General features: G+C 42.1%; 38 protein-coding genes (2 of these 38 only partly in view). 28 read left to right on the forward strand and 10 right to left on the reverse strand.

The window, feature by feature from the left end; translation table 11 throughout:
- From ilvB to ilvA, 4 genes are all read left to right on the forward strand, one after another.
- Positions 1-1,210 carry the 3' portion of a biosynthetic-type acetolactate synthase large subunit gene (ilvB, locus tag FNH22_RS03245; RefSeq protein WP_143396886.1) on the forward strand. 518 nt of this gene lie to the left of the window's left edge, so 1,210 of the gene's 1,728 nt are visible here — the last part of the coding sequence; the start codon falls outside the window, past its left edge; the stop codon is at positions 1,208-1,210.
- A gap of 51 nt (positions 1,211-1,261) precedes the next feature.
- A complete protein-coding gene (gene ilvN, locus FNH22_RS03250; RefSeq protein WP_143396887.1) occupies positions 1,262-1,810 on the forward strand; it encodes an acetolactate synthase small subunit in 549 nt (182 codons plus the stop codon).
- A gap of 13 nt (positions 1,811-1,823) precedes the next feature.
- Positions 1,824-2,870, forward strand: coding sequence for a ketol-acid reductoisomerase (gene ilvC / locus FNH22_RS03255; protein ID WP_143396888.1), 1,047 nt, complete (start codon positions 1,824-1,826; stop codon positions 2,868-2,870).
- A gap of 72 nt (positions 2,871-2,942) precedes the next feature.
- Positions 2,943-4,205, forward strand: coding sequence for a threonine ammonia-lyase IlvA (ilvA, locus tag FNH22_RS03260; protein WP_143396889.1), 1,263 nt, complete (start codon positions 2,943-2,945; stop codon positions 4,203-4,205).
- Positions 4,206-4,381: 176 nt separating this feature from the next.
- Here ilvA and FNH22_RS03265 read toward each other — a convergent pair whose 3' ends face one another.
- On the reverse strand, positions 4,382-6,568 hold the full coding sequence (locus tag FNH22_RS03265; protein ID WP_143396890.1) for a TonB-dependent siderophore receptor: 2,187 nt from the start codon (positions 6,566-6,568) through the stop codon (positions 4,382-4,384).
- A gap of 21 nt (positions 6,569-6,589) precedes the next feature.
- Positions 6,590-7,084, reverse strand: coding sequence for a YfiR family protein (locus FNH22_RS03270; RefSeq protein ID WP_185154060.1), 495 nt, complete (start codon positions 7,082-7,084; stop codon positions 6,590-6,592).
- A 373-nt stretch (positions 7,085-7,457) separates the two neighbouring features.
- Here FNH22_RS03270 and FNH22_RS03275 point away from each other — a divergent pair, with 373 nt between their 5' ends.
- The 7 genes from FNH22_RS03275 to FNH22_RS03305 all read left to right on the forward strand — a co-directional run bounded on the left by FNH22_RS03275 (position 7,458) and on the right by FNH22_RS03305 (position 18,456).
- Entirely contained in the window at positions 7,458-8,066 is a 609-nt protein-coding gene (locus FNH22_RS03275) for a hypothetical protein (RefSeq protein ID WP_143396892.1), read from the forward strand.
- A 358-nt stretch (positions 8,067-8,424) separates the two neighbouring features.
- Entirely contained in the window at positions 8,425-8,973 is a 549-nt protein-coding gene (locus FNH22_RS03280; RefSeq protein WP_185154061.1) for an RNA polymerase sigma-70 factor, read from the forward strand.
- Between the two features lie 178 nt (positions 8,974-9,151).
- Positions 9,152-10,207 (forward strand): FecR family protein, encoded by a 1,056-nt coding sequence (locus FNH22_RS03285; protein ID WP_143396894.1) that lies wholly within the window; start codon positions 9,152-9,154, stop codon positions 10,205-10,207.
- A gap of 161 nt (positions 10,208-10,368) precedes the next feature.
- On the forward strand, positions 10,369-13,791 hold the full coding sequence (locus tag FNH22_RS03290; protein ID WP_221420207.1) for a TonB-dependent receptor: 3,423 nt from the start codon (positions 10,369-10,371) through the stop codon (positions 13,789-13,791).
- Positions 13,792-13,811: 20 nt separating this feature from the next.
- Complete coding sequence (locus tag FNH22_RS03295; protein ID WP_143396896.1) at positions 13,812-15,173, forward strand: RagB/SusD family nutrient uptake outer membrane protein; 1,362 nt, start codon at positions 13,812-13,814, stop codon at positions 15,171-15,173.
- Between the two features lie 243 nt (positions 15,174-15,416).
- Positions 15,417-15,674 (forward strand): hypothetical protein, encoded by a 258-nt coding sequence (locus FNH22_RS03300; RefSeq protein WP_143396897.1) that lies wholly within the window; start codon positions 15,417-15,419, stop codon positions 15,672-15,674.
- 373 nt (positions 15,675-16,047) lie between these two features.
- The gene (locus FNH22_RS03305) at positions 16,048-18,456 is read left to right on the forward strand and encodes a TonB-dependent receptor family protein (protein WP_143396898.1); all 2,409 of its coding nucleotides are present in this window, start codon (positions 16,048-16,050) and stop codon (positions 18,454-18,456) included.
- A gap of 298 nt (positions 18,457-18,754) precedes the next feature.
- Here FNH22_RS03305 and FNH22_RS03310 read toward each other — a convergent pair whose 3' ends face one another.
- Entirely contained in the window at positions 18,755-21,613 is a 2,859-nt protein-coding gene (locus FNH22_RS03310; protein WP_143396899.1) for a pitrilysin family protein, read from the reverse strand.
- A 693-nt stretch (positions 21,614-22,306) separates the two neighbouring features.
- Between FNH22_RS03310 and FNH22_RS03315 the strand changes: the two genes are divergently transcribed.
- From FNH22_RS03315 to FNH22_RS31930, 6 genes are all read left to right on the forward strand, one after another.
- Positions 22,307-24,763, forward strand: a complete 2,457-nt coding sequence (locus FNH22_RS03315) for a glycoside hydrolase family 88 protein (protein WP_185154063.1) — start codon at positions 22,307-22,309, stop codon at positions 24,761-24,763.
- A 557-nt stretch (positions 24,764-25,320) separates the two neighbouring features.
- Entirely contained in the window at positions 25,321-27,240 is a 1,920-nt protein-coding gene (nagB, locus tag FNH22_RS03320; protein WP_143396901.1) for a glucosamine-6-phosphate deaminase, read from the forward strand.
- A 317-nt stretch (positions 27,241-27,557) separates the two neighbouring features.
- The gene (locus FNH22_RS32570; RefSeq protein ID WP_255517970.1) at positions 27,558-27,905 is read left to right on the forward strand and encodes a hypothetical protein; all 348 of its coding nucleotides are present in this window, start codon (positions 27,558-27,560) and stop codon (positions 27,903-27,905) included.
- 33 nt (positions 27,906-27,938) lie between these two features.
- Positions 27,939-28,328, forward strand: coding sequence for a hypothetical protein (locus FNH22_RS32575; RefSeq protein ID WP_255517971.1), 390 nt, complete (start codon positions 27,939-27,941; stop codon positions 28,326-28,328).
- A 57-nt stretch (positions 28,329-28,385) separates the two neighbouring features.
- Positions 28,386-29,321: a hypothetical protein gene (locus tag FNH22_RS32580; RefSeq protein ID WP_255517972.1), complete on the forward strand. Its 936-nt coding sequence runs from the start codon at positions 28,386-28,388 to the stop codon at positions 29,319-29,321.
- 368 nt (positions 29,322-29,689) lie between these two features.
- Positions 29,690-30,559 carry a putative metal-binding motif-containing protein gene (locus FNH22_RS31930; protein WP_185154064.1) on the forward strand — a complete coding sequence of 290 codons (870 nt, stop codon included), beginning with the start codon at positions 29,690-29,692 and terminating at the stop codon, positions 30,557-30,559.
- A gap of 114 nt (positions 30,560-30,673) precedes the next feature.
- On the opposite strand, the gene FNH22_RS03335 is transcribed toward FNH22_RS31930, so the two are convergent.
- Together FNH22_RS03335 and FNH22_RS03340 are read right to left on the reverse strand one after the other, a co-directional pair.
- A complete protein-coding gene (locus FNH22_RS03335; RefSeq protein WP_143396902.1) occupies positions 30,674-31,432 on the reverse strand; it encodes a thioredoxin family protein in 759 nt (252 codons plus the stop codon).
- 140 nt (positions 31,433-31,572) lie between these two features.
- Positions 31,573-31,998 carry a thioesterase family protein gene (locus FNH22_RS03340; RefSeq protein WP_143396903.1) on the reverse strand — a complete coding sequence of 142 codons (426 nt, stop codon included), beginning with the start codon at positions 31,996-31,998 and terminating at the stop codon, positions 31,573-31,575.
- A 563-nt stretch (positions 31,999-32,561) separates the two neighbouring features.
- On the opposite strand from FNH22_RS03340, the gene FNH22_RS03345 reads away from it, so the two are divergent.
- The 7 genes from FNH22_RS03345 (at position 32,562) to FNH22_RS03375 (ending at position 45,779) form a co-directional block, all read left to right on the forward strand.
- Positions 32,562-35,660 carry a TonB-dependent receptor gene (locus FNH22_RS03345; RefSeq protein ID WP_143396904.1) on the forward strand — a complete coding sequence of 1,033 codons (3,099 nt, stop codon included), beginning with the start codon at positions 32,562-32,564 and terminating at the stop codon, positions 35,658-35,660.
- Between the two features lie 20 nt (positions 35,661-35,680).
- The gene (locus FNH22_RS03350; RefSeq protein WP_143396905.1) at positions 35,681-37,315 is read left to right on the forward strand and encodes a RagB/SusD family nutrient uptake outer membrane protein; all 1,635 of its coding nucleotides are present in this window, start codon (positions 35,681-35,683) and stop codon (positions 37,313-37,315) included.
- An 85-nt stretch (positions 37,316-37,400) separates the two neighbouring features.
- Positions 37,401-39,428: a glycoside hydrolase domain-containing protein gene (locus FNH22_RS03355; RefSeq protein WP_143396906.1), complete on the forward strand. Its 2,028-nt coding sequence runs from the start codon at positions 37,401-37,403 to the stop codon at positions 39,426-39,428.
- The gene (locus tag FNH22_RS03360) at positions 39,425-40,888 is read left to right on the forward strand and encodes a glycoside hydrolase family 125 protein (RefSeq protein WP_255517973.1); all 1,464 of its coding nucleotides are present in this window, start codon (positions 39,425-39,427) and stop codon (positions 40,886-40,888) included. Before FNH22_RS03355 ends, FNH22_RS03360 begins: the two co-directional genes overlap by 4 nt.
- A gap of 3 nt (positions 40,889-40,891) precedes the next feature.
- On the forward strand, positions 40,892-43,174 hold the full coding sequence (locus FNH22_RS03365; RefSeq protein WP_143396907.1) for a GH92 family glycosyl hydrolase: 2,283 nt from the start codon (positions 40,892-40,894) through the stop codon (positions 43,172-43,174).
- Positions 43,171-44,730, forward strand: coding sequence for a glycoside hydrolase family 28 protein (locus tag FNH22_RS03370; protein ID WP_221420208.1), 1,560 nt, complete (start codon positions 43,171-43,173; stop codon positions 44,728-44,730). Before FNH22_RS03365 ends, FNH22_RS03370 begins: the two co-directional genes overlap by 4 nt.
- Positions 44,727-45,779, forward strand: a complete 1,053-nt coding sequence (locus FNH22_RS03375; RefSeq protein ID WP_255517974.1) for a phosphatidylinositol-specific phospholipase C1-like protein — start codon at positions 44,727-44,729, stop codon at positions 45,777-45,779. Before FNH22_RS03370 ends, FNH22_RS03375 begins: the two co-directional genes overlap by 4 nt.
- Positions 45,780-46,202: 423 nt before the next feature.
- Here the strand turns inward: FNH22_RS03375 and FNH22_RS03380 are convergent, their stop codons facing one another.
- The gene (locus FNH22_RS03380; RefSeq protein WP_255517975.1) at positions 46,203-46,904 is read right to left on the reverse strand and encodes a FadR/GntR family transcriptional regulator; all 702 of its coding nucleotides are present in this window, start codon (positions 46,902-46,904) and stop codon (positions 46,203-46,205) included.
- Positions 46,905-47,032: 128 nt separating this feature from the next.
- Between FNH22_RS03380 and FNH22_RS03385 the strand changes: the two genes are divergently transcribed.
- Genes FNH22_RS03385 through FNH22_RS03400 form a run of 4 tightly spaced genes read left to right on the forward strand, consistent with a single transcriptional unit; the run spans position 47,033 to position 52,849 of the window.
- Positions 47,033-48,418, forward strand: a complete 1,386-nt coding sequence (locus FNH22_RS03385) for a glycoside hydrolase family 28 protein (protein ID WP_143396909.1) — start codon at positions 47,033-47,035, stop codon at positions 48,416-48,418.
- Complete coding sequence (locus FNH22_RS03390; RefSeq protein WP_143396910.1) at positions 48,415-50,580, forward strand: sodium:solute symporter; 2,166 nt, start codon at positions 48,415-48,417, stop codon at positions 50,578-50,580. Before FNH22_RS03385 ends, FNH22_RS03390 begins: the two co-directional genes overlap by 4 nt.
- 21 nt (positions 50,581-50,601) lie before the next feature.
- Entirely contained in the window at positions 50,602-51,468 is an 867-nt protein-coding gene (locus FNH22_RS03395; RefSeq protein ID WP_143396911.1) for an inositol oxygenase family protein, read from the forward strand.
- Position 51,469: 1 nt separating this feature from the next.
- Positions 51,470-52,849, forward strand: a complete 1,380-nt coding sequence (locus tag FNH22_RS03400) for a metallophosphoesterase family protein (RefSeq protein ID WP_143396912.1) — start codon at positions 51,470-51,472, stop codon at positions 52,847-52,849.
- 211 nt (positions 52,850-53,060) lie between these two features.
- On the opposite strand, the gene FNH22_RS03405 is transcribed toward FNH22_RS03400, so the two are convergent.
- From FNH22_RS03405 to pbpC, 4 genes are all read right to left on the reverse strand, one after another.
- On the reverse strand, positions 53,061-54,287 hold the full coding sequence (locus tag FNH22_RS03405; protein ID WP_143396913.1) for a carboxypeptidase-like regulatory domain-containing protein: 1,227 nt from the start codon (positions 54,285-54,287) through the stop codon (positions 53,061-53,063).
- Positions 54,288-54,337: 50 nt separating this feature from the next.
- Positions 54,338-54,685, reverse strand: a complete 348-nt coding sequence (locus FNH22_RS03410) for a hypothetical protein (protein ID WP_143396914.1) — start codon at positions 54,683-54,685, stop codon at positions 54,338-54,340.
- Positions 54,686-54,817: 132 nt separating this feature from the next.
- A complete protein-coding gene (locus FNH22_RS03415; RefSeq protein ID WP_143396915.1) occupies positions 54,818-56,107 on the reverse strand; it encodes a serine hydrolase in 1,290 nt (429 codons plus the stop codon).
- Positions 56,108-56,187: 80 nt separating this feature from the next.
- Positions 56,188-57,671, reverse strand: the 3' portion of a protein-coding gene (gene pbpC / locus FNH22_RS03420) for a penicillin-binding protein 1C (RefSeq protein ID WP_143396916.1). It continues 847 nt past the right edge of the window; the window shows 1,484 of its 2,331 coding nt (coding positions 848-2,331); its start codon lies beyond the right edge, outside the window; its stop codon occupies positions 56,188-56,190.

Below are 57,671 nucleotides of genomic sequence, written 5' to 3' on the forward strand. Positions count from 1 at the left end.
AGATATTACTAAAGATGCACAGTTTGCTGACATGGAGTATTCTTATAAGAAATGTACGGGATTTAGAAGTTATATTCCAAAACCTCCGGTAGATATTGAAAAAATTAAACAGGCGGCTGAACTAATAAATGCAGCAAAAAGACCTTATATCCTCTTTGGACAAGGAGTGATCCTGTCGGAAGCAGAAGAAGAATTAGCCACATTCGTTGAAAAAACAGGTATTCCTGCTGCATGGACTATTATGGGTTTGTCTGCTATGCCCACTGATCATCCATTAAATGTAGGGATGTTAGGTATGCATGGAAATTATGGGCCCAACAAACTGACCAACGAATGTGATGTTTTGATCGCCGTGGGAATGCGTTTTGATGATCGTGTTACCGGTAACCTGAGCAGGTATGCAAAACAGGCCAAAGTCGTTCATCTTGAAATCGACCCTGCAGAGATAGATAAGAACGTTCAGACAGATGTTGCAGTGTTAGGGGATGCTAAAGAGTCATTGAGACTTCTTGCAGAACATTGTAATACAAATGAGCATAGCGCATGGCTTGACCGTTTTAAGGAATATTCAAAAATAGAATATGACAAGGTAATTCGTCAGGAATTACAGCCTGAAAAAGAAGGTCTATCTATGGGGGAGGTGATCCGCCGGATCAATGAACTTACGGATGGTGATGCTGTAGTAGTTACAGATGTCGGTCAGCACCAGATGGTAACATGCCGATACGCTCATTTTAAAAAGACAAAAAGCAACATTACGTCTGGTGGACTGGGTACTATGGGATTCTGTTTGCCGGCTGCATTAGGTGCAAAGCTTGGTGCTAAGCAACGCGAGGTAATAGCGGTCATCGGAGATGGCGGATTTCAAATGACCCTTCAGGAATTGGGTACTATTTTTCAGACACAGGCTGCAGTAAAGATCGTTATCCTCAATAACCAGTTTTTAGGTATGGTAAGGCAGTGGCAGCAAATGTTTTTCGATAAACGCTATTCATCAACCGAATTGATCAATCCTGATTTTGTGGCTATTGCCAGAGGGTTTGGTATAGAGGCAGCTACGGTAAAGGAGCGTAATAACCTGGATGGAGCCGTAAATACCATGTTTGACCATGACGGCCCCTATTTACTAGAAGTAATGGTTGAAAAAGAAGATAATGTTTTTCCCATGGTACCTAGCGGGGCTTCTGTAGATGAAATAAGGTTAGAATAATCATACGCGGAACGAATACAATGTAAAAGTCTAAACTTAACTGACATTAATGTGAAACAGATATTCACCATCGTAATATTTACAGAAAATAAGATAGGCCTCCTTAATAGAGTCACATCTTTGTTCACTCAAAGACATATTAATATTGAGAGCCTCACTACGTCAGAATCTGAATATACCGGTATACACCGCTTTACAGTAGTGATCCATGAACTGGAGGATAAGACCTTTAAAATAGTAAAGCAAATTGAGAAACAAGTGGAGGTGATTAAAGCTTTTTGCTTTAAAGATGATGAGACTTGCTACAGTGAAATTGCTTTGTATAAATTAAGGCTCGATGAACTTAGCGATATGAAAGAACTTAACCAGGTACTGGAGGCAAATGAAGCAATAATCAAAGAAGAGCTGGGTGAATTTTTGATCATCGAGAAAACAGGGCATAAAGAAGCAACCCATCAGTTGTTTGAAGACCTGAAACCCTTTGGTTTGCATGGGTTCGTTCGATCAGGCAGAGTCTCACTAAGTAAAACGTACAGCACGTTTTCACAGCACTTACAAGACCTTGAAACACATTCAAAAGAAATTATAACAGTTAATTAATCAATCTATTAAAATGGCAAAGATCAATTTTGGTGGTGTCACCGAAGATGTAGTTACCAGAGAAGAATTTCCCTTAGCCAAGGCGAATGAAACTCTTAAAGAAGAAACAATTGCAGTGCTCGGATATGGAGTGCAGGGCCCCGGACAGGCGCTTAACCTGAAAGATAATGGGTTTAACGTGATTGTAGGACAAAGGAAAAACTCTAAAACCTGGGATAAGGCAATAGCTGATGGCTGGGTGCCCGGTGAAACGTTGTTTGAAATTGAGGAAGCTTGTCAAAAAGGAACAATCATTCAGTTTCTGCTCTCTGATGCCGGTCAGATCACACTTTGGCCCACAGTAAAAGCAAACCTTACCGCTGGGAAAGCACTTTATTTTTCACATGGTTTTGGTATTACGTACAAAGAGCGTACAGGTATTGTGCCCCCTGAAGATGTAGATGTTATTTTGGTGGCCCCTAAAGGTTCAGGTACTTCATTACGAAGAATGTTCCTGGAGGGAAGAGGGTTGAATTCAAGTTATGCTATTTTTCAGGATGCCACCGGTAAAGCGAAAGAAAGAGCGGTTGCCTTAGGAATAGGCGTTGGTTCAGGCTACTTATTTGAAACTACCTTCAAGAAAGAAGTATACAGTGATTTAACAGGTGAACGAGGTACTTTGATGGGCGCTATACAGGGGATTTTCTCAGCCCAATACGAAGTTTTAAGGGCCAACGGCCATTCTCCGTCAGAAGCATTTAATGAAACAGTGGAGGAGCTTACACAGTCTTTGATGCCACTTGTAGCAGAAAATGGAATGGACTGGATGTATGCTAACTGTTCTACTACCGCTCAACGCGGCGCGCTGGACTGGTGGAAGAAATTTAAAGATGCTTCCAAACCCGTGTTTGAAGAACTCTATGCTGAGGTAGCTGCAGGTAAAGAGGCACAAAAATCCATAGACTCCAACAGCAAGGATGATTACCGTGAAAAGCTGGAGGTAGAACTGGCAGAGCTTCGTGACTCAGAAATGTGGCAGGCCGGAAGCGCTGTGAGAAAACTCAGACCAGAAGATAACTAATCTAATTACCATGAAGACCATCGGATTGTATTACGGTGGTCTTTTGTTAAACCCGTCATTGGGCTCGCAGCTATGACACAGCTCACTACAACAAAAATATCCATAGATAATATTAAACATGCTGCGCACACATTGAAAGATGTGATTGTCCGGACTCCTTTATTGCCCAATCCTTTATTGTCCGACAGGTATGGGGCCTCCATTACATTAAAACGGGAGGACCTTCAGGTAGTACGTTCTTATAAGATCCGTGGGGCTTACAACAAAATACAAAGCATACCTGCTGCACAACTTACCAATGGAGTAGTATGCGCCAGTGCCGGAAACCATGCACAGGGTGTAGCGTTGGCTTGCTATAAAAAGAAAATATCAGGCACTATTTTTATGCCCGCGCCTACACCCAGTCAGAAGGTGAACCAGGTGAAAATGTTTGGGAAAGAGTATGTGGAAGTGGTGTTGATCGGCGATACCTTTGATGACGCCTTTATTGAAGCCACTCAATTTTCGAAAGATAAGAATGCAGCCTTTATTCCACCTTTTGATGATGAAAAGATCATTGAAGGACAAGGTACTGTAGGTAAAGAAATAATAGAAGATACTCTCTCACCTGTTGATTATTTAATTTTACCTATTGGTGGCGGAGGGCTGGCAGCTGGCGTTTCCAGCTATTTCAAAGTATTGTCGCCGCATACTAGGATCATTGGTGTGGAACCTGCCGGAGCTCCTGCTATGAAAGCATCCATTGATCAGGGGGAGGTAGTGGTCCTTAACAAGATCGACAAGTTTGTCGATGGTGCCGCGGTGAAACGGGTGGGAGACATTACTTTCCAGGTTTGCAAAGAAAACCTTGACAGAGTGATCACAGTTCCGGAAGGTCAGGTCTGTGGAGATATCTTAAGCTTGTATAATGAGCAAGCTATTGTGGTGGAACCAGCCGGAGCGCTCTCTATAGCTGCACTGGAGAACCTGCGGGAAGAGATCAAAGGAAAGCATGTGGTTTGCGTAATAAGTGGCAGCAATAATGACATTACACGTACCATGGAAATCAAAGAACGCTATTTGTTATTCCAGGGACTGAAACATTATTTTATTGTAAACTTTCCGCAACGGGCTGGTGCACTTCGCGAATTTCTTACCGACGTACTTGGGCCGGATGATGATATTACTCACTTTGAATACTCCAAGAAAAATAGTCGTGAACGTGGACCTGCTCTAATTGGCATCGAATTACAGCGACCTGATGATCTAACTTCTTTGATGGATAAAATGCAAAAAAAGAAGTTCAGGTACGAATATGTGAATGACCAACCGGACCTGTTTCATTATTTGATCTGATCTCCAACACTTGTTTATCTGTCAGGCTTTTAAGATAAGTCTTCTCTGAAAATTAAAAACGGATGGAAGGCATCCAATCACCCGCTATGCTCCAGGCTCTTTGCACTTTGCTCTTAAGGGAAAAGCCCGACAACATAATTGCTGCCAGGCTTCCATCATTGAAACAAAAAGAGTGCTTAAAAAGAGATTGTGGCTCCTGCACCAAACAGATTATGTATTTGTTTGGGGATACCCGTTTGAAAAAAGTCATAACGTTCTACCAAACCAGTGTTGAATATATCTGTGCCCCAGATGAATATACTGGCTTTACCGTCATTAAATTTTTTAGCTAGTTTGAAATCCAGTCTAAACCTATCTGTATCTTCGTCTATCACGAATCCTGCACCCTGACGTCCGCCTGGTCTGGATTGCTGATCATAGATGAAGCCGGTATTGGAATGAATGGCTGTTCTGTAAGACCCATTAAACGATAGCTCAATATCGGGATTAAACGTGAAGTAAGACCGCAGGCGAACCAAATGTTCCGGCATTATAGGGTTATCAGTTTCAGGAACTGTGAATCGTTCTCCTGTCACACTACTGATCCTTCCGGTCCGGTCATTTTTGAACCATGCATGGGACAGCTCAAATCGTGCCTTTTCAGAAGGAACATACTTCAGCACCGTTTCCACACCATAGTTCTCTGCATCAAATGCATTTTTATATAGGATAGCCACCACTGTCTCATCCGGATTAAGTGGTGAGGGTAATGGAGTGCTGCTACCATCAAAACCTATAATACCGGTAGCCTGTGCATAAAAACCGCTAACGTCTATGCTGAAATTCCCAAACAATCCTTTAAATCCTAGTTCAGCAGTCAAATATTCCGTCTGGTCTATGTCGTCTGAATTTGTGAAAATAACGGGAGGTAAGCCATCAGGTAAAACACCTGGGATCGGATCTACTTCTTCAACCACTGATAATACTATATTGGTTTGTATAAAGCCAGGTGTTGTTACACTTCTGGACCCGGCACCCCAAATGGTCGTATTTTCGCTGGGTTTAAATGCCAATCGTAAACTGGGAGATAATTCAGGCGTATTATCAATTAAGCTCCATGTTTCTGCTTTTATACCAAGCGTGGCATTGAACTTGTCGCTAAAATTGATTTTATCCTGGGCGAATACCCCCCAAAGATGTTCTGAGGTATTAGGATCTGTGAAATTCAATCCATATTCTTCCGGGAAGGGTCCAATGCTGAAATCAACTACTCTTGCATTGAGCCCGAAGCTCAGGTTATTTTTTCCTACGGTAAGATTATCCTGTATTTCCAGATTGCCTATATACGTGTCATTATCTCCACTGCCTTCTTTGTTGCCTGAAATCTGAGCAAAGATAGAATGGTTTTCACTGAAGTTATGGTCCACCCGTGCAGAAGTGACATAGCGTCTGGAATTCACTTCATACAGGAAAAAGCTTCCCTGTGGTGTCGGAAGGACTCTTGTTGGTTCAGGTAAATAGGTGTCATAATCGTGCCCTATCATATAAGCGTGACCACTTATCCGTGTGTTGTCGCTTACCTGGGAAACAGCTGAAAATCCGACGTTAAACTTTTTGGTAAGGTATACATCATCATTCAGGTTGTTCAATATAGTGGTGTCGCCATTCGTCATTCCTGTAGAAATACCGCTGGCATCTCTTACCATTTTAGGAACGGTGACATAATCTCCATTCAATTGATCTAAAGCCTGATAACCATCAAAGAAGTGTCCCTTTGCATGAAATTTTAAAGATGTATTATCGATTTTTGTGCCATAACGTACCGAAGGAGCTATAAAACCGTTTGTCCCCTGGTTAAATGTTGCCCGGAAGCCTTGACTGTCCTCAGCTGATTTTGTAAAAATGTTAATGATACCGGTAGCTGCGTTAGCGCCATAAATAGTACCACCAGGACCTTTGATCACTTCAATTCTGTCAATTTCCTCCAGATCAATATCATAGTTTTCATAGTCAAACGTAGAACTATAAACAGACTGTAAGGGAACATTATCTACCAGTACCAACACACTACCTTGTGATCCGTCAGAGACTTCCCGCGCACCTGAATAGCCGTCATTGTAATCCGTGTGTGCGAAATAAAAACCAGGGACCATGTTTAAAACATCCTGTAGACGTGTAGCTCCGGACCTTTCAATATCTTCTTGCGTCACTACGTAGATAGATGATGCTACATCCTGCAGCTTTTCCGCTGTCTTGGAAACTGAAGTAATGTCAATGGACATTAATTCCTCTAAACTTAATTCAAACAGTTCGTCCGTATCCTGGGCTGAGGCCTGACCTACTACCGCGATACATGTAATGATTATACCTAATATTTTTTTCATGATTATTTCTTTAGCAAATGTCTATTCTATTATTTTTCCTAATGCAGTGAGTGTACCACTGGCTTTGAGCTGGTAGGCAGCCATGTTCTTAGGACTTATCGCAAATTTCAAGCGTCCTCCTTCCGTGTAAAATCCAATGCAGGAACCTTTTCCAACATGTTTTTGGCCTTTGGTGACCAATAAAATGTGGTTGCTTTTTGCAGAAGCCACAGCCTGTTGTAGCGTAGCATCTGTAGTTTCACCAACATATACAATATCACACTCTTCAATTTTTGAAAGACCATCAAGTTGTATTGCTGTAATTTTTCCAGAGCTGGCAGAAACCTTATTCAGCTCTTTCAATACCATACTGTTGTTCAGTACGCCCACCGTTTTTTTGGCTTTGTTATCAGGCCATTTGATATAGTCACTAAATTTGTAGATAAATAGTGCTTCAAACCGCTCTGTGCTCTGTCCAAATATGCTTGTCAAACTTCCCGTTAGGACCAGCATAATCACCATAATCATTTTTTCCATACCCTTCTTTTTTTCAATCATCTTACAAATCTAGAGAGGGCAAATGCACTATGTAATCAGCGATTGGTCGTATTCTTATTAAGTGTTTTAGCGTATTTATTGGCGTAATCAACTGTTTTGTAGGTATTTATGTCTATAGTACGTGAGGATGGAGCAGACATGAATTTGAATTTGAACCATTGGTATATGCAATAACATCAGTCCGACGGGGCATCATTCATTTGTTAATTCAATACAAAATCAGCGATCCTATTGTAGTTTTGTCTGAACTGTATTATTGATGGCGCGTTCCGGAACATCGTGGGCCATTTAGCATGATAATAAAACAAATGACCGGGTAAATCAAAATCTATTGAAACGTCGTTATTAGCGTATGACTTTAAAGGGGTTTATATTATCGTTTGCTGTGGTGATGACGGGAGGCCTGGAGCTGATCGGGCAACCTGATAACATTAAATACTATGATAAAGAGACCTTCGGGCCAAAACTGGATACATTAAGACTATTGAATGGAAATGCTGTAACGCCACAAGGTGACCCATTGGAATTGGCAGTAAACATTGCTTTGCAGCACTACCCCGAACTGAAAGGGCGTGATATCCGCATCAAGTACAAGAAAAACGTGCGACACCCGATCACCGCAAGTTGGGCGGCAGGTAATGTATTCAGGTCCAGGAAGAAGCATAAGTATGTTTTACTCATAGCGTCTAATGCCTTTATAAAACATATCTCTCTAAATGATCAGGTAGGCGTTTTTGGTCATGAAATGGCACATTTCAAATATTATAGCGAACACCCTTCTATTCACATGCTATGGTGGGCGGCCAAATATCTAACCTCTAAGAAGTTTCACTATGAATTTGAACGTGAGGCAGACAGGACGGCCATTGATCATGGACTGGGCCATCAACTTTTGGGAATAGCATTTTATCTTAAAAGAAGTGAGATTGAAGATTATATGAAAAAGAGTGGAGCGTTTTGATCCATAGGGCCTAAACCGGAGTGCAACGACTGATGACTAAATAGGGAAGTATCTTTTATTTTTTTTACTGACTAACTTCAAGTTTTAATTTGATTTTTTTTATAATATATCCTTACATCATAAAAAAAAATGGTTCAGATTCATTTTTAGCAATATCTTGAAGATGCTTTTAGGAAATTAATGCGCTAATTTTCAGGCTGTTAACTTTTTAGTTTCCCTTCAGTCAGTTATCTTAATAAGTCATTCTGTGAAATAGTGATGGAGGAGGTGGTTGATTCGTCCTCTTTAATCTCTTAAATTGTAAAAGGGTTTTAAAAATAGGATACTGACGAAAGAACTTTATACGGATAATGAGCTGGTGAAGCTGCTCCAAAAGGGAGATGATAGTGCTTTTGAAATTATTTACAACAAGCACTGGGAATCTATGTATGCAATGGCTTATAATCGCTTGAGATCACGAGAGGTGGCGGAAGGTATCATCCAGGATATTTTTACGGACCTTTGGGTGAAACGTCAGGACCTGACAATCTATAAATCATTAACATCTTATTTGTTTTCTGCTTTAAAGTATAAAACACTCAATGTTATTGCTCACCAGTCTGTGAGAAGAAAATATATTCAGGAACAACAACCCTTTTCCGTTTCTTATAAAAACAGTACAGACGATACATTGTCCTTTAACGAATTGTACGAACTTATCTCACAGACTATAGACGAACTACCAAAAAAATGCCGGTTGGTTTTTCGACTTAAATACGATGAAAACTATAGTACAAAACAGATAGCAGATGAGCTGGATATTTCTCCCCGGACAGTGGAAACACATGTTGGCCAAGCAAAGAAAATACTGAAATCGAAGTTGACAAGGTATTTGGGTGTTTCTGTTTGCCTATTGCTGTCATTGTAACCATTCTGCTATCTACTCCTGTCTGACGGATATCTTAAGGGCCACAAAACTCAATATTTTTCGTTTTAACTATCTGATTTTTAATTGATTTAGATATTTTTTAATTTTTTTTCTTTGCTCACTACGTAGTTTGGGCCGCTGAACTGACTTTATATAAAGGCCAGAACTATTCACTCCCATGAGACAAGAGAAATTGGAAAAACTAATTCGTAAATATTTGAAGGGTCAAGCCAGCCTTGAGGAGCAACAAAAGGTGGATAAGTGGTATACTTCTTTTGATGATACTGAAGTGCTCATGGTGGGTGATCCAGACAATAAAGAGGAGATCCGAAAGAAAATGTTCTCCAATATTCAATCAGGTCTAGTGGTACAGCGACTGAGAGACCACTATGCCGCAAGGAGAAAAAGGAGGCGTTTTATAGGTACCAGTGTAGCGGCTGTTCTACTATTAGTATTGGTTGCTACAGGTGTGATCTCAAGATATTATATGAAACAAAGTCATTTTTCAGCTGCTGGTATTGTATATGTCGATCGGCATACCGAAGCGGGACAAAAACGGACCATGACGCTTCCGGATGGGTCAAGGGTGCGCTTGAATGCAGGCAGCGAGATCCGATTTCCTGAAAAATTTTCTAAAGAAAGTCGAAATGTTTTTTTGAAAGGAGAGGCATTCTTTGAGGTAACTAAAAACCCTTCAAAGCCCTTTATTGTTACTTCCGGACAGTTTACTACTTCCGTATTAGGGACTTCCTTTAACGTAAAGTATTATCCTGAAGAGGACCAGATGCAAGTGACGGTGGCCTCAGGAAAGGTAAATGTCACACATGAGGACAACGCTGTGATACTTGAAAAGAATCAAAGAGTAGTATTTAGTAGTGCTGACAGTGCCTGGATAAAAAGAGTGGTAACAGCCCAGGATTATATTGCGTGGAAAGACGGCTGGTTGGTATTTCAAAATGAGCCACTTGATGAGGTGATGCCTGCATTGGAGCGTTGGTATGGTGTTAAGATAGTAACAAAGAGTATTCATGAAAACCCAAAAATAAATAAGTTCTTAAAAGTAGGCTTACTTAAAAGAAGGGTTACCCTAAAACAACAGAACCAGTCATTGAGTGCTGTGTTAAAGGCTTTGGGGCATGCTGGAAATTTTACTTATGAAATGAGAAATGATTCTGTCATGATTACAATATCACCTCAGAAGTTTTATCTGAACAAAGATTTAGTAACCAATTAAATCAAAATGAAAATATAGCGTCAAAAACCATATAAATAAAAGAGCGAAAGTACGGCCAGGTACTTTCGCTCAAAATTTCACGATTAACTATTGTTTCACAATTAACCGTATTGCTTATGCACAAATTTACCAAAAACGATTGGGTTAAAACAATTCTAACAATGTCGAGGAGGATTTTTTTGATGTGGATGATAACCAGCACCTTATCGGGTGTGTTATTGGCCCATACCGGGGAGTCTCAAAAGCTGTTGAGTGACTATAAAGTCATCCTGACACCTGGAGTAAAAACACTCTCTAACGTACTCACTGAGATTGAGACCCAAACTGATTTTACTTTCACCTACTTTGATGAACTTGATGAAAAGATTGAAGTAAGGGTAGATGCCCGCAAAAAGCGCCTGGATAAGGTGTTAGAGCTGATAGCTGAAAAAAAAGACCTTCACTTTAAGCGGGTGAATAACCTTATTTCTGTTCGTAAAAAGCTCGTCGTAAAGCTGTCAAATGGTCTCTTGAAAGAGAAGAGCCTGGATTATGTTATTAAAGGTAAAGTGCTTGACGAGAGGGGAAATGGACTCCCGGGAGCGAGTGTGGTTGTCACGGGTACTACTATAGGTGCTATTACAGATATTGATGGAAATTACACTTTGAGAGTTCCTGAAGACGCTACTACTTTGACGTTTTCTTTTATCGGATATACTTCTTTTAAGGAGGAAATTAGTGGTCGGACTGAAGTGAATGTGACCATGAATCCTGACATTGCTCAACTGCAAGAGGTAGTGGTGATTGGTTATGGGAATGTAGAACGTAGGGATTTAACAGGAACTGTATCTACCATTAAAGCTAAGGATATGGAGGCGCTGCCTGTAAACATCAATATTGATCAGGCTTTACAAGGGCAAGCAGCGGGTGTTTATGTAGTTCAGGAAAGTGGACAGCCAGGTAGTGCAGCACGGGTGCGTATCCGGGGATCTACTTCATTACTTGGCTCAAATCAACCATTATATGTTATTGATGGTATACCTGTTGTCGCTACGAGTAATATACCAAGCAACGCCAATAATTTGAATGGAGAATTACTTAATGAGGGGGTGAATAGTCCTTTGGGTAATATCAATACATCAGATATTGAATCCGTTAATATTTTGAAAGATGCTTCAGCCACAGCTATTTATGGATCAAGGGCTGCCAATGGAGTGATTATTATCACCACTAAAAGAGGTGGAGAAGGTCAAAAACCAATTTTTAATGCAAATTTCAGTGTAAACAGAGGAGAAGCGCAAACAGTTGACTTGCTTAATGCAGAACAATTTCGGGGTGTATGGACTGAAGCCGTAGTGAATTCGGGATCCACCAACGGCTTTGCTCAAAGTGTACTTGATAGTACTTATTTTGGTGATGCCGATACTAATTGGGAAGATGAGGTGAGTGTCACGAATCCAGTGACCACGAATTTTAACTTATCTGCCAGTGGAGGATCCAAAAACACTAAATATTATGTGGGTTTGGGAATTAGGGATCAGGATGGCGTTTTTGAGAATTCTGCATTTGAACGCTATTCACTTAATTTGAATTTAGATACTGAACTAAGTGATGCATTAACAATAGGGACGAGTATAAGTCTTTCGCACTCGAATCAAATCATACCGGATCCAGGTTTATTGAATACTATTAACCGCTTCCGTCCGGATGTGCCTGTATTTGATGAAAATGGTGATTATTTTGTTTCAGGTACATTTCGCGAACAAAACCCGGTAGCTTTGTCTACAGCTAAAACGGAGAATGTTACCAGTCTTCTACTTGGGTCGGTCTATGGTCAACTTGATATTTTTGAAGGGTTATATTTTAAATCATTTCTGTCTTTCAACTACAATGCAGGTAATCGTGAAAGTTTTTACCCTAGTCATACTGGTCAAGGTGGTCTGAATACGATAACCGGGGCATTGGGAAGCGGATATGCTGTTCATGGCAACTCAGATCTTTTATCTCATGTATGGGAGAATACGGTACACTATGACCGTCAGTTGGACAAACATTTGTTTAATGCTGTACTTGGAGTTAGCTGGCAAGGTGATCAGAGTAGTTATTTGGAAGCTTCAGGTGAGGGCTTTCCGCAAGATGATGTGTTAACAAACCTGGGCAGTGCTACCAGTGATTTCCTGATAGACTCATATGAATCTGAAAATGGACTAACTTCCTATTTCGGCAGAGTAAACTATACCTACGATGATCGTTACTATATAACTTTGGCAGGAAGGGTTGACGGATCTTCTAAGTTTGCTGACAATAATAAATGGGCGTTTTTCCCAACAGCTGCCTTGGCCTGGAGGATTTCTAGTGAAGAATTTATGTCCGGTGCGCGAATTTTTGATGACCTTAAACTTAGGGCGAGTATTGGTGTTACCGGTCAACAGGATTTTGGAGACTATCAATGGCGAACTCTTTTTGAATCAAGTACTTATGGAGGTTTGCCGGCAGTTGTACAAAATCAATTGGGAAATAGCGATTTAAAATGGGAAACTAGTCAGCAATTTGACCTTGGTTTAGACTTTTCAATGCTATCAGGAAGACTTAGCGGATCAGTAGTCTATTATCAAAAGAGTACAAATGATCTATTATATTTTGCTAATATTCCCAGAAACGCTGGTTTCACCAGGGTGATAAGCAATCTTGGGGATACAGAAAATGAAGGGATTGAATTAGAATTGACGGCTGACATTATTCGTTCAGAAAACTTTGGTTGGCAACTTTCAGGTAACATCAGTCGAAACCGCAATAGACTTACAAGTATTAACGATGATTTCCTTGATGAGGACACAAATACGATCAACCCTCCAAATACTGGTTCGAGACTTAAGGTGGGTGAGCCCATAGGGCTTATCTTCGGATATGTAGCCGATGGTATTTTCCAAGAGCAATCCGAAATTGATGCTCTTAACGCCTCTGCGCCTGATGGCAGTTACCAAAGAGATGGAACGGCACCCGGTGATTTGAGATTTCTTGATATTAACGGGCCGGATGGAATACCGGATGGAGAGGTTAATGCTTTCGATCAAACAATTATTGGTGACACTCAAGCGGATTGGTTCGGTGGTTTTACCAATACGCTTACTTATAAAGGTCTTACGTTAACAGCCTTATTTACTTATTCCATCGGCAATGACTTGTTTTGGGAAAGTCAACGTGTAGGTATTACGTTTGCAAGTGCCTTTGCCAGCGAGAATAAGATCGCTGAAGTGTTAAATAATTGGACAGCAGAAAACCCTACCGATCAGCCAAGATCGGTTTTTCTTGACCCAAATGATAATGACCGTTTTTCAAGCTATTATGTGCATGATGCTTCTTATCTCCGCTTGAAAAATATCAGTTTGTCATATCAATTGCCTGCATCTATCTTGAAAAGAACGAAATTCATTAACACCTGTGTGTTCCATGTATCGGCAACTAATCTATTAACATTTACTAACTATCCCGGTGCAGATCCCGAGACTAACAATTTGTTTAACAATGATGTAAGCTCAGGCAGGGATAATAATCGCTTTCCACAAGCAAGGTTATACAGCGGGGGAGTAAGAATAAGCTTTTAATATAATTCAAACTGATAAATATGAAGCATATATATATAATACTTATAATTATTTTAACCATTACAGGATGTGGCTTAACGGATGTCTTAGATAATGAACCACCTAATAATCTTGTTCCTGAAAATGTGGTTAATGATGTATCAGGTGCTGAAAATCTACTCAATGGCGCTTATGCCACACTAAATGAGCAGGGTTATTATTTGCATACAGAGTATACACCGGGTCTGTTGAGTGGTAGTATGGAAATTCGTACGACTATAGGTGATGCGCAATTGGAGCAAAATGCTGTTGAGACTGATAATTCAGTTACTTTGCCAACGCTGTGGGGTGTATTTTATGAGATGATCAATGCGGCTAACAATGTTATTGATTTAGTTCCTGAATTGGATGACAACCTATTCTTGAACGGCCGTAAGGAAGAAATAATTGGCGAAGCCCATTTTCTAAGAGCTATGGCTCATTTCGATGCACTCAGGTATTTTGGGCAGTTCTATGACCTTAATAGCGCACTAGGGGTAATAACTCGTACAGAACCATCTGATTTTGTAACAAGGAACCTGGGACGAAGTAGTGTGAGAGATGTTTATGAATTGATTATAGAAGATCTGGATGTTGCTATTAATCAATCGCCTGATCTCACTGTGCCCTATTACAGTTCAAAAACGTCGGCGAAAGCACTGAAAGCGCGAGTTAGGCTGTACATGGGTGAATACGCTGAGGCGGCCGTATTGGCTGATGAAGTGATTGAGGAAGGTCTCGTTTCACTCAGTTCTACATTTGCCGATGTATTTGATGATGGAATTACATCAGATGAGATGATCTTTATGCGCTATCGGGATGATGTGAATTTTAACAGTGCGCTATTAAATAGGAAAAGATTTCAATATGGCTTTAGATGGTATCAAGCTGGTGAATGGCTTGTGGATCTTATGGGCACTGATCCCAGAGCAGGTGAGACTTATTCTTTGAGTAATTTAAGTATACAGAAAGTCTATAATATTGATACTTATAATCCTACATATTATATACGTCTGGCTGAGATGTATCTTATTAAGTCAGAAGGACTGGCCCGGAGTGGAGCTTCGTTAGAAGAAGCTAAAGCTCCCTTGGAAGAAATACGGTCGCGTGCGTTCGGATCACCACAAATTTCTGCTGCTACCACGATCCCTGAGCTACTTGACGAAATTTATACAGAAATTGTTCTGGAGTTGTCCTTTGAACATGGAGCCGAATGGTTTGCCGGTATTCGCTTCGATAAAATTATAGATAACAAGCCGACGGTTACATCAATAGATCAGTATATATTACCAATTCCACAATCAGAGATTGATGCTAATGGTGCACTTAGTATAGGAGATCAAAACCCTGGATATACACAATAAAAATTTCAACATAGTTGAAAAGACGTATGGGGTATTGTCTCTTGTTTGGTTTAGGTTAACGATGATACCTCGTACGTCTATAAATTAACACTTTAAACTGCGGTTTAACCCTCATTTTATGAATAACAACCATTTGTACGTAACCAATAGCATTACTTACAGTCTTCTTTCGGTTCTCCGGAAATCGTGCAAAGTATTCGATGAACCAAGATATGATTCACCAATACCAGTGATTTATAGCTGATGCCATTAAAAAAATACATAGCCAGAGTAGAACAGTTTGACCAATTGATCAAATTGAAAGCGACAGGAACACCCTCCGAATGTGCGGAAAAATTAGGGATTTCAAAAAGGTCACTGTATGAATTGGTGGCTGAGTTGAAGGATGGTTTTGAGTTTCCAATCGAGTATAACCGAACCCGAAGGAGTTTTATTTATACCCGGCAAGGCACTATGTGTACCCTTAATTTTGAAAAGCTAAATGAGGTGGATAACGGCTAATAAGATATTGAATTTGGTAAGTGCAGTATTGTTGCACTCATTGATTTTACTTTAGTGATTGGTTGTAGACTTTAATGAATAACATAGCTCTGGAGCGACCTACTACTTTGACCTGATTCTGAGCTTTGTGACTTTGATAAAATGGTAGCCTCGAAGGCCATACATATAAACTGATTAAAATGCTTGAAGTTGGGTTGTAGTGGTGATGTGACTTCCGCATAGACCGTAGGAAATGGGTGTCTGTTTCCACGATTATCAAAAAAAAGTATGCTATTATGTATTAAGAATAACCTAAGGCGAGTTTAGCATTACTCCCAAAACAAAACAGTATTGTGTCCAGCTAGTATGTTTTGTTCACCCGATTAAAAATCAGATGCGTTATTATTGCTTATTATGTTGCCTGTTTTGTTTTCAATTTTCCTATTCACAAGTAGATCCTGACTCAGCAATCAAGAAAATTAGGGTTGAGGGAAAGGTAATGGATTCCCTGAAAAATGAGCTTCCCTATGCTCATGTAGTTTTTACATCGATAGAAACACAAAAAAAGGTTGCGGCTGTAACTCAGGATCAAGGCCTTTTTTCTATACAACTTACTCCGGGAGAATACACCGTAGAGGTGAGTTTTTTAGGCTATTTAAACCATACTCAAACGTATTTCCTGCAAAAGGATACAACACTGCCTGCTATTGTTTTGAAGGAAGGGGATCTTCAATTAGACGAAGTCGTCATAAAAGCTGAACTTGAAAAAGACATTGAACATAGTGCTACAGGGATGACTTTTAATATCAAAAATGATTCATTATATAAAAAACTGTCCATCATAGAGGTATTGTCTTTTCTTCCCGGTGTACAGTTGGATGAAGAGGGCAATGTTTCCCTGGAAGGTTCACCCGCCACGATAATGCTCAACGGCAGATCGGCCAGATTATCGAAAGGGTTGCTCAACAATATCCTGGAAACCATGCAGGGCGATCAAATAGAGCGTATTGAATTGATCAGTACTCCTTCCGCCAAACATGGGGGCCGGGTAAAAACGATCATTGATATTGACCTGAAAAAACAACGTAAAGATGGTATATCGGGATCTGCTTCTGTTCGAGCCAGAAATGCCAATTTAAGCGTTTTTCCTTCAGTAAGCCTCAACTATAAAATTGGTAAACTGATCTTTTCGGGTGCTGCCGGACCTTATTCCTACGCAAGAAGGGTCTCATCTTCTTTTGTGATCCGGGAACCAAGTGATCGGAGTTTATTCTTCAATGAAGAACAGAAGACGGTATCCAGGTACGATAGCAGGTACAGCAGATTAGGTGTGGACTATACCATTAATAAATACCATTCAATCGGGGGGAATGTTGGTTTTGATAATGCAAACACAACAACAAAGACTGACTTTACTACAGAAAAGTTTGAGCAGGAAAACCTTCTAACCACCCAGTTGAATTTCAATGATAATAGTGATGAGGTACGTTCCCATTTTGCTGATCTGGCATATCGTTATGATATAGGAGAAAAAGGTGCTCGCCTGGACATAGCGGGTAATTACCGGTTGAATGATACTGAAAATAATCACCTTAACAGCAACGAACTGGTCCTGGTGAATGATCTTGATTCAATCACAACGTTGAACAGAGATAAGAAGGCGCAAAATAACCGGCAAGTTAGTGGCCGACTGGACTATACCTTACCCATAAAAAACAGAAAGTGGAACTTTGAAACAGGGCTGAAATATGATTTTTTATCCATAGAAGATAACAATGTACTCGAAACATTTAATGAAGGGGGAGAAGCGTTTCAAATCGATCCGACATTCACCAACTCATTTGAATATCGTGAAGAAGTCTATGCAGGATACGCATCTGTCGCATCAAATCATGAACGTTTAAAGTATTCTCTTGGCGTCAGGGTAGAACGAGTGGAAACCAGAAGCTTTTCCATTACGTCAGACCGGGCGTTCAATAATTCATTTAATAATGTTTTACCGGTGATCATTGTCAAATACATGCTTGGGGAAAAACAAACCAGTAATATCAATGCCTCTTATAGAAAAGGATATAATTTACCTCCCTACATACAATTAAACCCCTTCGAAGTTTTTGTGAATTCAACGATGATACGACGCGGAAATCCAAAACTGACACAAAGTATTTATCACCTTCTTAAACTAGGGTATACCCTTAAAAACAAATATTTCTTTTCAGTCAATGCTAATTTTTACAACAACCTATTTGCCAGTACACAGCTTCTTGAAAATGATGTAGCGATTATGTCATATCAAAATTTAGGTACAAGGTCTTTATACAGGTTAAACTTCAATACCAATTTTAAGCTGGTGCCTTGGTGGAGGGTGAATATTATTAGTCAATTGATTTACAGTGTTTTAGACAATAATCGAACCAGTAATAAAGTATTTACGGGCAGTGCCACTCTAGCTAATACCTTTACATTGCCAGCTGATTTTGTTTTAAATATAAGGTCATCGTTTAGCAATGGTGAGGCCTATGGTTTTGGTGAACCTAATCGTTTTATCCGTGTGAATTCAACAGCGAGTGTATCAAAGCAATTTTTCAATAAGAAGGCCAGGTTATCCATTAGTGTTTCGGACATCTTTGGGGTTACAAACAGAGAGAAAACTACTTTTGTATTAGATGAAACCACCATTTCAGCAAGGTCCGAAGTGCCACGACCTTTGATGATGTTCGTTTTTTCTTACCGCTTTTCATCAGGGGAAAAGATTAACAAAAAGGCCAAAAAGACCAGTGGTGTGGACGGGTCGAGGTTTTAAACCTGTTTTACCCCATCCATTTATCAGCTTCCGGTACCAGTATCCACCACACGGTATGCTCCAGGCTCTTCGCTATGCTTTTTCCCTAAGGAACAAAATGAATTTTCGGTAAAACCCTAATCAGGCCACATTGAAAGATGGAGGTATCCGATTAAAAAAAGGAGATGCCCCAAATTTTGAGACATCCCCTTATAACGATCCGTAAAATCCAAATGAGTTATTAATGACTTAGTGTGGTACTTTATTCTCTGTATTCCAATCGTTTAACATTGGCAGAATGGACATTGAAAAATTATAATTAGTACTTCTCCTCCAGCTTATAATCAGGCGTTTCAACCTTCTCCTCCGGCATCAGAATAAAGGTGGCATGCTCTTTTTTGAAGTATATGTTTGCGGCCTCTTTAAAATCTTCCGCAGTAAGCCGGTTAATGTCCGCCTCATAGTCTAATATCTTCGCCGGGTCAAGACCGTATTCGTGGGCCGTTTTCAATTTTGATACCCAATACCCATTATACTTTAATCCTTCTTCAGCATTGGTCAGTTCGGCTTCTTTGATCTTGTTTAGATCTTCTTCGGAAATAGTTTCTGTTTTTAGTTTTTCTATTTCCTCCAGTACTTTGTCCGTTAAAGCATCTACGTTTTCCGGGGCGCAGGTAAAGGCTACTTGCATTCGGTACCAGTCATAAGGCCGGTCGCTGGCGAAACCAGAAACCCTTACACCGTAGACTCCGGCCATTTTTTCACGCATTTCTTCTGTAAGTTTGATTTTTAGAAGCTTTGCTAACAAACTCAATTGATTTTTCTTTTCCAGCGAAAAATCCAGCTTGCCAACAAATTGCAGATCTACCTGGCTTTTCTCCTCTACACCTTTTACTATGGTTTTTTTAATAGACCCTTCAGCGTAACGTAATCCGATGTCTTTCCAGGAGCTTGTCTCCTGCATGTTTGAAGGAAGACTTCCCAAATATTGAGTAGTTAAATTTTTGACCTTGTCCACATCAAAACTTCCTACAAAGATGAAGGTGAAGCCATTGGCAGATGAAAAACGATCTTTATAAAACCCGTAGGCCTGGTCCAGCATCAATTCATTATTTATTTGGCCCTCAGTCATAGAGATACCTCTAAGGTGGTTATTGCTCATGGTCTCTCTAACTTTCATGCTGAAATATGCCCCCGGGCTGGATTCCATATTTTTCATTAGCGATGCAGTAGTCGCTTTTTTAGCGTCAAATACATTTTCATCCTTGTTGGGAGCCGTAAAATATAGGTGGGTCATCTGAAGCATCCTTTCCAGGTTAGCTTCGGAACTTGAGCCAGAAAAAAGATCATCGTAATAATTAATGATAGGACGTGCCGAGACGGTCTTACCCATGTTCAGCTTTTTCAGGTCCGTAGTGGATATGCCGTTTATTCCACTGGCCCCAACAATGTTACTTGCATAGTAAGCCGATACAAAAATGGAGTCGGGTGCCTGGGAACTCCCGCCAGGTCTAAAGCCCGACATAGAAATCAAATCGTTTTGTAACTCCGTTGGCTTAACGATTACTGTTACTCCATTGGATAGTTTCCAGGTGGTTACATTCACCTTTTCATTATAATTGGTCTCCACTATTTCTCCGGGTGTTGGCTTTTTTGTCATCAATTGAACATCTCCCAGGCTATCTTCGTACTTGTCGATTTTCTTCGTTGAAATAGTATTCAACAGGTCGTTGATCTCTTTTTCGTCCGGTAGTTTCAACGATTCTTTAAGAGGCGCGCTAAGTATCGCCGAGATATTATTCTCACCTACCCAATCACTGGCTACTTTATTAACTTCTGTCAGGGTGATTCCGGGCAGCATACCTTTGTAGAATTCATAATTGAATGCCTCACCTACGATAGGTTTATTATCCATAAAATGATCTGTGTATTGCTCCACATAATACCGCGATGATATTTTTCCGGCTTCCTTATAATATGTTTTTGTATTATTCAGTAATACAGCTTTATATCGGTCAAGTTCGGACTGTGTAAAACCATACCTTTTTGCACGTTCGCCTTCTGTTAAAAGTGCTTCTATACCAGGTAAGATCTCATCTTCTTTGAGTGTAGCCCGTAAATAGTAGCTATCCATATTACTCAAAAAGTCACCAATGCCGGCGGAGGCAGCCAGTAATGGAGCGTCAGGCAACAATAGCATTTCTGACATCCTTTGACGTAACATTCCCGCATATAACCGATGCACCAAATGCTGCCTGTAGTCGTTCAAGGTGTTTTGTTCATGACCAGACTGCTTATGATAAACGGAAAAACTTACCCTGGTGGCCTCAGTATCTGTGATCACTCCAATTTTTGAATCATTATGACCGGGAATAGTGTAATGCACTCGCTCCCTGGCATTTTTGACTGACTTTAGGTCCTTAAACAATGTTTTGACCTTTGTTTCTACGCTTGCCACATCAAAATCACCTACCAGTATTAATGCCATAAGATCCGGTCGATACCAATCCTTGTAAAATCTTGTCAAGGCCTCATACTTTGAGTTCATTATTACATCCAAAGTGCCTATAGGTGACCTATCGGCGTACCTTGAATTATTCGTCAATATGGGAATGGATTGGTAGTACATACGCATACCTGCACCACTCCTGGCCCTTAGTTCTTCTGCTACAACACCGCGTTCGTTATCAATTTCCTCTTCGGAAAAAGTAATGCCGTCAGACCAATCGCGTAATATTTGCAGACTGGTATTGAAAGTTTGTTCATCATCAGTAGGTACGGATAATTTATAGACAGTTTCGTCAAAACTGGTATGTGCATTTAAATCTGCTCCGAATTCCACCCCCAGGCTTTGTAAATAGCTGATCAGTTCATTCTTTTCAAAACTCCTGGTCCCATTGAATGCCATGTGTTCTACAAAATGAGCCAATCCAAGCTGGTCTTCGTCTTCTAAAATAGAACCGGCATTTACAACTAACCTTAATTCAGCCCTGTGCTCTGGTTTTGTGTTTTTCTTAATATAGTAGGTAAGTCCATTATCCAGTTTACCCATTTTTATTGTGGGATCAATTGGAATGGGTGAATTAAGATTATTTTCCCCAAATGAGGTCGTCTGAGCCTCCAGGTTATTAACGCCTACAAGTAACAATGCCAGTATTATTGTTTTAACAGAAATCATTAAACGATGGTGGTTTTACAATGCTTTTAAAATTATCAACAAATGCCGTCTGAGTTCAACGGCACAGGTATTCATAAAGTAAAAGTAGAGGTGGAAGATGCGATAATACAGCACCAAATAAGTCTTTTCCCAGCACAAAGTTATTGATGTGGCAGAGTGAAGGGCGACTAAATATACCGCCGTTTGATATATTCTTTTATCATAGCGAGTAGGTCGTGCAAACCTCTCAGACAAGCTCTAAGCCTTTATGCTAATCAGAGGATTCGATAAACACAGAGCTTTATAGTTGAGTGGGTTGTATTGGAATAATATGAAGAAAAATGTTTTGACTTTAGCATTCTTAAAACCTTCAATATGTATGAATGTTATCAAAATGTGTTGATAATGAGATTAGTATGCAATTATTTGTATAGTATGAGATAATATCTCACTATTTCTCAGCTAACGTATTACCGTTCTTTGAATAAGGATTCATAAGTGTCATTTTGCAAATAACGACTTAGCCTTCAACACCCTCAACCACTATCTTGGATGAAGGGTTCTATCAATTATTGTCAAAATTTCAAAACTATGGAAACTTTGTGGTAAAGAGACGAATAGAAAACTTACTTTAACCCTGTACTAAAAGTTCTGAAAACAAATCGTGAAAACTAATAATCATTAACCAGAACATCACACGTTAAAATGAATGAAGTGAAAAATATTATCCTGTTATTTACTATTCTTATCGTTACAGCTTCAGTAGCAAAAGGGCAGCTAAAACTTGTACAAACAAAGGTCAATAAAACCGTCGGGCAAAATAGTGAATCCTATAAATCATTCACTTTTAATGGTTCCTGGTGCTGGTATACTGATCCCAGGGCGGTTTATTATGAAGGAAAGTATAAACGGACTTACTCGGGATGGGTGGATAATTATGGAAACATCATCATGGCGTGGTATGACCATGATACAAAAGAGATAGAGACTCATATAGTAGAAGAAAATCTTGAAGTGGATGATCATGACCATCCATCTATTTTATTTGATGGTGAGGGGAAACTACTGGTCTTTTTTAACCGGCATGGTTACGGAGAATCTTCGGTGGCGCCTCCGGGTTTTTTGATCAGATCTGAGAATGCTGAAGATATTTCGAAATGGAAACAGGTACAACACCTCTATTTGAATGATGAAGCAAAGAAACCTACACCGAATGCTTCCATGTCCCAGGACTATAGTCATCCCATAAGGTTGGAAGCTGAGAATGGAAGGATCTATCTCTTCTGGCGGGGGATCGATGGTAAACCCAGCTATTCTCAAAGTGACGATAACGGTCAGACCTGGACTAAAGGGCGTTTTATTTATACACCGGATCCTACCTATGCGTTCAGACGTCCCTATACCAAAGTGTATTCAAATGGAGATAGTAAAATACACTTCACTTTTACAGATGGGCATCCGGATAAAGAAAAGAACAACAATATATATTATACCTATTATGAGGATGGGGCATTTTATAGGGCCAATGGCGAAAAGATCAAAAACATTACAGCATTACCGTTAAAGACGGAAGAGCTGGATGTAGTATATGACGCTAAAGAAGGTGGTGCAAAAGCATGGAACTGGGACATTGCAGAAGATGAAAAAGGTAACCCCGTCATTGCTTATGCTAAATTCCCAACAGATACCACACACTATTATTGTTATGCAAAATGGTCCGGAAAAACCTGGATGAACCGGACATTGATCAACTCGGGAAGCTGGTTTCCCAAGACACAGAAAAATAGGAGAGAGTGGGCGCCACATTATTCCGGTGGGATGAACATTGACCATGAGAATACAAATGAATTATACCTTTCCGTTAAACGTGATTCGGTCTTTGAAATAGAAAAGTGGACCACCGGCAATGATGGAAAATCATGGAAGATAGATTTGATCACCCAGGGGTCTGCTAAAGATAACATTCGTCCTTTTGCGGTAAGAGGAGCTAAAAAAGGTAATCCCTTGCAGGTCTTGTGGATGCAAAATACGCAATACATCGTTTATAGTCATGCTTCCTGGACCAATACCACCTGGGAAGAACGTTTTCACAGCTCCATAAAAATGGGCATACCATCACCAGACATCACAGACCCTCTAAAGCCCGGACAGATCATTGATATTATGCGTCAAACTGCAGATTGGCAATTTGCCAACCCTTATGACCTCACACGTGTGACGGATTGGCATTGGGGCACCTATTTTGTCGGTCTGGAAGCCTTGTATGAGTTGACCAGGGAGGACCGCTATAAACAAGAAATGATCAACATTGGGGAACATGCTAACTATAAGATCAACGATAAGATTTTCTATGCTGATATGCTGACGGTTATTTCAAATTGGGCATGGCTTTATGAGAGGGAGAAAAAGCCGGAAATGATCGAGCATAGTCAATGGGTATTGGACGCACACCTTGCTACCCGACGCGCGTACAAGGCTGATGTCAGGTTTAAGGACAATCCTTATTTTGATGAATGGTGGACATGGTGCGATGCTCTCTTTGTCGCCCCTCCGGTATTTGGTAAAATGGCACAGGTTACAGGTGAGAAAAAATACCTTGACTACATGGATAGAATGTTCTGGATCACTTCAGACTATCTGTATTCCAAGGAAGATTCACTCATGTTCAGAGACGACCGTTATTTTGAACAACGGTCTGAAAACGGAAAAAAAATATTTTGGGGACGTGGAAACGGTTGGGTCATAGCAGGCATTTGCAGAATAATGGATTTGCTGCCCGGGAACCATCCCAGCCGGGCGAAGTATGAACAGATGTATCAGGAAATGGCTTTCAAACTAATTAGCCTTCGCGGTAAGGATGGATTATGGAGAGTAAGCCTTCTTGACCCCGAATACCAGGATGTAGGAGAATCCTCAGGTAGCTCTTTTTTTGTATATGCCCTGGCATGGGGATTAAACAACGGTCTGCTGGAAGCCCGTCATAGAACGGCCGTGGAGAATAGTTGGAAGGAGCTATGTACTAAAGTCAATGAAAACGGCAGGCTTGGCAGCGTACAGGCAGAAGGCATAGATCCGCGTAAATTTACGGAAGAAGACTGGCAGGTGTATGGAACAGGTGCCTTTTTAATGGCAGGCAAGGAAATGTATGAGCTAATGACTTCGGATAAATAATTAAGTCTGATTTTTAATACCAATCATTGGATGTGATAGCATAAGAATACAGGCTTTAATTCTTTGTTTTCATTCATGTTAAGCAGGTGTAATCCATCTAATCTCAGGTAGGTAGTATTCCAAGGTATTTTCCCAAAGAAAAATAAGATGCGTTTGTCCGTGTAGCGTGGGTGCTATAGTGGATTTTAAAGAGGAATACCGGTATAGGGCTTACAGGCTTCAAAAGTACTGCCGTAGTATCCAAAAATTTCAAGCGTGTTGTATAAGATGGTATTAAAGTATTCGGAGAAAACTTTAATATTGAAGTGTAAAGAGTAGGGAAGAGGCTGAAAGTGAGTGTATTTGGAAAGGTACGGGGCCGTTTACCGCATAAAAAAATATTGAGAACTTCTATCAATGCAGAACCAGAAATAACGGGTCATAAAGTATATGATCACTGGTTATCCTTCAAAGAGTAAAAAAACGAATGTCATAGTATAAATATACTTTGTACAAGAGTTTTAAAATCTTATAATTGATTAAAATAAGACGTCAACAATTGTTAACAGAACACTACCATGATCACAGACATCAGCTACGAAGAAGTAGGTTTCTTTGAAGAAACCCGGTACGAGAAAATTCACAATAAAATATTTGATAACTCTGCTCTGGCATCAAAAGTAATCGCAAAGGAAATTGCGCAACTGATCACAGAGAAGCAAAAAAATGGAGAGACTTGTGTTTTAGGCCTTGCAACAGGATCATCACCCATAAAGGTGTATGAAGAACTGGTTAAAATGCATAAAGAGGACGGGCTGAGCTTCTTTAATGTCGTTACTTTTAACCTGGATGAATACTATCCTTTAAATAGGGAGAATGCGCAAAGTTACTACTACTTTATGCATCAACACCTGTTTAATCACATCGATATTCCTGCTGATAATATTAATATTCCGGACGGTACCACTTCGATGGATAAGATGGAGGAATATTGTATCGAGTATGAGATGAAAATCAAAAGCTATGGCGGACTTGACTTTCAGCTTTTAGGGATAGGACGAACGGGCCATGTAGGTTTTAATGAACCCGGATCCCATTATAATTCCGGGACCAGGATCATCACCCTTGACTATCTGACACGTTATGATGCTACCTCAGATTTTAATGCGATAGAAAATGTTCCTAAAAAAGCTATTACTATGGGTATTGGTACTATACTCAGAGCGAAACGCGTTGTACTTTTAGGCTGGGGGCATAAAAAGGCGGAGATAATAAAGAAAACCATTGAAGGACCCATAACATCAGATGTACCGGCTACCTTTTTACAACAACATAAGAATACCACTTTTATTCTTGATAATGAATCTGCTTCAGAATTAACACGTTGTAAAACCCCATGGCTCGTCAAGCAATGCAAATGGGATGAATCACTAAAAAGAAAGGCCATCACCTGGTTGAGCCACGAAGTTAAAAAACCTATACTGAAGTTAACCGACAAAGATTATAACGAACAGGGGATGTCCGATCTGCTGGCGCTTGAAGGGTCAGCGTATGATCTGAACATCAAGATGTTCAATGGTTTGCAGAGAACCATTACAGGTTGGCCGGGAGGAAAACCTAATGCAGACGATTCGAAAAGACCGGAAAGGGCTAACCCGGCGAAAAAAAGAGTTTTGATCTTCAGTCCACATCCGGATGATGACGTTATTTCCATGGGAGGGACCTTTCTCAGACTCGTTGAACAAGGACATGAAGTACATGTGGCTTACCAAACTTCCGGCAACATCGCAGTTTCTGATGATGAGGCGCTTAAATTTGCTGAGGTAACACAAGATATTGCCGGGAACAATGATGCTGTTTCCACCTATCAGCACATTATTGATCTGCTTAAAAAGAGTGCAGGTCAGGGTAAAGACCATGAAGAGGTAAGGAACCTGAAATCGGCCATTAGAAAATATGAATCCTATGCAGCCGTACGGTCTATTGGCCTTGCAGATGAGTACGTTCACTTTTTGAACATGCCCTTTTATGAAACGGGAGAGGTCAAGAAAAAGCCTTTAGGATCGGAAGACATTGCTATAGTTTCTAAGATTATTGAAGATGTCCGCCCGCATCAGATCTATGCTGCAGGTGATCTGGCAGATCCGCATGGTACACATAAAACTTGTCTGGATGCCATATTTGAGTCATTGGATAACCTGAAAGAAAATGATTTTATGAACGATTGCTGGGTGTGGTTGTACAGAGGCGCCTGGCATGAGTGGGAAATTCACGAAATAGAAATGGCCATTCCATTAAGCCCGGATGAAGTAACGAAAAAAAGAAACGCCATACTTTTCCACCAGTCACAAAAAGATCGTGTGATGTTCAAAGGTGATGATTCAAGGGAGTTTTGGATGAGGGCGGAAGAACGAAACAGATCCACTTCAAAACTATATCATTTCCTCGGATTGGCTGAATATGAAGCCATAGAAGCTTTTAAAAGATACCATTTCTAAAAGAGCTTTGGGATGAATGAAACGATGAAATACGGAGTGGATTTGATCCCCCTGGCCAGATTTTGAATAAATATTTAGTTAAAAAGAGGATTGCCCAACTACCATTTGAATAAAAGAACAGGACATGAATTATTAGACGCTTAACTTAACTTGTATTAAGCTGAAATAGCTATCTGTGTTTGGGTAGCCTTAAGGTTAGTTTTGTCGGCACAACCTTCCGGCAGGCCAGACTGGCATTAATCTTTTATGGATCTATTCTTATATAAAAGTGCATTTCTATAATGCCTGACCATTGGGCGAGTCTAAAAAAATAAAGTATGGAATTAGCAGTATTAGATTATATAATTATCTTCTCATTTCTTATTATAAGCCTTTTTATTGGCTTAAAATTTCGAAAACAGGCAGGGAAAGACCTGGCCCATTTTTTCCTTGGCGGTAGAAGTCTGCCCTGGTATATAGCAGGTACCTCTATGGTAGCAACTACATTTGCCGCAGATACGCCTCTGGCGGTAACAGAGCTTGTTGCTCAGAGTGGTATTGCAGGGAACTGGTTATGGTGGAATATGTTGGCAGGAGGTATGCTCACCACGTTCTTTTTTGCCCGGTATTGGCGACGCGCTGACGTGCTTACAGATATCGAATTTATTGAGATGCGGTATTCCTGAAAGGTAGCGTCTTTTTTACGGGGTTTTCGCTCGTTGTATTTTGGAGTATTCCTGAACGTTCTGGTGATAGGTTGGGTGAACCTGGCCTTGATGTCCATTCTGGAGGTTTTCTTTAATATACCTGCACATGAACAGCTCTGGTATGTAGGCGGAGCTATGCTTTTGGTAGTGGCGTACTCAGGATTATCAGGCCTGCTGGGTGTAGCGTTCACCGATGTTGTTCAGTTTGTTATTGCCATGATCGGGAGTATAATCTTGGCAGTTATTGTACTGAACAGTGATCGTATCGGCAGTATGGATAGTTTAAAAGCGAATTTGCCGGAAGGGACATTGCGTTTTTTCCCTAAAGTAGGCGCTGAAACTTCAGGATCAGTATTAGCGTTGGGGGCAGGCAGTTTTCTTGCATTCATTGGCTTTCAATAGTGGGCGAGTTGGTATCCTGGCAATGAACCTGGCGGCGGCGGATATATAGCTCAGCGTATGATGAGTACAAAAACGGAGAAAGATGCCATTTACTCTACACTATTCTTTCAGATCGGCCATTACTGTATACGACCCTGGCCCTGGATCATTGTAGCGCTTTGTGCTGTTGTTTTATATCCTGATCTATCTGCCAGCGATAGTAAACTAGGCTATGTGCTCGCCATGAAAGAGTTCTTACCTACCGGTTTGAAAGGGTTATTATTAGTAGCCTTTTTTGCCGCTTATATGAGTACCATATCCACCCAGCTTAATTGGGGGACAAGCTATCTGATCAATGATTTTTATAAAAGATTTATTAACCCGCAAGCAGGGGCTAAACAATTCGTAACCGCATCCAGGGTGGGTACTTTTGCATTAATGTTGATTGCTCTTTTTGCAACTTCATTTATGACCACCATCTCAGGAGTATGGAGTTTTATAGTTGAATGTGGTGCAGGCCTGGGAGTAGTTTTAATTTTAAGATGGTACTGGTGGCGTATCAATGCCTGGAGTGAGATAGTAGCTAACATAGCGCCATTTGTCGGATATGCATTGGCCAAGTACGTATTTGCTCATTACGACCCTTCCTGGGGGCTTGGCATCGGAGAAAATCCGAAGGGTTTCTTTTTTACTGTGGGTTTTACAACAGCCGCGTGGTTGATTGCCACATATATCAGCCCTGCTACGGACAAAGAAAAACTAAGACTATTCTTTGATAAGATCCAGCCTGATGGTAACTGGCGTCCATTCCGGAAAACCAGCAATGGTAGAAGATTATTGGTTTTAGGGGTCTGTTGGTTAAGTGCTATAGTGATGGCTTATTCATTTCTTTTCCTTACCGGGAGTCTGATCTTTAAAGAGTGGAATGATGTACTCATTTATGGAATTCTGGCTACCGTTTCTTTTATGATCTTGAAATTAAGCTCTGGTAAAGTGAAGATCTTTGGAGATTGATCTAAATCGGTTTTGAGTTGGTATATATATAAGGTGCCAAATCAGATTATCGGAATAGTCCTCAGTAATATCCGATGTGTCATTAACCCGATGATTGCCTTTACCAGTAGACATGAAGAATTTGATAAATAAACTTTGTAGAAACTCCTTTCAGATAAGGTTTGTTGAGCTAATAATCTGAATAACAGCTTTTTTTGTATACTAAATAACTAGCTGCATTCAATAAATAAGTATGAATGCATAATAAACCCCAAAATTATGACTTAAATAAAACACTAAACTCACTTAGGTTGCGGTGAATATGGCGTGCAGTATTCATAATTAAATTACTATCGAAACTGTATGCATTTAAAAAACTGCAATAAATTATGATGAACAGAAGTGTTTTATTTTTAGCTTTTACAATGACCATTTTGGCATTTTTTTCATGTAGTGATGATGATTGTATAGAGATGACCTGGTATGAAGATGCTGATGGAGATGGGTTTGGAAATATCGATAATACTCAATTTTCCTGTGATCAACCGGAGGGTTTTGTGTCAAATAATGCTGACTCGGACGATAATAATGCTTTGGTAAACCCTGATGCAACTGAAGTTGCTGATAATGAAATAGATGAGAATGGAGATGGGTTCTACAGTTACAACCTTTTTTTTGATAATGATAATGATGGCTTTGGAGCTGCAGGAACACAGGCTGTGACAGTGAATGTTCCCAATGTTGTCAATTCGGAGGCCAATACTCCACAGAGATATTCACTGAATGATCGGGACTGCAATGATTCGGATGCTTCTATCAATCCGAATGCCTCTGAAGTGCGTTATAATGGGATAGATAATAATTGTGATGGGGCTCCTGTAAGCCTGACCTTTGTAAAAGAAGATAATGCGGATTGGACGCTGGAGGAAAATCAGGATAGAATTACAGAAAACACCTGGATCACCAGGCAGGATAGGCGTAGCATTTTTAATATTGCTGACAGTGATGTAACCAGTACTGACTGTAGCGATGAGCACCCTGTAAATACAGAATGGGCATTTGGCACAACCAAAAATATAGCCTCCTTGGAGTTTGGGACTTTTCTGGGGGAGAACTTTGCCGATTGCAGCCCCCCTAGTATAATTGGCCGTGAGGCAGTTCTTCATATTATTGATGAAGATATTTACATTGACATAAAATTTCTTTCGTGGACACGGAATGCACAAGGTGGAGGATTCTCTTATATCCGTTCTAACTAAGCAGCAGAATATGACATTCGCCTCATGTATGGCTTCTACTCTATATATGAGGTGATTTTTCTATTTTTTGAAGAAACAAGGTTCAATGCTATGGCTGACGTAAGTCAGTATCATTCACTTTAAAACTGTAAGCTCAATCCCGGTAGCTCCACTGATTTCAAAGGTGCCTTTGTTCTGAACATAAGCAATTACACTGCCGTTTTCCAGCTTTGGATTGTTTGCGAAGGGTAGCATAAGCTGTCCTTTTTTCCTGGCTGGGATACTTTTAAACGAACGCACGACATTATCATGTCGTAACGTGCGATTTCTATTTTCACCCCTTTTCACTTCTGTAGCAATGTTACGTTCCACTAAAGCAATGTTTAACACTACATCATTAAGTGGTCCTTCCATATCATAATGGATGATGAGTTCTTCATGAGTTCTTTTAACATCCAGGTTCAAATGATGTACTGCAGGTTGAGATAAAGCCTCTTCTATGGCCTTTTTAGCATTTGCCTGACTGGATCCTACAAACTCCCTTTTACCATTTACCACCATTTGTGGAGTATAAATACTACTGTTTCTGAAGAAAGCACCATAGTCACGTTGGCGTTGAGTATATTCTTTGCTGCTGTAGGGATCTTTCCATCCCAGGTAATTCCAATAGCTGACATGAAATGAAAGCCCGAATACCTTAGTATCATTTTTTTCTTTTACTATTTCACTTAACAGCTTGTCTGCGGCAGGACATGAAGAACAACCCTGGGAGGTGAATAACTCTATCACGGCAAAACCGGTCTTTTCGGCCCGGACATCTTTACCGCTGGTAAAGCTAAGTAAAGCAAGCCCTACACCAGCAAAGACAATAATTAGAAGAACTATCTTTTTCATATCAAAACGAATTAATCATCTATTGACGGACAGATTGAACACCTTTTATCAAATGTTAGATTGCTGTCACTACTTCAAATGATTACGCGCTTATTGCCAAGGTGTTATGTTAAACTCCTGACAAATACTGTTTTTTGCTTTTATGAATCGAAGCTTTGTAGTTCTGCTACCAGCCATTCCGGCAAGGGGGTAGTTTTGCGGGAGGTCATATCAAACATGACCTGGGTAGTCTTACCTGAGGCATGGATAAAAGTGTTATTGTCTTTTTCCGATGTGATGAGATATTCTAACTCAAAGCTTTTCGTACCGAAATGACCGGCGCGTATCCATACTTTTGGGTGTAAGTCAGTCAATTTCAATTCCCTTTTGTAATCACACGTTACATTGGCAATTAAGAACATGTTTTTGTACCAGTTCCAGGTAGGACTGGCCTCTGTCATATATCGGCCCCTGCCTAATTCAAAGTACTGTAAGTAAACGGAATTGTTGACATGATTTAAAGGGTCCAGGTCTATCCAACGGATTTGCAAGTCTTGTTGAAATTTAAAATGTTCAGTTGACAGCATGCTTCAAGTGGTTTAAGTTGTTGCAAGAATATCTGTAACTACTGAAAAAAGAAAGAGACCCGTGCGATTCTATTATTGTTCGTTATTCATTTAAACTGAAATCAGGTCCGTCCTTGTCAATGTTGTTATAACTGTGATAAGAATGGGTTTTTGGCAATCCGGGTGACGTTTTCTTCGAAATACAGTTCCTCAATACTTTGTTAGTTTAATTGTATCTTGTTGATAATCAACAATTATAGGAAGGTGCATGCATGGTATAGTTACAGCTTGACAGGGTTTAGTCGTAGCCTTATCGTTTGATATTCTAAAATTACTCCCAGGCAATAGATCCTTAAAATAGGTGTTGGTTGCTTCTTACAGTTGAGATTTAAGAATATGGAAATGGCGCTTAAATATTATCAGAATATTATTTTTTTAAAGATATAGAGCAAATCTGTCTAAAAGTGCGGGGTGTGGTTCTCAAAAATTAGGAAATCAACATTAAATCAATTAAGTTTATATGTAGTACATATTAACATTTTTCAAATTTATGTAACTGACAATCTGAAAAACAAATTCGAACTATGAAAAAAACTTTACAGATTAAGAAACTTAGGTATCTGCCAGCATTCTTATTGACGATCCTTTTTCTTGTGACTGGTATTGACAGTAATGCCCAGGGACTTGGACAAGATAATGTCACCGTGTCAGGTACTGTGGTCGATGGTGAGACAAATGAGGGATTACCAGGTGTTTCAGTGCTGGAAAAAGGCACCACAAATGGAACAGCCACTGACGTAAACGGGCAATATAGCGTTAATGTTTCCAGAGGAGCTGTTTTAGTGTTCAGTTCTATTGGCTATGAAAGTCAGGAGGTAACTGTCTCCAGCCAGTCAAAGATCGATATAGGATTGAAACTGGACGTACAGTCACTTGATGAGGTGGTTGTAATTGGCTACGGTACGGTAAAAAAATCTGATCTTACCGGTTCTGTGGTCACTGTGGACCAGGAAGTGATTAAAGAAGCCAACAAAGTTAACTCTTTCCAGGCTATCCAGGGGCAGGTAGCCGGTGTGGACATCCAGGCTTCCAGTAATAAACCTGGTGGGGCCTTTAACATCCGTATACGAGGGGCCAATACGGTGAACAAAACAGAATCCGGTCAAAGCGGTGGCTTTAGTCCGGGGCAAGACCCATTATTCGTAGTGGATGGGATATTTGTAGATGATATTTCGTGGGTAAATCCGGCTGATATTGCCCAGATGGATGTACTAAAAGACGCATCTGCCACTGCGATCTACGGAGCCAGGGGGTCTGCCGGGGTGGTGATCATTACCACCAAGAAATCGGAGTCTGGAAAGCTTAGCATTCAATACGATAACTATTTTGGAGTAAAACGTGCGTACAACCTTCCTGATATGTTCGATGGACCGCGGTTCGTACAGTTTATGCGTGATGCTGTGGTAGGGATAGACTATAGCGGAGGAAATTTTAGCACTCGTCCTGAAGACGTGGTACTGGAAAACTTTCTACGACCTAATGAGATCTCTAATATTTCCAATGGCAGCTACACGGACTGGGTGGACCTCATGCTGGAATCAGGGTTTCAAACCAACCATTCCGTTAACCTTACAGGCGGGCAGGGGAAAACAAGTTACGGCTTTGGCGCTGCATATACGCAGGACAAAGGTACGTTTCCGGGAGAGTCTTATGAACGTTTTAACCTTAGGACTAATCTAAGGTCCGAGCTTTCAGATAGGTTTACATTATCTTATAACGGCTATGTAACCTATGATATATTAAACGAAGGAAGTCGTGAGGGTTTCAGAAGTGCGTATCGTCTGAGGCCTACGGGAAGTCCGTTTGACTCCAATGGTGATCCCCTGTTTTTTCCTATAGAAAGTGAGACGTTTATTACCAATCCACTTTTTGAGGAAGACAATATTACACGAGAGACCAAAACACTGAGGTATGTTGGTAATCTGAGTCTGTCTTTCCAGCCCGCCAAAGGATTTAAATTCACCACTTCTTTTTCACCTAACCTGGAATCACAGCGTTATGGAGAATATCGGGGATTATTTTCAAAGTCTGTCAGTAATCGACCTGATGTAAGAAGAGCACAGGTGAATCATGCAAATATTTTTGGATATACCTGGGACAATATCATAGACTATTCAACAAGTTTTGGTGTCGATCATGACTTCAAAGTAGGCTTGATCTCTTCTTTATGGAAGCAAGATGTAGAATCGTTTGAAACCCAGGTAAGGAGCTTTACTACAGATGAATTTCTTTTTTATAACCAGGATGCAGGGTCTGACATTAGAACATTGGGCGGTAACCTCGTCAATTCTTCCATTGCGTCTTTTAGCGCCAGAGTCAACTACACATTCAAATCAAAATATTTGTTGACATTGACAGGTCGTTATGATGGGGCGTCCCTATTGGCCGATGGAAATAAATGGGCATTTTTCCCATCCGCGGCTTTTGCCTGGCGTATTAAAGATGAACCGTTCTTAAGTACGGTAGATGTTGTATCTGATGCCAAGCTGCGACTGAGTTATGGTGAAGTGGGGAATACAGGCGCTTCCAACGGGCTTGTGCCTCTTCAATCACAATCTAACATAGCACAAGATTTTACCAACCTGGGAGATCAGGCGGTACCCACTGCCTTTTTTGCTAATATTCCTAATGATGAACTGTCTTGGGAAAGGACCCGGGAGGTGAACATTGGCCTTGACTTTGGTCTGTTTTCTAACCGTATTGTCGGTACCCTGGATGTTTATAACAGAAAAACCTCTGACCTGATCCAATTCAGAGATCTGCCTGATGTGTCCGGGTTTGGCGGGATCTGGCAGAATATCGGCGAAGTGCGTAACAGTGGGGTAGAACTCTACCTGAAGGGTGTCCCTGTTAATACAGGCGACTTTAAATGGACGGTTAGTATGAACTTCGCCAAAAACAAGAATGAACTCCTTTCCCTGAACAGCAATGCATCGGAAGAGCTTTTCAGCGTACGTGAAGCTGAAATGATCAACCGGGTCGGTGAAGAATTGGGTTCCATGTACTGGTTTGAAGCGATTGGTGTCTGGCAGATAGATGAACTCGATGAAGCGCAAAGATTTGGCCAGCAACCCGGGCAGGTGAAGGTCAGGGACCAGAATGACGATGGTGAGATCAACGACCTGGACAGGGTCGTGCTGGGTTCCCAGGCTCCGGACTGGACAGGCGGACTTACCAATACATTGAACTACAAGAATTTTGACTTTACTGTATTCGCCTATACAAGACAAGGGGTGATGAACTACAGTTGGTTCCATCGTTCCCATGGATGGGATGCAGATGACCGCCCGGCGCGTTTTAACGGGTGGGACACCAATTATTGGACGCCGGATAATCCTACCAATGACTGGCACCAACCGGGAAATTCAGGACCCCATAAAAGGGCTTTGTTTTATCAGGACGTATCATTCGTCAAAGTGGGCTACATTACCGTGGGCTATGCATTTCCCAGGGCTATCACCGAGTCTTTGAAGTTGGGTAGTTTAAGGATGTATGCTACGGTGCAAAACCCGTTTGTTTTTACCGATTATGAAGGTTGGGACCCTGAAAATGCAGGAAGAAATTCCTGGGGTGCGGCTCACCTGACCCGGTCTTTCATAGCCGGAGTGAACGTAAGGTTTTAAAATTCAAAAAAATGACTAACATGAAACAAACAAAAATAAAATCAACTGCATTGATATACATTTTTGTGATCAATATAGCATTGAGCGGTCTCATAGGTTGCGATGACTTTCTGGAAGAGACTAACCGGACTTCCATAACCGATGCAAACGGTCTGTCAGATCCTGATACTTATGACCAGTTTGTTGCTGAAGCCTATAACCAGTTACGTGAGGCGCTGGTCAATTTTGGTCTGGATCATCAGGGGACAGACATAGCTACGCGTGAAGACCTTATCACCGGCGTCAGCGAATTAAATGATTATGTTAATATCAACCCAAGTAACGGAACTGTTACGGACTATTGGAAGGCTTATTACGAAGTGATACTTGCCGCAAATAATGTAGAACTGGTTTCTGGCCAGGTACAGGGGCTCTCTGATGCAGCCAGGGACCTGGGGCTGGCTGAGGCTTTATTCATAAGGGCCTATGCCTATTTTCATCTTGTCGAAAATTACGGAGATGTACCACTGGTAGTGGAAGAGGTTGACCTGAATGCACTTAACTTTGTCAAATCACCTGAGGAGCAGGTCTATGATCAAATGGTGGCAGACCTTCAACAGGCCATAGCTGGCTTACCTGAAACGGTGACGGTCTTTGGAAGAGCAACAAAAGATGCGGCTAAGCACCTGTTGGCCAAAGTATTGTTAACCCGTGGGTACAAGAGCTATGCTAATTCCAATGACTTTGAGGAAGCGGCACGACTGGCTGAAGAGGTGATCGCCAACCACCCGCTGGAAGATAGTTATGCGGAGTTGGTAAGTATAGATAACCAGAGAAATTCGGAGGTGATATTTAGTGTCCTGTACGGGCCGGATGCGTTGTCTCGTGGTCCGGGAGGTGTCAGACATACATTTTTTAAGTTTAGCTATGATGTATATCCGGGATTGAATCGTTCAAATACTTATGGACGTGGTAACGGGCAGATGGTCACCCCGTTTTTCATTAGTCTTTTTGAAGACGATGACGAACGGGAAGCGGCTACTCTGAGAAGAGTGGTGTATGCTGTTGAAGATTTTGCTGAAACCGACGACGGGCCTGTTGTTATAGCGGTAGGTGATACTGCCATTTATTTTCCGAAAGTACCCTGGTCACAGGCTGAAATTGACTCCAAAGTATACGCAGTGATCAATCCTGATACTTACTTTGAGATCAACTTTGGTAATGGTGTAGCTGCCCCAATGTTCCTGAAATTTGATGATCCCACTGTACCTTACGCAAATCCGGGAATAGCTCCCGGAGGTATTCGGGACGCTATCCTGATGCGGGCCGGGGAGACACGACTTATTGCGGCAGAGGCTTATTTAAATGCCGGAAACGCCGGAACGGCAGCAGATCATCTGAATGCTATCAGGACCCGGGCCGGCGCCAGTGTGATCCAGGCCAATGATGTGGACTTAGACCTGATACTGGATGAAAGTGCGAGAGAATTAGCAGGTGAAGTAAGCCGGTGGATGGAACTTAAGAGAACAGGAAAATTGATGGAAAGGGTGCTGGCCCATAATCCGCATGCAGCGCTTAACAACAGTATAGAAACCTGTCATGTGGTGAGACCCATTCCACAAAATGATATTGATGCTACGAACCGATCATTGATACAGAATAGTTGTTATCAATAGAAAATAAGGGTTTAATAGTTAGGGCCGGGCTTTTCCAAAACAGAAGAGCCTGGTCTTATCTTTCACCTAGTGCAGCTAATAATCCATGAGGAGTATCCCCTTTCTGGCTTTGATTGCCTTATTACAATGTACCCCATCGGAGACACCTTCCTTTGATCCGGTCAGTTATGTAGATGTATTCATAGGGACGGCTGGCGATAATGGTCAGCTTGACCCGGCGGCCACCGTCCCTTTCGGTATGGTAAAACTGGGACCTGACACCGACCCTCTTAACCATAGCGGATATAACTATGAAGCGGAAAAGATCCGTGGCTTCTCGCACAACCGTATAGGAGGGGTAGGCTGTAGAGGCGCAGGAGGTAATATCCGCATTAAACCGGGAATAGGTATTCCGAATGCCAATAGTGAATGGTATCGGAAAGCGACGGAAGAAGGTACCCCAGGTTATTATAACGTTACCTTCCAGTCAGGTATTCAGGCCGAGATGACGGTCACTAACCAGGTGGGCTTTCACCGTTACACATTCCCTGAAACGGACAGCGCTTACTTTGTCATAGATCCGGCGGCTACCTTCGAAAAGCTGGAAGTGTTGGATCACAAGGTGATATCAATAAACGGAAACGAGCTCACCGGTTTCATCACAGCACAGAATGTATGTAACCAGGGGGCTTATACCACTTATTTCGTGCTATATGCCAGCGAGAACTTTGGAAATACCTGGTATGAAGATGATAAGCTCTACTGGTTGCTAAACACCCAAAGAAATCAACAGGTAGAGTTTAGCGTAGTATTGTCCCCCGTTAGTATAGCGCAGGCAAAAAAGGATTTTGAGGTGAGCTACGCAGATTATGATTTTGACAAGGCCAGAGAAGAAGCCAAAGAGCGATGGAGTAGTTTACTGAGCAGGATAAAAGTAAAGGAAGAAGAAGATCAAATGACCTTATTTTATACCCACTTGTATCGTACTTTACTCACGCCGGTCAATACCACTACTACTGACAATACCTATAAAGGCACGGACGGAAAAATACATAGAGCGGATGGTTACACACATTACGATTCATGGTCCATGTGGGACACCTTCAGGACCAAATTCCCACTGATCACGCTATTGTATCCTGAGCTGGCACAGGATTTTGTAAAATCGGTCGAGGACCTTTATGTAAATGGGAAATTTGACTGGGCAGGCTTTCATGAACCGGTACCTACTGTTCGCACTGAGCATACCATACTTTTCTTGTTAGATGCATATAGAAAAGGGCTCAACATTAATTGGGAAAGGATTTATCCTTACCTCGTCAGTGAAATGGATAGTTTGCCTTATCGTTCGCCGGACAATTGGCTGGAGTCTTCCTATGATAAGTGGGCCATGTCCCAAATTGCTGAGATAGTTGGTAACTCAAAAGATGCTGAAAAGTATCAGAATGAATCTGCTCAATACCGGCAAGTGTGGGCTAATCATTTTCAACCTATAAATGATAGCTCTGACATTATGCACGGCTATGGCCTATATGAAGGTACGATATGGCAATACCGCTGGCATGTGCATTTTGATATCGAAGGACTGATCGAGCAGCTTGGAGGCAGGCCGCAGGCCATCGAACAGTTGTCTTACTTTTTTGACCACCACCTTTACAATCATGGGAACCAACCGGATATTCATGCACCATACCTTTTCAATGCATTTGGAGCTCCCGGGCTTACGCAAAGATGGGTGACTAAAATACTTACCGGACCCATGGAACAGCATTATGGTACGCACCGCAAATGGGAAAGTCCGTATCAAGGAAAGATCTACAAAAACGATCCAAGGGGATACTTTCCTGAAATGGATGATGATGACGGCACGATGTCAGCATGGTACGTACTAAGCGCCATGGGGCTATATCCGTTGGAAATAGGAAAGCCTTTTTATGAACTTACAGTACCCATTTTGGATGAAATACATATAACACTTAACAATGGGAAAACATTTGAGATAATTAGCGATAAACCAGATAGCGGGAAATATACTGTTGAATCTGTAACCCTCAACGGAACTAAAAAGACGGATTTTCGGATACATCATTCTGTCATATCAGAGGGAGGACTCCTGAAGTATAATTTGAAATGATCAAGCATTCAGCAAAGGTTATGATGGAAGCACAACATTCGAACGGAGATTTTATAAAGTTGAAAGGTTTGACAGGAGTGAATGTTTTTATACATCCTAAGCCATTTTCATTTGACGATAAGTTCTTATCTCAACGTCCGGAAATGGAGGAGAGAAATTTTACCAGTCCGGCGGTCGAGCATAAAATAGAACAGGTTAAAAAACGCATTAAAAACGAAGAGCTGGCCTGGATGTTTGAAAACTGCTATCCAAACACCCTGGATACGACAGTAGATTTTGAATACATTGACGGAAAACCCGATACCTTCATTATAACAGGTGATATTGATGTCATGTGGCTAAGGGATTCTACCGCGCAGGTATGGCCATATTTTGAACTGATTGACCGGGACGAAAGGTTGAAAGAGTTGTTCAGAGGGCTGATCAATCGTCAGGCTAAGTGCGTTTTACTGGATTTTTGTGCTAACACTTCTTATAAAGGTAAGCATAAGGTATCTGAACGGAAGGGTGACAAGCTAAAGATTGCCACGGGAGTCAGTGAAAGCAAATGGGAGATTGATTCCCTTTGTTATTTTATCCGGCTTTCTTATCGTTATTATGAACTTACCGGAGATAGATCTGCGTTTGATGAAAGTTGGGACCAGGCCATGCGCCTGGTGCTACGAACTTTTCAAAAGAAGCAGAGGAAAGGCGATACCACTTCCTCTTTTTTTGAAAGGAGCCAGGGTAAACGAACCTTATCACTAAGATATAGAGGTAAAGGAAGTCCCTCCAATCCCATTGGATTGATCGCCTCAGCCTTCAGGCCTTCCGGTGATGGGTGTATGTATCCTTTTTGCATACCTTCTAACTTATTTGCAGTGGAGGCATTGGGCCAGTTAAGTGAGATGTACATTGAGGTTATGGGCAACCGAAAATTTGCTGATGAGTGTATGTGTATGGGGAAGGAGGTAAGAGAAGCTTTAGATCACCATGCTGTTGCCGAGCATTTAAACTATGGAAAAATATATGCCTATAAAGTGGATAGTTACGGGAATAAGTTGTTTCCGGATGACCCTAATGTACTATCGTTGATCTCCCTGAAATATTTATTGTCCAAAGAAAACTATGACAGCAACGTCTACTTCAACACCCGACGCTATTTGCTAAGTAATGATCACCGTTATAGTTTTAAAGGGAAGGTGGCCGAAGGATGGGGAGGCCCTCATACCGGTCTCTATACTATACGGCCTATGGGGATTATCCTCAGGGCAATGACCAGTGAAGACGATGAGGAGATAATGATCTGTCTCAAGACATTGATAAAAATGCATGATGGGTCTGGTTTTATGCATGAAACCTTTCACAAAGACGATGCCTCCGGGTTTCCCCGAAGTTGGTTCGCCCGGACAAATACATTATTTGGTGAGATGATTCTTAGGCTGTCGACACAAAAACCAAAACTGCTGAAATCCATTTAAAACATGCTGCATAAAAAGATACTCGTACTTCTGTTCTTTACCTGGTGTTTTGCATCATGTACATCAGATAATAAAGTCACGGTAATGCCCGCTTCGGTCCGTCCGGTAGACCAGGTCTATCCATTACTGGATGCTGCTAACTCCAGGTGGTTCTTTTTTGCTTCGGCGTGCAGACCCTTTGGTATGGTTACACTCCATCCGGATACACAGGTTGGAGGTGCCTGGGGAAGTGGGTACAAATATGACACGGATACGATAAAAGGATTTAGTCACATCCATGGGTGGCAGATCTCAGGTGTTTCTGTGATGCCTGTTACGTTCAATGAAGCACCTGATCCTTTGTTAACCGATTACTATTCAGCGTTCAGCCATGATAAGGAACATGTCCGTGTGGGGTATCATAAGGTGGTGCTGGACCGCTATCAGGTTACCACCGAATTAACCAGCACCAGGAGAGTAGGTTTGCACCGTTATCATTTTCCCCGGAATGAGTCCGTTGGCATCGTTTTTCAATTGGAAGGAATATTAGGTCCATCCATGATCAAAGACGGCCGGTTAGTCCAGGTCGGGCCAAAAACCCTTTCCGGCCAGTTGACCAATGGTCCGACAAAGAGACGTCCAAAAGACGTAGTAGCCTATTTTGAAGTGGCGTTTGATAAAGCCATTGCCGGGCTTACAGGAGAAAATAAAGGAAACAAGCTGGTGACATTTCCGACCGGAACGGAGGACGTAATGATGAAGGTGGCTATTTCATACACTTCAAATGAAAATGCCAGGCTTAACATGCGTGAAGAACTGCCCGGATGGGATTTTGACCAGGTAGTGGAAAATTCACAAGTTGAGTGGGATGTGTTATTGAGTAGAATAGTGGTAAAAGATGATGATAGTTTGGCTGTGAGAAGGTTTTACACCGATCTCTGGCATTCTCTCCAGGGGCGTAGGACCATCAGTGATGTGAATGGCGCCTATCCTGACAACACGGGCGAAATGTTTAGGGTTGGGCAACTGCCGCAGGACAGCCTTGGCAAACCAAAGTTCAGCCACTATAATTCGGATGCCTTCTGGGGCGCCCAATGGACTTTGAATACGCTCTGGGGGCTTTTATACCCAAAGAGATACGAGGAATTTGTCAACTCACTCCTGGTATACTATCAGGACGGAGGACTTATACCCCGGGGTCCTTCCGGCGGGAACTATACCTACGTAATGACGGGTGCTTCATCCACGCCGTTCATTGTGAGTGCTTACCAGAAAGGCCTTCGGGGATTTGACGCTGAAGTTGCCTACGAAGGAATGAAAAAAAACCATATGCCAGGGGGTATCATGGGGCATTCCGGATACGAACATGGGTCTGCATCAGGAGGGGGCCTTGAAGACTATATTGAACACGGTTATGTACCTTATCCGAATCCCGATGGTGATTTTGGCTATCACCAGGACGGGGCTAGCCTTACTCTTGAATATGCCTACCAGGACTGGGCATTGGCACAAATGGCCAAAGCGTTGGGTAAAAAAGCAGACTATGACTATTTTTTGGGAAGATCAGAAAATTACAAAAACCAGTTTGATCAAGAGACCGGCTGGATGAGGCCCAAAGATATAAATGGCCAATGGCGGCCGGCTTTTGACCCGTATGAATATGAACACGGCTTCAATGAATCCAATGGAGCGCAGTCTACCTGGTTTGTGCCACACGATGTGCATGGCCTGGCTGCATTGATGGGAGGAGAGGCAGCAGCCGTAAAAAAACTCAATGCCCAATTCGAAAAAGCAGCCTTGATGGGTTTTACAGCCGGCACTTCGCATGAAAGGGGAGAAGACCCGAACAGGGCCCGGGTGCCTATTAACTATGGAAACCAGCCTTCCATACAAACGGCTTTCATTTTTAACCATTTGGGCCGTCCTGACCTGACGCAATACTGGTCGGGTGAAGTAGCAAAGAAGGCTTTTGGCGGGTTATCACCACATACCGGCTACAACGGCGATGAAGACCAGGGGCTGATGGGGTCTTTGGCTGTTTTACTAAAACTGGGACTTTTCCAGATGAACGGGGGAACAGAAGAAGACCCGCGGTATGAGTTTGGAAGCCCCATGTTCGACCAGGTGTTGCTGCATTTACCCAACGATAAGTCGCTTGAGCTTCTGAGAGAAGGAGAAGGTGTTTTTATTGAAGAGTTGACGTATAACGGCAAGACCCTTACGGATTTTTTCCTTACACATACTCAACTGATGGAGGGGGGTATATTGAAATTTAAAATGAGCGAACAATTAAACAGTAAAGAATGAGATCATTACACACTATGAAGTACACCCTGGTCCTTTGTTACCTGTTGGTTAGCGTTAACCTGCTGTCAAAAGACATTAATATTCTTACGTTTGGAGCTAAACCCGATGGCGAAACCCTCAACACTTCGTTCATTCAAAAGGCAATAGATAAGGTGAGTAACGCCGGGGGTGGGAAGGTGATTATACCGGCAGGTACTTTCCTTTCGGGAAGTATTATCCTGAAATCAGGTGTGCACCTTTACCTGGAAGAAAACGCAATTTTGCTGGGTACTACAGACATTTATCAGTACACAAAACTTAATTCGTGGAAGGCGTTGGTGCTGGCAGACCAGGTCAATAACATCAAAATTACCGGTAAAGGTATCATAGACGGTCAGGGTCGAAAACTGGCTTTAAATGTGGATAGCCTGTTCCATATCGGGGAAATTAATATTGGTTATAACTTCAGAAGGATGCGCCCTAATGAAGATGGCAGACCTCAGTTGATCAATTTTAAGAACTGCAAAAACATAGAGGTCAGCGGGATTGAATTAAGGAATGCTTCCAATTGGGTACAGACTTATGATCAGTGCCATAACCTGGAAATTGATAACATTAGTGTAAATAGTACGGTGTATTGGAATAATGATGGGATCGATATCAGCGATTGTAAGAATGTGCGGATAACCAATTCTTTTATTAACTCGGCCGATGACGGGATATGCCTCAAGTCACATAGCGCTGAGCATTCCAATGATAGTATTTACATTGCCAATTGTACGGTACGGTCCAGCGCCAGCGCCATTAAATTCGGAACAGCTTCAGACGGAGGTTTTAAAAATGTGAAGATCCATGACATTACTGTATATGACACGTTCAGGTCCGCCATAGCATTGGAATCCGTGGACGGCGGTGTTTTAGAGAACATAGATATTAGTGACATTGTCGCCACCAACACCGGCAATGGTATTTTCATCCGCCTGGGTCATCGCAACACACAAGGGCAGGTGGGAGTATTAAAGAACATTAGTATTCGAAATGTGCGGGTTGAGATCCCTTTTGAGCAACCTGACCTGTATTATGATTGTCGGGGTCCCCGATTACCTTTTTTCCATAATCCCTTTCCTAACTCTATCACCGGTATTGAAGGGCACTATGTGGAAAATGTACATTTGGAAAACATAACGATCACCCATCCGGGAAGGGCTTCGAGTGGCTATGCCCAGGTACCACTTTATCGTCTGGCCGGTGTGCCGGAAAATGCATCAGACTATCCCGAGTTTCACATGTTTGGGGAGTTGCCTGCCTGGGGGTTTTATGTCAGGCATGTAAAAGGGCTTACCTTTAAGAATGTACAACTCAAATTGAAGGAAGATGACTTCAGGCCGGCACTTGTGTTTGACGATGTGCATGATCTGGAACTCGATGGGTTAAAAGTATATCCACGGACAACGCATGATCAATTGATATTTTGGAACGTTGAAGATTATAACATAGCACACAGCACGGTAGATGATAAGAAACTTGACAGCCCTGTGATTTTAGAGAATGTTATCACCGGTAAAAATAAAGAGTGAAAAGCAGATATTACATTTTACTACTGGCAGCATTGTGCTGCTGTCAGCCTAAGGCTGAGTTGAGACTGAATGATGTACGGGTGATCGGAAGTCACAATAGTTACAAGCTGCCCATCGAAAAAGCACTCCGGGACCTTCTGTCACTGCAAGATTCGGCCCGGATGGCAAGCTTACAATACGGTCATCTGCCGCTCAGCGAACAACTTGATCTTGGCTTGAGAAACCTGGAAATAGACCTGTTCCATGATCCGGTCGGTGGTCGGTTCGCAAATCCGAAAGGGCTGGAAATGTTGGCTGCTTCGGGACAACAACCCTTACCCTATGATGAAAAGAATGATCTGTCAAAACCAGGGTTCAAGGTCTTTCACGTACAGGACATCGATTTCAGAAGTCATAAGCTCCTTTTCGAGGAGGTTTTAAAAGAGCTGAAATACTGGTCAGACCAAAACCCCGATCATTTTCCCGTATTTATCACATTAGAAGCCAAAGATAAAGCCATTGAGGGTTTGACACCTCCTTTGAAGTTTGCGGAAAGTGCGTTAGACAGTATTGACCTGGTACTGAATCAATATATGGGGACTGATAAGCTGATCACACCTGATTGGGTGAGAGGCGAAAAAACGACACTTGAAGACAAAATACTACAGGACGGCTGGCCGCTTTTGAGGGAATGCAAGGGAAGATTCCTTTTTATACTGGATGATGCTAAAGAAAAAAGAGCTCTGTACATTAAAAATTATCCGGGATTAAGTGGCCGGGTAATGTTCACCAATTCCCCTGCGGGTACTTCAGAAGCTGCCTTTATGATCATCAATGATCCGAAGAAGGAGCAGGAGCGGATAAAACGGTTGGTTAAGAAAGGGTATATGATAAGGACACGTGCCGATGCCGGGACCCGGGAAGCCCGGACCGGTGACTATTCGAAATTTGAAGCGGCCCTCTCCAGCATGGCCCATGTGATCACAACGGATTATTACCAGCCGTCACAGCTTTTTGAATCCACTTATTCAGTCCGTTTTAAAGAGGGTGGTTTTGTGAGACACTTTTAAAAACTTTAAACCTACTACTTTCTGTCTCATAAACTCGTCTCGTGAAGAAGTCGCTAATTTTTCCGATGGTGTAGCTAAACGTACGATAATTAGTTTATTTTAATTGTTGCCACGATTTTAATGCACCACCATTGCAGTATCCTCCTAAAACGCTCTGTCCATATCTTGCTACCGATACCCGCTGAGTAAACATTTTATGCATAGCTTATCGCACCTTGTTAGGTTTGGGGAGGATGTTAAATCGACCGATACCAAACGTAGACTCTTTCTCAACGTTATAGACTTACAAATTCTATTCGACGATATTCAACAACATCATCAGAAAATAAAAGAATATAAATGTAAGTCTATTATAATGCTCTATTGTTGTCTTAAAAAAAACAGACTCACATGTTTAAAAACTGTAACAATTTAGTGCCCATGTCAAAGCCTGGCATAATGCGGAGTAAGATGCGCCCTCATGTTTCTGCGTAACTCTGCCGCCGTACCTTTTTCCAGGGTTGTTACCAGGTCCATATGTGAGATATCCCCTCTTGGGGGTTCGGATTTCAGGTGCGATTCCACTTCCATCATATAGTTGAAAATCGGAAGCAACATTTGCTGGAAACGGGTCAGTGTGGAATTGCCCGTCATAGCGTAGAGCTTACCGTGAAATGCAATTTCATACCCTAACCGTACTTCGAGGGAATGCTTACACTCGGGATCCTCTGCCTCTTTCCGGGCAATATCTTTTAACTCTACAATATCTTCATCCGTTTTTCGCACCACAAGCAGGTCGGACATCCCCACTTCAAGTACCAACCTGAGCTCAAAAATATCTTTCATGGTTTTATCACTGAGAAGGCTGGGGTCCATGAGCCGGGTCACACTGCTTAGCAGGTCCGGTTCAGTAATGACCATTCCCTTACGTTTCTTAGACTCTACTATGCCCAGCATTCTTAACCTGCTGAGCGCTTCCCGCACCACATTTCTGCTTACACCGAGCTCTTCAGCCAGCTCGATCTCTTTGGGCATGGCATCACCTACCTTGAAGTTGTTCTTTTTCAGGTACTCCATCAGGTTTTGCTCTACCTGATCTGCCAGTGAGGTTTTTACAACTGGGGATAACTTTAACGATTTAGTCACTGATTGTCCGATTTTATAAAGTTGTCGAAATATATGGAGCCATAATTGATTTGTGGTCAAAAATTGTTCCTTAAAGTCATACTTTTTTGATATATTGCAATATGTAATTATGTAGTACATAAATAGCAATGGAATACAATATAACGGAATTTGGGGCAAAAGGCAATGGTGTAGCAGATGATTCTTTTGCAATACAGCAGGCGATTGATACATGTAGTGGCCAGGGAGGAGGGCGTATAGTAGTGCCTTCCGGGCGTACGTTCTTAAGTGGTCCTTTTAAGCTTAAGTCAAACATCGAATTTCACGTAGGGATTGGGGCAAAGCTGCTGGCCAACCCGGACGAAAGTGTTTACACAGAAAGTGCTTTTCGTGAAAACAGGGGGGAAGGCTCCATATGGATAGGTGGCGAGAATATTGAAAATGTTATTATTACAGGGGGTGGAACCATTGACGGGAACGGGATTTCTTTCATGGGACAAGAAAAAAATGATGCCTACGATTTGAAACCATTTGATGAAGTAGATCCCAGGCCGCATGTTATCACCATTATAGGAGGTAAAAGCATTAAGATCATGAATATAACCATGAAGGATGCGGCTTACTGGGGCATTCATCTTGTAGGCTGCCACGACGTGAGCATGGAGGGTCTTTTTATTTATAATTGTTTGAAAATCAGGAATAGCGATGGGATAGACCTGGACCATTGCCAGAATGTGAATATTTCCAACTGCCATATCGAATCAGGAGATGATTGCATATGCTTCAAAAACAGGCGTGAGTATGCAGAGTTCGGACCTTGCAAGGACATTACGATAACCGGGTGTACGATGGTGTCTACTTCATGTGCAGTAAAATTTGGGTCCGAGAATGTTGACCAGATCAGAAATGTAACCATCACTAATTGTATTATTAAAGACAGTAACCGTGGCATTGGGATCCAAAATCGTGATGAAGGTACCATTTCAAATATTATTGTATCCAATGTGATCATGGAGTGCAGGTTGTTTTCCGATGTCTGGTGGGGTAAATCAGAGCCGATATATATCACTGCTTTTCCCAGGTCGACTGAAAACCATAAAGACGCGGGGATCAGGTTGCCAAAAGGTGCTACAAGCGGTGAGGTAGGACAGGTATCGAATATTACTTTCGCTAACATTCGTTGTAAAAGTGAGAACGGTGTGTTTGTAGGTAGTTATGCCACGGATAAGGTACGTGACGTACGCTTTGAAGGAGTGGATATAGCCATTGATAAGACTACCGATTATCCTGGTGGGATCTATGATTGCAGGCCATGTGCCGGCCCGGATACGCTTGAAGGCCGTACAGCTGGCTTTTTCTTATACAATGTTTCTGATGTAAATATCGTGGACTGTAGTCTCATTTGGGGGCCGCATCGCGCTGACTATTTTGAAACTTCGATCATCGACGAAGGGTCGGTCAATGTGAAGGTCAAAAATTTTGATTTTGCGGAAGAAAGCAGGACAGGCCATACTAATTTAAAGATGATAAAGTGATTTTCGGACTGACGGTTTTGGACATTATTGTATTGGTGGTCTACTTTGGGGTCATCATATACATTGGTGTTCGGGCGAGTTTCAGGATCAATAATACAGAAGACTATTTCCTGGGGGGTAGAAAGTTTGGTAAGCTCACCAGTACCTTCGCCAGTTTTGGCCAGGCCACTTCCGCTGATGGGCCGGCAGGAGTAGCTACCACCACGTTCAATAACGGGGCTGCAGGCATATGGAGTTCTTTGCTCATGCTTTTTGTTACTCCCTTGTTTTGGATCACCGCGCCGTGGCTCAGAAGGCTGCATATCCTTACCATGGGGGATTTCTACCTTGAAAGATATGGCTCAGGGAAGATGGCAGCCACCTATGCGCTGATCGGTTCTATTGGAATGATGGGATTATTGTCCGTAGGGTATATGGCGGTAACAAAAACGACTATGGCCATGATGGCTAAGCCTGCCACAGAACTCACTATACAGGAACAGCAGGAGCTGCAAGATGCCAATGAGCTGGTACACCTGGAATCGTCCTCTATTGATCAGCTTTCCGGTGCTGAGATAGAAAGACTTGAATTATTACGTAAAGAAAAACCGAGAGGGATCTTCTCCTATGCCAATGAAAACGTGCTCATCTGGTCGATCTGTCTGCTGGTAATGTCTTATACAGCATTAGGAGGTTTGGAGGCAGCGGTTTATACAGACATGTTGCAGGGCATATTTATTATTCTGCTATCTATTGTTTTGATACCGTTTGCCATGGAGGCTATTAACCTGCGATATGGCGGTTCAGGCGGTATGGGCGCACTTAAAAACTTACATGAAAACTTACCTGAAAGTATGTTTGAGGTGTTTGGATCACCCCAAACCATTGATTTTACCTGGTATTTCATTTTAACAGTAGCCCTGGTATCAGGAATGACAGTGGTCACCCAGCCTAACCAATTGGTGACAGCCGGTGCTGCTAAAGATGAGTTTTCCGCCCGGGTCGGATTTGTTACCGGCACTTTTATGAAACGTATTGTTACCATTATGTGGGGGTTGCTGGGCCTGTGCGCTGTTCTTCTATATACCGGCAAGATCACCAACTCTGACCTGGTATGGGGTTATGCTACACGTGAATTACTTGGACCGCTTAATTTAGGGCTCATAGGCCTGATGCTGGCAAGCTTGATGGCTGCCCTTATGTCTACCGCCGATTGTCTGATGATCACGGTATCCGGGTTGATCGTTAAAAATTTGTATAAACCTTTTTTCAAGGTCGATTCTCACAGGCATCTCGTGTGGGCCGGAAGGGTAGCGGGAGCATTGTTCCTGGTGGGTGGTGCTGTGATCACTACACAATTTGACAATATTTTGCAGGTCTTGAAGTTTATCTGGGAGTTTTTCGTAGTATTTGCTGCCGCTTTTTGGCTTGGCCTGAAATGGAGGAAAGCCAACGTACATGGTGCCTGGTGGTCTATTTTGGGAGCGTTTTCATTGTTTTACCTGGTCCCGGTCATTACTGCATTAGTATTTCCAGGTATAAAAACCTCGGAACAGCTCCTTAAACTGACACAGCCCGAGCCTATCGTCAGGACCTATATCGCCAAACAAGTAGATGTAGATGTCCGTAACGAATTGATCGCCAAATCTTCTGCCAACCAAAATGGCGAGAGTGAAATACCACCATTGATCCGGGTAGGGGAGAAATTCTCAAAAACATACACACTTCCGAAGAAATCTATTTTCTGGTCCAAAGGTATTACCCAGGATGCAGACGGATCATTTTATGGCCAGGGGTATCCTTACTTTGAATTGATATTTCTGGATGCGATCGGATTTGACCTGTCAAAGAACCCGTATGCACTTAACGAAACCATCCGAATGCTCATCAGGCTTGTTTTCCCATTTATACTTTTGATCATTGGGTCGCTGCTGTTAAAGGCCGACCAGGAAGAGCAGATAGGCCGATTTTATCATAAAATGAGGATTCGTGTAGCATCTGGGGAAACGCTTAAAATTGATCATGAAAAAGAAATGGAGGAAAATAATGTATTGTTGTTTCCCGGGTCAGATTGGGAATTTTATCGCTGGAACAGGCAAGACCTTATAGGTTTCGTGCTCGCCTGCGGTATGGTGGTAGCTATCATTGGCCTGTTGTATTTAGTGGTCACTATCGGAAGCTGAATATCTTAATGTAAACTAATTATGGAGTTATCAAAGCAAGAGAAAAAGAAAGCCCATGATCTTATCGAGGAGTGGGAAGACGATGTCCTGAGAAGATACCCTGAGGAGCCCGTCAAGGAAAAAAGTGAATTCAGAAACTACGATGATCCTGCCCGCGATACGGTGAAGGAGTTTTATCGTACGAATCACCAGTATCAAACGTACGATTTTGTATTACAGAAGGAAAAGGAGTTTTTGTCACTGGATAGAAAGCAAATGACATTATGGGAAGCGGTGGAGTACCTCAACACCATGGTAGATGATTCAGACCCTGACATTGACCTGGACCAGACCCAGCACCTGCTACAAACCTCCGAAGCCATTCGTGCTGATGGCCACCCTGATTGGTTTATTCTCACAGGGTTCCTTCATGACCTGGGGAAAGTACTTTGTTTGTTTGGAGAACCCCAATGGGCGGTGGTTGGAGATACGTTCCCCGTAGGCTGCGCTTTTTCTGATAAGATCGTTTATCCCGGGTTTTTCAATGACAACCCGGACACTAAAAACGCACGTTTTAATACCAGGCTTGGGGTTTATAAAGAGCATTGCGGGCTGGATAATGTACATATGTCCTGGGGGCATGATGAATACATCTATCATATCATGAAAGATCATCTGCCGGAAGAAGGGTTGTATATGTTACGTTATCATAGCTTTTATGCTCAACATAGGGAAAGGGCCTATGACCACCTCATGAGCAGGCATGATCATGAAATGTTCAGGTGGGTAGATAAATTCAACCCATACGATCTATATACCAAAGCACCGGTAAAACCGGATGTGCAGGCATTAAGGCCCTATTACGAGGACCTGGCTGCGAAATTTTTACCGGATACACTCACATTTTAAAGTGAAAAATACGGCTGCATTCTTGTTGATAATGTTGTCTGTTGTGCTGGAAGTACAGGCCCAAACTCATGAAGACCGCTATCGGCCTACGGACTGGCCGGACCATGTCATTCTAAATTTGACAGAGGAGGGAAATGAAAGAACGATCACCTGGAGAACAGATACTTCAGCCGGACCACAGTCAGTACAGTGGCTGGTGGCGGATGCCTCTTCTAATCTGGAAGAAAAAGCAAAAACAGCCGCTGCTCATTCGGAAATGATACAGACGGAGGAGGTACTGGCGCAATACAGTACATATCACTTTAAAGGTCTGACGGCCGGAATAACTTATGCCTATCGTGTGGGAGCGAAAGAGCACTGGAGTGAGTGGTATCAGTTTAATATTCCCCACGAGGACCAGGCTTTCACCTTTCTTTATTTCGGTGATGCACAGAATGACATGCGTGACCTGTGGTCGCGTTGTATCCGAAAGGCCACTGACCTTTCAGAAGAAGTCGATTTCATGCTCCACGCCGGTGATATGGTAGATTTTGCCAGTGCCAACCGGGAGTGGGGAGAGTGGTTCTTTGGGGGTGGATGGATGTTCGCCTCTACACCACAAGTGCCTGTGGCAGGTAATCATGAGTATGTCAGGAAAAACGGGCAACCGGCTTTGAATCATTATTGGAGAGCTTCATTTACTGTTCCGTTAAATGGTCCGGCCGGGCTGGAGGAAACGGTTTATTACTTTGACTATGAAAATGTACGGTTTATTGTTCTTGACAGTCGCGATATGCTCATTGATGATGAGCATGCAAAGAGGCAGGCCCACTGGTTGGAAACATTATTGAAAAATAATGATCAAAAATGGACCATTATAAGTCACCATCACCCCATTTACTCTGCCCGGGCCAATCGAGGGGATTACAAAGTACGAGCCTGGCTGGAACCTCTATACGATAAATACGGTGTAGACTTGGTGCTACAGGGGCATCATCATTCTTTCGCCAGGGGGCGTGGCGAAAAGGAAGTAGGAAAAGAAATGTTTTCCGGTCCGGTCTATTACGTTTCTAACAGTGGCCCAAAAATGTATGACACCAATTTTGCCCCCTGGATGGAACGTGTAGGTACTGATGTGCAGCTATTTCACCAGGTCAAAGTGGTGGACAATACCATTGAAGTATTGACGTATCTGGTCAACGGGGAGCTTTACGATCATATCAAACTAACGAAACGAGCTAACGGGGATAAAGAATTTCATGAGATTGCCATAGAGGGTATAAAAGAACGGCTTGATTTTTCACATGCCAGTTATGGAGCGGACATTGACCTGGGAGAGGAAAATAGAAAGCGTTTCAAAAAAATGGCGGAGGAGTATCTGAGGAAAAGACAGAAGCGATAGTGTCAATCCAACGCCTGACTTTCCGCTCAAAAAGCAGTAGGCAAGCATCCAATCTCAACATCCAGCTACTAGCACCTAGCATCCAGTTACCAGCACCCAGCATCTAGCACCTAACTTCTCTACTCTTTGCTCTCTGCCCCAGGCTCTCCGCCCTCTGCCCCAGGCTCTCCGCCCTCTGCCCCAGGCTCTCCGCCCTCTGCCCCTGGCTCTCTCATTCCATTCCTTCAAAGGCGGCTTTTAGCTTGTTGCTTTGTTCTAAAACATTATAGTTTTCCCAAAAGAGTGGGTCGTCTTTACCCAGGCTGGTGGCGAATAGCTGTTTGCTTTTGAAAGCGTCTTCTTTAGAAAATGGCTGTATATTTCTTTTCTTTAGATCAGTGGTGATAATATGAAGGCCCAGGTCCATTTGTTCTGTTGTCTGGGTGTATTCCATTAAATAATCAAATCCAAGACTAAGTCTTACCTGGCTTAACGCCCATTCAGTTCCATACAGGTCATAGTCTAATACCGCCCGCATTGAAGTGGCCGTAACATAGAAGGCTGACCCTTTACCGTTTTTTACATTTTTGCGGTTTAGAATATCAATACCGGAAGGCGTCATCTCAAATTCAATACGGATCACCGCCCTGGAGTCTGTTTCAATATACATTCTGCCCTGGTGAAAAGATTTGGGGGAGTCTTTTCGCGGATTGAACGATATGATATAAACATCCATTCCATTGTAATTGGTGATATCAGTCAGCTCATAATGGAACAGGTTAATTTTTTTGTTGGATAAGAAATTGCGCCTTCTTTTGATGAAATCATAGGAATTGAATGCGGTAGGACCAGCCCTGACAGCAGGGGGTTGCCTGGTTTTATCGCTTGCCAGCTTGCCGTCCCGTTTTCTTCCTTTAATGACCTTTACCTGGTCTTCTTTTATGCTTTTCTTGTCATAACCTGTTTTATAAGTGCTGATCACACCTTCCAGGTAGCTGTAGTATTCATCACTGATCTTTACAGATTCATTGTAAAATCCGGTCAACTGTGTTGGGTTTCTGCCATAGTTGTCGGGTATTTTACGGATTACTTCTTTTAACAGTACTTCGGGGTTTATATCAGTAACTACCACTTCTTCGAGTATTTTGCTCTCCGGGATAAGTATTACTTCAAGGAAACTGCTTTCAATGGATGGGACGGGGATCAACTGAGTCGTATAACCAATGGCGCTAATGGAGACGGTGTCGGTTTTTGACGACATCGGGATCTTGAAAGAAAACTCACCATCTTCATTCACTACAGTGCCTATCGACCGGTTTTTAAGCGTAACATGGCTGTAAGGAACAGGTTCTTCTGATGCTTTGTCATAGACTGTACCCCTTACCACTAAAAAATCTGTAGATTGGGCTTTTACTATTCCTAAATGACTTAGAAAAAATAAGACAAAAATATATCTCATTAACTAAAGGGTTATGCAGTAAGGAATGTTGAATTCTGATCTTAAGACTATTATTTACTACAGGTGGCCTGGAAATCTACCACCTCCGCATTTTCTTCAGATTTGGCCCGTGTTACCATTGCCAGGGCAAGCTTTTCATCCTGGATCTTTTTTAGCGGGTCTTCGCCCGAATAGCTTTCGTCAACATTCTTTCGGATCCATTTTTCCGCTTGCCTTAAGAGTTTCCTGTACTTTGGTGACTTTACACAACAGTCAATGACGAACATATTACTCACAACCCTTTTAGCTCCTTTATTTACCTTGGCATCCATCCATACATACCAGGTATCACTTTCGGCAGCAGTATCTGTGGATTGACTTCTCCCACTTGTAGCGCTACTTAAAAAAGTGATTATCATAAGTATTTGTAAGAAATACAAAGTTGAAAAACGTGAACTATAAAGTTTCAATACTGACATTAATTGGTTTTGCATGGAGATGTGAATTTGCTATACGTTTGAAACGAAAAGAATAGCAACAGGTTTGATCAATTATCTTTTAATTATCCGATGGGTAACCAAACGCTTATCTTGCACAACGGTAAGAATATAAATGCCTGGGCTTAATCCGCTGATGTCTATTTCTTTTGTTCTTGTCCATGTGTTCAAGGGTCGGCCTGCAAGATTAGTGATCTGTGTTTGATCCGGAACAGGCCCGGTGATAGTAAGGGTTTTTGTGGCTGGTTGTGGGTATACTACCTGGTTATTTTCATTCGGTATCTCCGTCGCCGTGATCTGGCATTCCAATGACATTATTCTTGCCCATAGATCATTCAAAAAATTAACCGGTGCTAATTCCTGATCATCCTGTGCCCCTTGACGTATTAATATCATGCCATTTTGTGGTGAAATGCTAATGAATTGACCCTGTGATCCGGCTGCCGTATAAGTGTCGTCCGGTGCATCCGGTGTAAGCGGCCCTGTTAAGGAAGTTGGGCTCTCAGGAGTGATATGAGATGCTTTTCCATTTAACCACCACAAATAACCATAAGAAGGGTTAAGCTCTTGCGAAGTGTTGATCATATCCTTGTAATAATCCATATCGGATAAGATAGGAGAGTCGTTCCATTGTCCCTCCGCTTGTACCATAAGGCCAAACCGTGCCATGTCCCTGGCGCGGCTTACAAAAAAACTATTAAAACCGGCTTTAACCCAGACCCCGGACATTCCTATTTTTTCCTTTATGTGCGAATTGGTAAAAAGATTGAGATTTTCGGCAGCTGCATTCTCAATCACATTTCTTAGCAGTGAATATGGGCCATTATGATACACCCATCGGGTTCCTGCATCTGTTTTGTAAATAAGGCATTCTGGCGAAGAGCAAAAGAAGTCGGTTTCATCTACTCCCGAAGTCATGGTCAGTTGATTTCTAATGGTGATCTTAGCTTCTTGTGCCGGAGTTAAACTCGTCCAGGCTGCCCCAAGGTAGTCGGACGTTTTATCATTGATATCGAGCAGGTTTTCTGCCTGGGCTATTCCGGTTAAAACAGCCATCAGGCTCTTGCCGGCAGAAAACCAGAACCATACACTGTCCTGCGTATAATTTCCGAAATATTTCTCTAATACGATCTTCCCGTCTTTGAGTAGCATAAAAGATTTACTCTGTTCCCGGGCCAGGTAATCGTACAACGCATCGATACTAGTCTCGCACCAGTTGAAAGATGCAGGGTCGGTAGTTTCCCATACATCACTATTTAAAGGAGGGAAATAGAGTTCTTGAGGTTCCTGGGCATGGATAGAAAGTGTTAGTAAAGAAAACGTAAAAAAATAAAAATACTTCATGGTTGATCAGTTCTACTCTTTAGACCATTGAGCGATCAAAAAGTTTAATGTTCCAGGAGTTCAGTGGGAAGTTAAGAGGGTTAATCATTCAGTATTTCAAATTTTTTGATCAATTCGTTGCCTTCTTCATCTACTATGATCAACTCGTGCATCCCCTTTTTTTCACTAATTTCCATTTGATGAAAATCACGAGTCATTCCTAGAAATGAGCCATCCAGGTGCCAAAAAATCTGAAGGCCGGGGTTCCGGTGGGCTAGCTCAAACACCACACCTCCGCGTGTCCCGTCTAATTCTATGGGTATAAATAGCTTATCGGAGTTTTTGGGATAGATCAATTCCATGGCGGCTGTTCGGTTGGCATCAGCACAGTCTTTGCGTAAAGGAGGTAAGGTGCGATAAAAAGGGGACGTTCTTTTGAAATACCACTCCTGGACAGGTGGTAAAACAAACCAACTCGCATTTTTTATGTTCGAGGGGGGCTCACAGTTCGTGTTTACCTGCCATTGTTCATCCTGGCTTAGATGTACCACTTTATGAAAAGGACAGCCCAGCATTTTGGAAACAGCTTTAGGTACCCAGGTAGTGTCTGTGCTGTTACATCGGGTGGAAGACGGGTATCCGCTTTTGACGCATACTGTGGCCTGCACCATGTCATCATAGGGAGGAAAGAACCAGTCAGATGTTTTCAATAAGGTAAAGAGGTCAAACATCAAGGGAGCCGCTGCGGTGACTCCCGTGAGCCCCGTCCGTCCCTCGCCATCGGCATTTCCCACCCAAACGGCTACTACATATTCTGCGGTTACGCCCACGGCCCATGCGTCTTTATTCCCAAAGCTGGTCCCTGTTTTCCAGGCCACCTGACGACTGGACCGGAAAGATTGCCATCCATCCTCACTTACCGGCCGGCTTACTTGTGTCATGGCTTTGAAAGTGTGGTATATTGCTCCTGCAGACAGGTATTTGGTATTTCTAGGATAGCTGCTTAGTGTGGGAGTTATGAGATCCGTTTTAAAAAAATCATTGGATGAATATTCCACTCCCTGGTTTTTTAGTACCCTGGCCATTCCACCATACATATTAGCGAGGTCGATCAATCTGGCTTCAGCACCACCCAGGATCAATGAGAGACCATAATGATTGGAGGGATAAACCAGGGTGGACATACTCATATTTTTCAGATCGTTATAGAATCGGTCTACCCCATATTGCTGAAGCATGCGTACAAAAGGGATGTTCAGTGACCGGTATAACGCTTCATCCGCTTTAACTGCTCCATCGAACGAAGGGAAATAGTTTTTAGGTGCGTAACCTGATAAGTAAGTAGGTACGTCAGGCACAAGCATGTTAGGCAATAACTCTCCATGTGTTAATGCAGCCGCATACAAAAATGGTTTTAGAATACTACCGGTACTTCTGGGGGCGATCACTACATCTACGGCATTATCATGGTTTTTGCCGGTAGTAGCGTTGCCCACATACGAAATGATACTACCGTCCTCCACTTTTAAAATGAGTGCAGCTCCATTGTAAACCTCATTGTAGGATAGCTGTGAGACATGATCGT

This window comes from Fulvivirga sp. M361 (assembly GCF_007097395.1).
GTDB lineage: Bacteria > Bacteroidota > Bacteroidia > Cytophagales > Cyclobacteriaceae > Fulvivirga.

Coding starts and splice junctions, on each gene's coding strand:
- ilvC (WP_143396888.1), top strand. CDS start 1,824: ATGGCAAAGATCAATTTTGGTGGTGTCACCGAAGATGTAGTTACCAGA.
- ilvA (WP_143396889.1), top strand. CDS start 2,943: ATGACACAGCTCACTACAACAAAAATATCCATAGATAATATTAAACAT.
- FNH22_RS03265 (WP_143396890.1), bottom strand. CDS start 6,568: ATGAAAAAAATATTAGGTATAATCATTACATGTATCGCGGTAGTAGGT.
- FNH22_RS03270 (WP_185154060.1), bottom strand. CDS start 7,084: ATGGAAAAAATGATTATGGTGATTATGCTGGTCCTAACGGGAAGTTTG.
- FNH22_RS03275 (WP_143396892.1), top strand. CDS start 7,458: ATGACTTTAAAGGGGTTTATATTATCGTTTGCTGTGGTGATGACGGGA.
- FNH22_RS03285 (WP_143396894.1), top strand. CDS start 9,152: ATGAGACAAGAGAAATTGGAAAAACTAATTCGTAAATATTTGAAGGGT.
- FNH22_RS03290 (WP_221420207.1), top strand. CDS start 10,369: ATGTCGAGGAGGATTTTTTTGATGTGGATGATAACCAGCACCTTATCG.
- FNH22_RS03295 (WP_143396896.1), top strand. CDS start 13,812: ATGAAGCATATATATATAATACTTATAATTATTTTAACCATTACAGGA.
- FNH22_RS03300 (WP_143396897.1), top strand. CDS start 15,417: ATGCCATTAAAAAAATACATAGCCAGAGTAGAACAGTTTGACCAATTG.
- FNH22_RS03305 (WP_143396898.1), top strand. CDS start 16,048: ATGCGTTATTATTGCTTATTATGTTGCCTGTTTTGTTTTCAATTTTCC.
- FNH22_RS03310 (WP_143396899.1), bottom strand. CDS start 21,613: ATGATTTCTGTTAAAACAATAATACTGGCATTGTTACTTGTAGGCGTT.
- nagB (WP_143396901.1), top strand. CDS start 25,321: ATGATCACAGACATCAGCTACGAAGAAGTAGGTTTCTTTGAAGAAACC.
- FNH22_RS32570 (WP_255517970.1), top strand. CDS start 27,558: ATGGAATTAGCAGTATTAGATTATATAATTATCTTCTCATTTCTTATT.
- FNH22_RS32580 (WP_255517972.1), top strand. CDS start 28,386: ATGATGAGTACAAAAACGGAGAAAGATGCCATTTACTCTACACTATTC.
- FNH22_RS31930 (WP_185154064.1), top strand. CDS start 29,690: ATGATGAACAGAAGTGTTTTATTTTTAGCTTTTACAATGACCATTTTG.
- FNH22_RS03335 (WP_143396902.1), bottom strand. CDS start 31,432: ATGAAAAAGATAGTTCTTCTAATTATTGTCTTTGCTGGTGTAGGGCTT.
- FNH22_RS03340 (WP_143396903.1), bottom strand. CDS start 31,998: ATGCTGTCAACTGAACATTTTAAATTTCAACAAGACTTGCAAATCCGT.
- FNH22_RS03345 (WP_143396904.1), top strand. CDS start 32,562: ATGAAAAAAACTTTACAGATTAAGAAACTTAGGTATCTGCCAGCATTC.
- FNH22_RS03350 (WP_143396905.1), top strand. CDS start 35,681: ATGAAACAAACAAAAATAAAATCAACTGCATTGATATACATTTTTGTG.
- FNH22_RS03355 (WP_143396906.1), top strand. CDS start 37,401: ATGAGGAGTATCCCCTTTCTGGCTTTGATTGCCTTATTACAATGTACC.
- FNH22_RS03360 (WP_255517973.1), top strand. CDS start 39,425: ATGATCAAGCATTCAGCAAAGGTTATGATGGAAGCACAACATTCGAAC.
- FNH22_RS03365 (WP_143396907.1), top strand. CDS start 40,892: ATGCTGCATAAAAAGATACTCGTACTTCTGTTCTTTACCTGGTGTTTT.
- FNH22_RS03370 (WP_221420208.1), top strand. CDS start 43,171: ATGAGATCATTACACACTATGAAGTACACCCTGGTCCTTTGTTACCTG.
- FNH22_RS03385 (WP_143396909.1), top strand. CDS start 47,033: ATGGAATACAATATAACGGAATTTGGGGCAAAAGGCAATGGTGTAGCA.
- FNH22_RS03395 (WP_143396911.1), top strand. CDS start 50,602: ATGGAGTTATCAAAGCAAGAGAAAAAGAAAGCCCATGATCTTATCGAG.
- FNH22_RS03405 (WP_143396913.1), bottom strand. CDS start 54,287: ATGAGATATATTTTTGTCTTATTTTTTCTAAGTCATTTAGGAATAGTA.
- FNH22_RS03410 (WP_143396914.1), bottom strand. CDS start 54,685: ATGATAATCACTTTTTTAAGTAGCGCTACAAGTGGGAGAAGTCAATCC.
- FNH22_RS03415 (WP_143396915.1), bottom strand. CDS start 56,107: ATGAAGTATTTTTATTTTTTTACGTTTTCTTTACTAACACTTTCTATC.